This window comes from Mycobacteriales bacterium (assembly GCA_035690485.1).
Taxonomy (GTDB): Bacteria; Actinomycetota; Actinomycetes; order JAFAQI01; family DASSKL01; genus DASSKL01.
This window is the reverse complement of sequence record DASSKL010000052.1, coordinates 1-57,671: the sequence shown is the minus strand read 5'-3', so window position 1 is coordinate 57,671 and position 57,671 is coordinate 1. Positions and strand designations below refer to the sequence as shown.

Genomic DNA, 57,671 nt, shown 5'->3' with positions numbered 1-57,671 from the left:
GGCCCGTAAGGTCGCCGCCGAGACCCTGGCGCGGGTCTACGACGCGGTCGGCTTCGTGCCGGCCCGCCCCTGATCGCGCCGCCGGAGTCACCGGGTGGCCCGCCACAACATCGGCGTCGCGATCGCGCTTCCCGAACCCTTCCAGTCCCAGCTGCAGGGCTGGCGCGAGCTGCTCGGTGACCCGGCGGCGGCCAGCATCGTGCCGCACGTGACGCTGCTGCCGCCGACGGCCGTGTCCACCGACCAGCTGCCCGGCATCCGCGAGCACCTCACCGCGGTCGCCGCCTGCGGCCGGCCTTTCGAGGTGCATCTGCGCGGGGCGGCGACGTTCCGGCCGGTGTCACCGGTGGTCTTCGTGCCCCTCGTCGCCGGCATCAGCGACTGCGAGCTGCTGGAGCGGTCCGTGCGCTCTGGGCCGCTGGGACGCGAGCCTCGCTTCCCCTACCACCCGCACGTGACCGTGGCCCACGACCTGCCCGAGGACGCGCTCGACCGCGCCTACGCGGCGCTGGCGCCCTACGAAGCGCGTTTCCCGGTCGCGTCGTTCCAGCTCTTCGAGCAGGACGCCGCGGACCGCTGGGTCGTGCGGCAGGACTACCTGCTGGCCGGTTGAACGACGAGGGCCCGGCACGTGGACGTGCCGGGCCCTCGGACGAGACGGAAGGTCAGATCGCGCGGACCTGGTCGGCCTGCGGACCCTTCTGCCCCTGCGTCACCTCGAACTCCACGCGCTGACCCTCGTCGAGGGACTTGTAGCCGTCCGCCTGGATGGCGGTGTAGTGAACGAAGACGTCAGCGCCGCCGTCGACGGCGATGAAGCCGTAGCCCTTCTCGGCGTTGAACCACTTCACGGTGCCTTGTGCCACTGCCAACCCCTGGGTCTCGATATCCGGAACCCGCAGGCCGGGCACCGGCGTCGCTCCACGTCCGGAGCCGACTAGCCACGCACCATACCGCCCGGCTCGCGCCCGTGAAGGGCGTTGTTCACAAAGGGGGCAAGCTGTAGCGACGGCGCCGCCGGGTGGCCGATCGGCGCAGCCACGAGCCGATGAGAAGCACCACCGCGCTCACCCCGAGCCCGATGGGCAGCGCGCCGAGACCGCCGCCGCTCTGCGCCGCCGCGCTCGTGCGGACCGGTGCCGCGTGCAGGGCCGCGGTGGCGCGGGTGCGGTCGGGCTGGGGGTCGACGAGCTGGCCGACCGGCTGCACGTGCCCGATCGCCGCGAACCCCCAGTCGAGCAGCCGCTCGGCTTCCTTCCAGACCGAGGGGGCGGCGTGCATGAGCGTCACGACCAGCGTGTGACCGTTGCGGGTGGCGGCTCCGACGAACGTCGCCTGCGCGGCCACCGTGTAGCCGTTCTTGATGCCGATGGCGCCGGGGTAGTTCGTCAGCAGCCGGTCGTGGGTGTAGATGTCGATCGTCTTGCCGGCCGGCGCGCTGACCGCCGAGTGCACGATGGCCACGTAGGACCGGAAGTCGGGCAGCGCCATCGCCGCACGAGCGATCAGCGCCAGGTCGTAGGCCGAGCTGGTCTGGCCCGGCGCATCGAGCCCGCTCGGCGTGCCGGCGTGGGTGTCGTAGGCCCGCAGCTTCTGCGCCTCGGCGTTCATCAGCGCGAGCGTCTTCGGGATGCCGCCGGCCGCGGTGGCCAGCGTGTCGGCGGCATCGTTGGCCGAGACCACGAGCATCGCCGTGAACAGCTGGCGCACCGGGTAGCCCATGGTGTCGACGAGCCCGACCTTGCTGCCGTCGACGGCGATGTCGTCGTACGTCGGTCTGACGACGGTGTCGGGGTCGAGCAGCGGGATCAGGGTGAGCGCAGTCAAGGTCTTCAGCGTGCTCGCCGGCAGGTAGCGCCCGTGCGGATCGCGGGCGGCGAGCACGGCGCCGGAGTCGAGGTCGGCCACCAGCCACGAGCTCGCGGTGAGGTCCGCAGGCACCGGCGGCGCTCCCGGGTCGGAGTCGACCACCATGCCGTGGGAGGCGAGCGCGGGACCGCCGACCGCTGGCTGGTCGCTGCCTGGTGCGGCGTGCGCCGCGGGACCGACGAAGACGATCCCGGTCAGGCAGGCCAGCGCGAGGACGGCGACGGCGAGGGCAGCAGGGAGCTGTCGAGCCAGGCGCATGGTGACGGCAGGCTACCGGTGGTGTCGCGACGGTCGCGGGCGCACACGCCCGGGCGGGGGAAATGCCCCATATCGAGCGGGCGCGTGGCCGGTTCACCTTGCCCGACTAGCATCGCCGGCATGGCAACCGAGGGTGCGCGCGCCGCGGAGTCGGGGTTCCCCATCGAGCCGGTCTACGGCCCCGACGCGCTGTCCGGCTGGGACCCCGAGCAGCGGCTCGGTCGCCCCGGCGCCTACCCGTTCACGCGCGGCGTCTACGCCTCGATGTACACCGGCCGCCCCTGGACGATGCGGCAGTACGCCGGCTTCGGCACGGCCCGCGAGTCCAACCAGCGTTACCACCAACTGATCGAGGCGGGCACGACCGGCCTGTCGGTGGCGTTCGACCTGCCGACGCAGATGGGCTACGACTCCGACGACCCGGTCGCCCACGGCGAGGTCGGCAAGGTCGGCGTCGCGATCGACTCGATCGACGACATGCGGGTGCTCTTCGACGCGATCCCGCTCGGCGAGGTCTCGACGTCGATGACGATCAACGCCCCGGCCGCACTGCTGCTGCTGCTCTACCAGCTGGTGGCCGAGGAGCAGGGCGTGCCCGCCGACAAGCTCACCGGCACGATCCAGAACGACGTGCTCAAGGAGTACATCGCGCGGGGCACCTACATCTTCCCGCCCAAGCCGTCCCTGCGGATGATCAGCGACATCTTCGCCTACTGCGCGAAGGAAGTGCCGCGCTGGAACACGATCTCGATCTCCGGCTACCACATGGCCGAGGCGGGTGCGACGCCCGTGCAGGAGGTTGCGTTCACGCTGGCCGACGCCAGGTCCTACGTGCAGGCGGCCCTCGACGCCGGCCTGGCGGTCGACGACTTCGCACCCCGGCTGTCGTTCTTCTTCGTCGCGCGCACGACGCTGCTCGAGGAGGTCGCGAAGTTCCGCGCGGCCCGGCGCATCTGGGCGCGGATGATGCGCGAGGAGTTCGGCGCGCAGGACCCGAAGTCGCAGATGCTGCGCTTCCACACGCAGACGGCGGGCGTGCAGCTCACCGCGCAGCAGCCCGAGGTCAACCTCGTCCGGGTGGCCGTGCAGGGGCTCGCCGCCGTCCTCGGCGGCACCCAGTCGCTGCACACCAACTCCTACGACGAGGCGATCGCGCTGCCGACCGAGAAGGCCGCGCGCCTCGCGCTGCGCACCCAGCAGGTGCTCGCCTACGAGACCGACGTCACGGCCACCGTCGACCCCTTCGCCGGCTCTTATGCCGTCGAGGCGATGACCGACGAGGTGGAGGCCGGCGTCCTCGAGCTGATGGCGAAGGTCGACGAGCTAGGCGGCGCGGTGGCCGCGATCGAGAAGGGCTTCCAGAAGGCGGAGATCGAGCGGTCGGCCTACGCCGTCGCGCAGGAGATCGAGCGCCAGGAGCGCACGGTGGTCGGCGTCAACCGGTTCGCCGTGCAGGACGAGGAGGCCTACGAGCCGCTGCGCGTCGATCCCACGATCGAGGCCGAGCAGTGCCGCCGGCTCGAGCAGCTGCGGCGTGACCGCGACAACGACGAGGTACGCCGGCTGCTCGTCGACCTGCAGAAGGCCGCGACCGGCAGCGACAACGTCCTCTACCCGATGCGCGACGCGCTGCGCGCCCGGGCCACCGTCGGCGAGGTCTGCCACGCGCTGCGCGAGATCTGGGGGACCTACCGCCCGGCGGACGCCTTCTGACCGAGGCGATCCGCGTCGGCGCCGGCGGCTGCCGGTGCCGACGGGCCGCCGGCAAGGGGACGGTCTACGACGGGGCGTGCGTCGTCAGCTGGCGGGCGGCCTCGATCAGGCTGCCGGACAGCGACGGGTAGATCGAGAACGTGTGCGCCAGCTGGTCGACGGTCAGCGAGTGCTGCACGGCCATCGACACCGGGAGGATCAGCTCGCTGGCCCGGGCCGAGACCACCACGCCGCCCAGTACCGTGCCGGTGCCGGGCCGGGCGAACAGCTTGACGAACCCGTCGTCCAGTCCCTGCATCTTCGCCCTGGGGTTCGTCGCGAGCGGCAGTTTGACCGTGCGCGCCGGAATGCCGCCCACGTCGGGTTCCCCCTCGGCGAGGCCGACCGTGGCGATTTCCGGGTCGGTGAAGACGTTGGCGGCCACCGTCGACAGCCGCAGCGGGGTGACCGCCTCGCCCAACGCGTGCCAGACCGCGATGCGGCCCTGCATGGCGGCGACGGATGCCAGCGGGAGCACGCCCGTGACGTCGCCGGCGGCGTAGACGCCGGGCGCGGTGGTGCGGCTGACCCGGTCGACCTGGACGTGGCCGCCCGCGCCGAGTGCGACGCCCACGTCCGGGAGGCCGAGCCCGTCGGTGTTGGGGGTGGACCCCACCGCCATCAGCGCGTGGCTGCCCTCGATCGTGCGGCCGTCCTCGCACTTCACGACGACGCCGTCGGCGGTGCGCTCGACGCTCGCCGCCCGCGCCTGCTTCACGATCGTCATGCCGCGGCGCGTGAACACCCGCTCGAGCAGCAGCGCCGCGTCGGCGTCCTCGCTCGGCATCACCCGGTCGCGGCTCGACACCCACGTCACGTGCACGCCCATCGCCTGGTAGGCATTGGCGAACTCCGCGCCCGTGACGCCGGAGCCGACGACGACGAGGTGCTCGGGCAGCTCGGTGAGGTCGTAGACCTCTCGCCACGACAGGATCCGCTCGCCGTCCGGCTCGGCGCCGGGCAGCACGCGCGGCGAGGCGCCGGTAGCCACGATGACCGCATCGGCGCCGATGCCGCGCTCGCGCCGCTCCGCCGTACGCACCACGACTCGGCCGTTGCCGACCAGCCGGCCGCTGCCCTCGATGATCTCGACGCCCTCCCGTGCCAGCCGGGCGGTGATGTCGGCCGACTGCGCCGCCGCGAGCCCCTTGACCCGCTCGTTGACCTGCCGCAGGTCGAGCCTGGGCTGGGTGCCCTCGGGCAGCGTCACGCCGAGTCGCGGCGCGCCGGCGAACGCGGTCAGCGTGTCGGAGGTGGCGATCAGCGTCTTCGACGGCACGCAGTCGCGGAGCACGCAGGCGCCGCCGATGCCGTCGCTGTCGACGACCACGACCTCGGCGTCGAGCTGCGCGGCCATCAGGGCCGCTTCGTAGCCGGCGGGGCCGCCTCCGACGATCGCGATACGCACGTAGCGCATTGTTGCCCACGACACGGCGCGCGGCCGGGACCGGAAGTTCGGGTCTCGCAACTTAGGCTCGGGGGGTGAGCCTGTATGCCGCCTACGGGTCCAACCTGGACCCCGACCGGATGCGGTTCTACTGCCCCCACTCGCCGTGCCGGGGCAGCGGTTGGGTCGAGGGCTGGCGGCTCACGTTCGGCGGCGAGGACTACGGCTGGGAGGGCGCGCTGCCGACCGTCGTCGAAGACCCGATGTCGACCGTGTTCGTCATGGTCTACGAGGTCAGCCACGAGGACGAGGAACGGTTAGACCAGTGGGAGGGTGTCGACATCGGGCTCTACCGCAAGCTGCGGCTGCGGGTGCACATGCTCGACGGCGACGTGCTGACCTGGCTCTACGTGCTCGACGCCTACGAGGGCGGGCTGCCGTCGGCGCGCTACCTCGGGCTGCTCGCCGACGCGGCCGAGCGTGCGGGCGCTCCCGACGACTACGTCGCAGACCTCAGGTCACGCCCCTGCCGCACCGTCGGCCCCACGGCTACCGAGATCGAGTAGCAGCCGAGCCGGCGCCCGTCAGTCGGTGATCTCGCAGATCACGGCGCCGCTCGTCACCGACGCGCCGACCTCGGCGGCGAGCTTGCTCACCGTGCCGGCCTTGTGCGCGTTGAGCGGCTGCTCCATCTTCATCGCCTCGAGGACGACGACCAGCTGACCGGCCTCGACCGTGTCGCCGTCGGAGACCGCGACCTTGACGATCGTGCCCTGCATCGGTGAGGTCAGCGAGTCGCCGCCGGCCGCCGGGCCCCCCGAGGAGCGCTGGCGCTTCGGCGCCGACCGCTTGGCCGGCCCGGCGCCCGCGCCGATGCTGCCCAGGCCCGCGGGCAGCACGACCTCGAGCCGGCGCCCGCCCACCTCGACCGTGACCCGGTCGCGCTCGGCCGGCTCCGGGGTCTCGGCGGCGCCGGCGTAGGGCGGCACCGTGTTGTCCCACTCGGTCTCGATCCAGCGGTTGTGCACGGTGAACGGCTCGGAGGTGAACGCCGGGTCCCGCACCACCGCCCGGTGGAACGGGATGACCGTCGGCATGCCCCCGACCTCGAACTCGTCGAGCGCCCGCCGGGCCCGCTCGAGCGCCTCCTTGCGGTCGGCGCCGCGCACGATGAGCTTGGCGAGCATCGAGTCGAAGTTGCCGCCGATCACGTCGCCGGCCTCGACCCCGGAGTCGAGGCGTACGCCGGGACCCTCGGGCACCCGCCACGACGTGACCGTCCCCGGCGCCGGGAGGAAGTTGCGGCCGGCGTCCTCGCCGTTGATGCGGAACTCGATCGCGTGCCCGCGCGGCTCCGGGTCGGTGAACGCCAGCGCCTCGCCGTCGGCGATCCGGAACATCTCGCGGACCAGGTCGACCCCGGCCGTCTCCTCGGTGACCGGGTGCTCGACCTGCAGCCGGGTGTTGACCTCGAGGAAGGAGATCGAGCCGTCCTGCCCGACGAGGAACTCACAGGTGCCGGCGCCGACGTAGCCGGCCTCCTTGCAGATCCGGCGGCTCGCCTCGTAGAGGGTCTCGCGCTGCGCGGCGGTGAGGAACGGCGCGGGTGCCTCCTCGACGAGCTTCTGGTAGCGGCGCTGCAGCGAGCAGTCGCGGGTGCCGACGATGACGACGTTGCCGTGCGTGTCGGCGAGGATCTGGGTCTCGACGTGCCGTGGCCTGTCGAGGTAGCGCTCGACGAAGCACTCGCCCCGGCCGAACGCCCCCTCGGCCTCGCGCACCGCCGACTCGTAGAGGTCGCCGACGTTGTCGCCCTCGCGGGCGACCTTGAGCCCGCGGCCGCCGCCGCCGAACGCCGCCTTGATGGCGATCGGGAGGCCGTGCTGCTCGACGAACGCGAGCACCTCCTCGACCCCGGACACCGGGTCGGGGGTGCCGGGGGTGAGCGGGGCGCCGACCTTCTGCGCGAGGTGGCGGGCCTGCACCTTGTCGCCGAGCAGCCGGATCGCGTCGGGCGGTGGGCCGATCCAGGTGAGGCCGGCGTCGAGGACCGCCTGAGCGAAGTCAGCGTTCTCGGAGAGGAAGCCGTAGCCGGGGTGTACGGCGTCGGCGCCGCTCTGGTCGGCCGCGGCGAGGATCTTCGTGATGTCGAGATAGGACTCGCGCGGCGTGTTGCCGCCCAGGGCGAACGCTTCGTCGGCGAGGCGTGCGTGCAGCGCGTCGCGATCGGGATCGGCGTAGACCGCGACGCTGCCGAGACCGGCGTCACGGCACGCGCGGATCACGCGGACGGCGATCTCGCCCCGGTTGGCGATCAGGACCTTGCGCACGAGTGCCCTCTCGGTTCTCGTCGTGACGGGCGGCGGGCCGAGTCTACGGACCGTCGCCGCGCCGGCTGCTGCCAGCCGGTCACCCGTCGGTTACGCGGTCGGCTACCAGTTGGCCCGGGTACGCGCGCCGCGCTCGAGCCCGGAGGCCACCCAGCGCGAGAGCCGGAGTGAGGATTCCTCCGGCGGGGCGGCGGCCCTCGCCCGGGCGGCGACGACCGCCACCAGCGCGGCCAGCTCTTCCGGCGTGGGGGTGCCCTTGACGACTCGAAGCACGGGCTCGGACTCGCTCACAGCGGGATGTTGCCGTGCTTCTTGGGCGGCAAGGATTCGCGCTTGGTGCGCAGCTGGCGCAGCGCGCGAATCACCTCTCGCCGGGTGTCGGAAGGTCGGATCACCGCGTCGACGTAGCCACGCTCGGCGGCCAGGTAGGGCGTCGCGAAGTGGTCGGTGTACTCCGCGATCAGCGTCGCTCGCTCGGCCTCGGGATCGTCGGCTGCCGCGATGCGCCGGCGGTGGATGATGTTGACCGCGCCCTGCGCGCCGACGACCGCGATCTCCGCCGACGGCCAGGCCAGGTTGATGTCGGCCCGCAGGTGCTTGGAGCCCATGACGACGTAGGCCCCGCCGTAGGCCTTCCGCGTGATCACCGTGACCTTGGGCACGGTGGCCTCCGAGTAGGCGAAGATCAGCTTCGCTCCGCGGCGGATGATGCCCTCCCACTCCTGGTCGGTGCCGGGCAGGAAGCCGGGCACGTCGACGAACGTCACGACCGGCACGTTGAACGCGTCACAGGTGCGCACGAACCGCGCCGCCTTCTCGGAGGCGTCGATGTCGAGGGTGCCGGCGAACGCCATCGGCTGGTTGGCGACGATGCCGATCGAGCGGCCGTCTATGCGACCGAAGCCGCAGACCATGTTCTGCGCGAAGTGCGCGTGGACCTCGAGGAACTCGCCGTCGTCGAGCACGTGCTCGATGACCGTGTGCATGTCGTAGGGCTGGTTGGACGAGTCGGGGATGAACGTGTCGAGCGCGGTGTCGGGCTCCAGCGACTCGAGGTCCTCGCCGGCGTAGCCGGGCGGCTCCTCCATGTTGTTGCTCGGCAGGTAGGCGAGCAGCGCCCGGGTCAGCTCGAGGCAGTCGGCCTCGTCGTGGGCCATGAACTGCGCGACGCCGGACTTCGTGTTGTGGGCCCGCGCGCCGCCGAGGTCCTCGAACGTGACGTCCTCGCCGGTGACCGTCTTGATGATGTCGGGGCCGGTGATGAACATGTAGGACGTCTGGTCGACCATCAGCGTGAAGTCGGTGATCGCCGGCGAGTAGACGTGGCCGCCCGCGCAGGCGCCCATGATCAGCGAGATCTGCGGGACGACGCCGGACGCCATCGTGTTGCGGTAGAAGATCTCGCCGTAGAGGCCGAGGGAGACCACGCCTTCCTGGATCCGGGCGCCCGCTCCCTCGTTGATGCCGACGATCGGGCAGCCCGTCTTCAGCGCCAGGTCCATGATCTTGACGATCTTCTCGCCGTAGACCTCGCCGAGGCTGCCGCCGAAGACCGTCGCGTCCTGGCTGAACACGCAGACCGGCCGGCCCTCGACCGTGCCGTAGCCGGTCACGACACCGTCGCCGAACGGCCGCCTGTACGGCAGCCCGAACTCCTGCGCCCGGTGCCGCACCAGCGCATCGGTCTCGACGAACGACCCGGGGTCGAGCAGAGCCTCGATCCGCTCGCGGGCGGTCATCTTGCCCTGCTCGCGACGCTTGGCGACGGCTTTCTCGTCGAGGTGCACGGCCTCGGCGTTGCGGGCCTCGAGGTCGGCGAGCCTGCCGGCGGTGGTGTGGATGTCGGGGGACTGCTCCTGCGGCGCTGCGGACATGGCGGCAAGCCTAGAGGCGCCCGTGAATAGTCTCGCCGGGTGACGGTCGGGCCGGGTGCGGTCGCGCGAGACGCGGCCGCCGGGGAGATCCCCGCGGAGCTGCGCCGCGACGTGCGCCTGCTCGGCGACGCTCTCGGCCAGGTGCTGACGGAGAGCGGGGGCGCCGACCTGCTCGCCGACGTCGAGCGGCTGCGGCAGGCGGTCATCGCCGCGCGCGCGGGGGGCGATCCCGACGAGCCGGTCCGGGTCGCGTCGGCGTACGACGACGAGCGGGCCGAGGACGTGGCCCGCGCGTTCACGGCCTACTTCCAGCTCGTCAACCTCGCGGAGGAGCGGCAGCGGGTGCGCGCCTTGCGGGCGCGCCCGGCGGACGACCCGCGGCCTGACTCGTTCGCCGGCGTCGCCACGCGGCTCGATGCCGCGTCGCTGGACGAGGCGCTGGCCGGCTTGCGCGTGCACCCGGTGCTGACCGCCCATCCGACCGAGGCCCGCCGGCGGGCGGTGCAGGCGGCCGTACGCCGCATCGGTGCGCAGCTCGACCGCTTCGACGACCCGCGGCTGGGGCCGCTGGAGGTGGCCGACGCCCGCCGCCGGCTGCTGGAGGAGATCACCACGCTCTGGCGCACCGCGCAGCTGCGTCGGGTGCGACCCGGACCGCTGGACGAGGTCCGGGCGGCGATGGCGGTCTTCGACGACACGCTGTTCACGATGGTGCCGGCGGTCTACCGGGAGTTCGAGCTGGCGCTGTCCGGCGAGGCTGCGGGGGCGTCGCCCCCGCGGGTGCCCGCCTACCTGCGCTACGGGTCGTGGATCGGCGGCGACCGCGACGGCAACCCGCACGTCACCGCCACGATCACCCGGCAGGCGATGGAGATCCAGGCCGATCACGTGCTCCGGGCGCTAGCGACCGCGGCGACCCGGATCGGGCGCACCCTGACCCTCGACGCCGGCACCACCCCACCGGACGACAGGCTGCGGGCGGCGCTGCAGCGCGCCGCCGACGCACATCCGGACCTGCTTGCCGAGCTCGCGACGACCTCGCCCGGCGAGCCGCACCGGCAGTGGCTGCTGCACGCCGCCGCCCGCATCACCGCAACCCGCACCCGCGACGCCGACCTCGCCTACCGCAGCGCCGACGAGCTGCTCGCCGACCTGCGGCTGCTGCAGGACTCGCTGGCGCAGGCCGGCGCACTGCGATCGGCGTACGGCGAGGTGCAGCACCTGCTCTGGCAGGTCGAGACGTTCGGCTTCCACCTGGCCGGCCTCGAGGTGCGCCAGCACTCCGACGTGCACCGGTCGGCGCTCGCGGCCCTCGGCGTGGCCTACGAGGTCGGCGCTCTGGACGTGGCGGCCTGTGCCGCCGACGTCCGGGAGACCGACGACCCGACGGCGACCGAGGTGCTCGCCACGCTGCGGACGATGGCCGCCCTGCAGGACCGCTGGGGGGTCGAGGCCTGCCGCCGCCACGTCGTCAGCTTCACCCGCTCCGCCGCAGACCTCGTCGCGGTGCGGGCGCTGGCCCGACTCGCGGTCGGGGCGAGGCCGCTGGTCATCGACGTCGTGCCGCTGTTCGAGACGCAGGACGACCTGCGGCACGCGGTCGACGTCCTCGACGAGTGGCTGCCGCTGCCCTCGACGCAGACGTGGCTCGACTCGACCGGGGGCCGGGTCGAGGTCATGCTCGGCTACTCCGACTCCGCCAAGGACGTCGGCCCGGTCAGCGCGACGCTGTCGTTGTACGACGCGCAGGGTGCGCTCGCCGGCTGGGCGGACCGGCACGGCCTGGCGCTCACGCTCTTCCACGGTCGTGGCGGGGCGCTCGGCCGCGGCGGTGGGCCGGCGGGTCGCGCGGTGCTGTCGAGCGCGCCGCGGTCGGTCGCCGGCCGGTTCAAGGTCACCGAGCAGGGCGAGGTGATCTCCGCCCGCTACGGCCACGCGCCGATCGGAGTTCGCCACGTCGAGCAGGTGACGAGCGCCGTGCTGCTCGCCTCGACCGCCGACGTCGAGCGCCGCACCGCCGACGCGGCGGCCCGCTTCAGTGGACTGGCCCGGCGGATCGGGGACGCGGCGCGGTCGGCGTACCGCTCGCTGGTCGAGACCGAGGGCTTCGCCGACTACGTCGCGCGGGTGAGCCCGCTCGAGGAGCTCGGCGAGCTGCAGATCGGGTCACGGCCGTCGCGGCGGCGCACCGGTGGCGGACTCGAGACGTTGCGGGCGATCCCGTGGGTGTTCGCCTGGACGCAGACGCGAGCCAACCTGCCGGGGTGGTACGGCCTCGGCACCGGCTTCGAGGCCGCGGCGGCGGACGGGATTGCGGAGCTGCAGGCGGCTTACGCCGAGTGGCCGCTGTTCGAGTCGATGATCGACAACGTCGAGATGAGCCTGGCCAAGGCCGACCGGGCGATCGCGCAGCGCTACCTCGCCCTGGGCGCCCGGCCCGACCTCACCGCGCAGATCCTCGAGGAGTACGACCGCACGGTGCGGATGGTCTTCGCGGTGACCGGCCACGACCGGCTGCTCGCCCGGCGGCGGGTGCTCTCCCGCGCCGTCGACCTGCGCAACCCGTACGTCGACGCGCTCTCTCACCTGCAGCTGCGGGCACTGTCGGCATTGCGCGCCGATCCCGACGGTGCGGCCGCCGAGCCGGCGCGCCGCCTGCTGCTGCTCACGCTGGGCGGGGTGTCGGCCGGATTGCAGAACACCGGGTGAGCTCGCGCTGGAGCGATCTCGACCGCCCACCGCTGGACGGGCGCGGCCTGGCCCGTGACCTCGCAGGGACGATGTGGCGCGACCTGCGCGTCGTCGAGGAGTCGGAGTCGACGAACGCCGACGTCGCCGCGGCGGCCCGCGCCGGCGCGCCGGAAGGGCTCGTCGTGGTGGCCGAGCGGCAGACCGCGGGGCGGGGCCGGCTCGGGCGGACGTGGACGTCGCCGCCGCGCGCCGGCCTGACCTTCTCGGTACTGCTCCGCCCGCAGGTGCCCCCGCCGCGGCGGAGTCTCGTGCCGCTGCTCGCCGGGCTTGCCGTGGCGGAGGCCGTGACCGCGATCGGGCGCCTCGACGTGCGGCTCAAGTGGCCCAACGACCTGCTCGACGCCGCCGGGGGGCGCAAGCTGGCCGGGATCCTGGCCGAGGCTGTCGCGCTGCCGGATGGTGACGCGGTCGTCGTCGGCACCGGCCTGAACGTGACCACGCGCGCCGACGAGCTGCCCGACGAGCGGGCCGGTTCGCTGCTGCTCGCCGGCGCCGCAGTGACCGACCGCACCTCGCTGCTCAAAGAGCTGCTGCGCGCCTTCGACCGCCGCTACATCGCGTGGGTGCGGGCCGCGGGCTCCGCGGAGTCCGTGCTGCCGGCCTACCGCGAGGTCTGCGAGACGATCGGCCGGCGGGTGCGGCTGGAGCTGCCCGCCGGCGCGCACGTCGTCGGCACGGCCACCTCCGTCGACGACGACGGGCGGCTGCGGTTGCGCACCGACGACGGGGCCGAGCAGTCGTGGGCGGCCGGCGACGTCGTGCACCTACGCCCGGAGGGCTAGCGGGCGCGCCACGTGGTCCTTGTTCACCAGCAGGTTGCGCAGGCCCTGAGGCATGGCGGCCACGGCCGACTGGAGGCCTTTCGCGTCGTCGGCGAGAGCGCCCGCAGTCTTGAACGGGCAGGATGGTGCCGTGCGCTGGCTCGACACCGACGAGCAGGTCGTCATGGACCTGCACCCGCACGCCAAGCGGTTGTTCTGGCCGTTCGTGCGGGTGCCGGTCATCGCCGGGCTGTCGGCCTTCGGCGCCACGGCGATCCCGTCCGGCGACTGGCAGCGGCCGGCGCGCTGGGCGATCCTCGCGATCGCGGCCATCCTGCTGGTCGGCTGGTCGCTGCGGCCGTGGCTCGTCTGGCAGGCGACCCGCATCGTCCTGACGAACCGGCGGCTCGTCGTACGCACCGGTGTGTTGACCCGACGCGGTCGCGACGTGCTGCTGTCCCGCATCAACGACGTGTCGTTCACGCGCTCGCTCAGCGACCGGCTGTTCGGCTGCGGCACGCTGGTCGTCGAGTCGGCCGGCGAGCGCGGGCAGCTGGTGCTCGACGACGTGCCGCACGTCGAGCGGCTGCAGCTGGCGCTGCACGCGCGGATGGAGGCCGACGCCGTGGACCTCCGGCGGAGCGACGCGTGAACGACGACGACGGCGACGTCACCCGGCGCGAGCTCGAGGAGCTCGTGCTCGGTGGTCCGCGGCTCTACACCCGCGCCGAGGTGGCGGCCCGCTCCGACGTGCCGGTCGAGCTGGCGGACCGGATGTGGCGGGCGCTCGGGTTCGCCGACGTCGCCGACGACGACCGGTCGTTCACCGACAACGACGTGCAGGCGCTGCGCGAGGCCGTGGCCCTCGTCGAGGCCGGGGTCGTCGACCAGGTCACCCTGCTGGCGATGACGCGGGCCATGGGCCAGACGCTGTCGCGGCTCGCCGAGTGGCAGGTCGAGTCGGTGGCCGAGCTGATCCTGCGCCAGGGCATCGAGGTCTCCGAGCGGGACCTCTTCGAGACGGCGCGCTTCCTGCTGCCGGTTCTCGAGCGGCTGACCAGGCACGTCTGGCGGCGGCACCTGGTCGCGGTGACCGGGCGGGCCCTCGCCACCACGCCCGAGGAGCTGACCGCGCGCTCGCTCGGGGTCGGCTTCGCCGACCTCGTCGGCTTCACGTCGCTGTCGCGCCGGCTCACCGAGACCGAGCTCGCCGGGCTGGTGGAGTCGTTCGAGAGCCAGGCGGCCGACATCGTGGCGGCGCACCACGGGCGGGTCGTCAAGACCGTGGGCGACGAGATCCTGTTCGTCGCCGAGCGGCCGGTCGACGTCGCCGAGATCGGTCTGGCGCTTGCCGAGATCATCGGCGACGAAGCCGACCTGCCGCCGGTGCGCGTCGGCCTGGCGTGCGGCACCGTGCTGACCCGGCTCGGCGACGTCTATGGGACGCCGGTCAACCTGGCCAGCCGGCTGACCTCGCTGGCGCGACCCGGCACGGTGCTGGTCGACCGTGACCTCGCCTCCGAGCTCGACGGTGTCGACGGTTTCGAGCTGCGCCGGTTGCGCCGCCGCTCGGTGCGCGGCTTCGAGCACCTCGAGACCTCGCTGCTGCGCCGCGCCGGCAGCGATGGGTAGCGTCGAGTCGTGGCGGCCTACGAACACCTTCGGCTCCAGCGGCACGGGCACGTCGCCGAGCTCACCTTCGACCGGGCGGCGGCGATGAACGCGCTGTCGACCGCGATGGCCGAGGAGATGGCCGCGGCGACCGGCGACCTCGCGGCGGACGGCGACGTGCGTGCGGTGGTCCTCTCCGCCGCGGGTGACCGAGCCTTCTGCGTGGGTGCGGACCTCAAGGAGCGCAACGCCTTCAGCCAGGCCGACTTCCTGCACCAGCGCACGGTCTTCCGCCGGGCGTTCGGCGGCGTGCTGCACCTGCCCCAGCCGACGGTCGCGGCGGTCCACGGCTACGCGCTCGGCGGCGGCTGCGAGTTCGCGCTGTCCTGCGACCTCGTCGTCGCCGACGACACCGCGGTGTTCGGCCTGCCGGAGGTGACGATCGGCCTGGTGCCGGGCGGTGGCGGCACGCAGCTGGCCCTGCGCCGGCTCGGGCCCGGGCGGGCCGCCGATCTCGTGCTCACGGGGCGGCGTGTCGCCGTCGAGGAGGCCGAGAGCCTCGGCCTGGTCGACCGCCGGGTCGCCGCGGGCCGCGCGCGCGACGTCGCGCTGGAGGTGGCGCAGCAGATCGCGACGAATTCACCGGTCGCCGTCCGCGCCGCGAAACGGGCGCTGCGCAGCGGCCTCGGGCTCGACTACGCGGCCGCGATGGACGTCGAGGACGCCGCCTGGCGGACTGCGGCGTTCTCCGCCGACCGCCAGGAAGGCATCGCGGCCTTCAACGACAAGCGCCGGCCCGACTGGCCGGGGGTGTGAGCATGTCCGACCTGCCCGCGTCGATCAGCCTGCGCGAGGTCGGGCCGCGCGACGGCCTGCAGAACGAAGACCCGGTCCCCACCGAGGCGAAGGTCGCGCTGGTCGATGCGCTGTCGCGCACCGGCGTGCGCCGCATCGAGGCGGTCAGCTTCGTGCACCCCAAGGCGATCCCGCAGATGGCCGACGCCGACGCGGTGTGGGACCGGATCGAGCGCAACCCCGACGTGCGCTACTCCGCGCTCGTGCCGAACCTGCGCGGCGCGCAGCGGGCGCTGCAGGCCGGCTTCACCGAGCTCGAGGCCGTCGTCAGCGCGAGCGACACGCACAACCGCAAGAACGTCAACCGCTCCACCGAGGAGTCGCTCGACGACATCGCCCAGATCCTCGACCGCGTGCACGCGGCCGGCGGCACCTGCCAGGTCATCGTGTCGACGGCGTTCGGCTGCCCCTACGAGGGTGACGTGCCGGTGCAGCGGGTCGTCGACGTGGTCGGCCGCGCGATCCGCGACGGCGCCGACAGCGTGTCCTTCGGCGACACGACCGGCATGGGGACGCCGACCCGGGTCACCAGGCTGGTCGGCGAGCTGCGGATGGCGCACCCGGACGCGCCGCTCAACCTGCACTTCCACAACACCCGCGGCACCGGGCTCGCCAACGTGCTCGCCGCCCTCGAGCTGGGCGTCGCCGACTTCGACGCGTCGGTCGGTGGGCTCGGCGGCTGCCCCTACGCCCCCGGGGCGACCGGCAACATCGCCACCGAGGAGCTCGTGCACATGGTCGAGGACATGGGCGTCACCACCGGTGTCGACCTCGAGGCGATGATCGAGGCGGCCGCCGAGGCCGAGCGCATCGTCGGGCGCACCCTGCCCAGCCAGGTGCTGCGGGCCGGGCCGCGCACCCGCCTCGCCGGATAGCGCCGGGGCGCCAACTACCCTCCGCCCTGTGACCGACGACGTGCCGGCGCTGCGCGCCACGATCGAGAAGGGCGGCGCACCGCGCTACCACGATGCCAACGCGGACAAGGGCAAGCTCTTCGCCCGCGAGCGCATCGCGCTGCTCGTCGACGACGGGTCCTTCGTCGAGGACGGCGTCTTCGCCAACGCGCTCGCCGGCGACCTGCCGGCCGACGCCGTCGTCACCGGTACGGCGACCGTCGACGGCCGCCCGGTCGCGCTGATGGCCAACGACTCCACCGTGAAGGCCGGCTCGTGGGGTGCCCGCACGGTCGAGAAGATCATCCGCATCATCGAGACGGCCTACCGGCTGCAGGTCCCGATGGTCTACCTCGTCGACTCCGCCGGCGCGCGGATCACCGACCAGGTCGAGATGTTCCCGGGTCGCCGTGGCGCGGGGAAGATCTTCCACACCCAGGTGCGGGCCTCCGGCTCGATCCCGCAGGTGTGCGCGCTGTTCGGCCCGTCGGCCGCCGGCGGGGCCTACATCCCGGCGTTCTGCGACATCACGATCATGGTCGAGGGCAACGCGTCGATGTACCTCGGCAGCCCCCGCATGGTCGAGATGGTGGTCCGCGAGAAGACCACGCTCGAGGAGATGGGCGGGGCCCGGGTGCACTGCTCGCAGTCCGGCGTCGGGCACTACCTGGCCGCCGACGAGCGCGAGGCGATCGACGCCGTACGCCGCTACCTGTCGTACCTGCCGTCGAACTGGCAGGGCCCGCCGCCGGCGGCTGCCTCCAAGCCCGCGCCGCCGACCGACCTGCGGGCGCTGGTGCCGGAGAGCGAGCGGCAGGCGTTCGACATGCGCCGCTACCTCGGCGGGTTGCTCGACGAGGGGTCCTTCTTCGAGATCCACGCGCTGTGGGCCAAGGAGCTCACCGTCGGTTTCGGCCGCCTCGACGGCGAGGTCGTGGGGGTCGTCGCCAACAACCCGATGTTCAAGGGCGGCGTGCTGTTCGTCGACTCCGCCGACAAGGCGACGCGGTTCATCCAGCTGTGCGACGCGTTCAACGTGCCGCTGGTCTTCCTCGCCGACGTGCCGGGCTTCATGGTCGGCACCGCGGTCGAGAAGGCCGGCATCATCCGGCACGGGGCGAAGATGATCTCGGCCGTCTCCGAGGCGACGGTGCCGAAGATCTCCGTCGTGGTCCGCAAGGCCTACGGCGCCGGCCTCTACGCCATGGCCGGCCCCGGCTTCGAGCCCGACGCCTGCATCGCCCTACCGACCGCGAAGATCGCCGTCATGGGGGCGGAGGCCGCCGTCAACGCGGTCTACGCCAACAAGATCGCCGAGATCGACGACGAGGCGGAGCGCGAGCGTTACGTCGAGGGCCTGCGAGCCGAGTACGAGACCGACATCGACATCGTCCGGCTCGCCGCCGAGCTGGTCGTCGACGACATCGTCGAGCCGGAGGACCTGCGCTCGGAACTGATCCGCCGTCTCGCCTTCGCGCGCAGCAAGGACCGGTCGTTCTCCCGCCGCCGGCACGGCGTCACGCCGGTCTGAGCGCCGGCTACGACAGCCCGGCGCGCTGCCGGGCCGCGCGGCGCCGGGTGCTGAACGACGCGCCGCTGTCCGGATAGGCCGGTGCGGGCGCGCGGTCGTCACGACGCCGCATCCGCACCAGGAAGCACAGGTCGAAGACCGCGACCGCGGCGAGGGTGACGCTGCCCGGCCAGATCCAGTGCGGGTCCTGGTAGGAGACGAGCCCGATCGTGCGGCTGGCGACGTAGCCACCGAGGATCACCGTCATGACGACGGCGCCGAACGTCCAGCCGAAGCGTTCGATCGAGCTGTTGTGGTTGGCGACCATGACGAGGATCGCGCAGCCGAGCAGGGCGATCGAGGCGAAGACGAACAGCGCGCCGAGGTAGTGCTGGTCGTAGTAGATCGTCGGCACGTACGCCAGCAGGATCGCCGTCACCACGAACAGGCAGAGTCCGGCCAGCCCGCGCAGGCCCGTGCGCACCATCGCTGCACCCTCCTCGACGTCAGCGGCTGTCGAGGTCGGTATGCCCGGAGACCCCGTGCGCATGCCGGTTCGTGCGGCTGCACCGGCGGGCCGGTTGCCGCGGTGACGTCACACCGGGGCGTTGTGCGCCGCGTCGGCGGTCGCCTCGGCGACCGGCTCGACCGGCAGGAACACCCACTGGCGGAACGACCAGAACCGCCAGACCATCCCGACGACCAGGCCGACGCCGTTCGCCGCGATGTTGTCCGCCAGCACGCTGTGGAAGCCCAGCACGTAGTGCGAGATCGCGAGGCACGTCTCGGTCAGCCCGAGACCGACGGCGGACAGCACCATGAACAGCACGTACTCCCGGCGTACGCCGGTCCGCGCCCGGTCGCGCCACGTCCAGTGCCGGTTCATGAAGTACGACGAGGTGGCCGCGAGCGACATCGAGATCGCCTTGGCGGTCAGCGGCTTCTCGCTGACGACGGCAACCCGCAGCAGGTTGAACACCGAAATGTCGAGGGCGAGGTTGACGACTCCCACGGCGCCGAACTTGGACGCCTCGCTCAGGAGGTCACCGAAACGCCGCACCGGTGCAGCGTAATGCGAGACTTTGGCCGTGGACTTCCGGTTGTCGGACGAGCACGAGGCGCTGCGCGCGACCGTCGCGGAGTTCGCCCGTGACGTGGTGGCGCCGCGCGCCGAGGAGCTCGACCGCACCGGAGAGTTCCCCTACGAGATCGTCGCCCGGATGGGGGAGATGGGCTTGTTCGGGCTGCCCTTCCCCGAGGACTACGGCGGCATGGGGGGCGACTTCTTCGCACTCTGCCTCGCCATCGAGGAGCTCGCCCGCGCGGACTCCTCCGTCGCGATCACGCTGGAGGCCGCCGTCGGGCTCGGTGCGATGCCGATCTACCGGTTCGGCAGCGAGGAGCAGAAGCGCACCTGGCTGCCGATGCTCTGCCGCGGCGAGGCGCTCGGGGCCTTCGGGTTGACCGAGCCGGGCGGCGGTTCCGACGCCGGAGCGGCGCGCACCCGGGCCGAGCTACGCGACGGCGACTGGGTGATCAACGGCACCAAGGCGTTCATCACCAACTCGGGCACCGACATCACGCGGCTGGTCACCGTCTTGTGCGTCACCGGCGAGCAGCCGGGCGGGCGCAAGGAGCTGACCTCGATCATCGTGCCGGTGCCGACCGAGGGCTTCCGCGCCTCGCGGAAGTACGACAAGGTCGGTTGGCACGCCTCCGACACCCGCGAGCTGGTCTTCGAGGACTGCCGGGTGCCCGAGGCCAACGTGCTCGGTGAGAGGGGCCGTGGCTACGCGCAGTTCCTGCAGACGCTCGACGAGGGCCGGATCGCGATCTCGGCGCTCGCCGTGGGCCTGGCGCAGGCCTGTGTCGACGAGTCGGTGAAGTTCGCCCGGGAGCGCGAGGCGTTCGGCCAGCCGATCGGCACCTACCAGTCGATCGCCTTCATGATCGCGGACATGGAGATGCGCACCCACGTGGCCCGCGCCGCCTACTACCAGGCGGCGGCCAAGCTCGCCGCCGGCGAGCCGGTGAAGAAGGAGGCCGCGATCGCGAAGCTCTACAGCTCCACGATTGCGGTCGACAACGCCCGCGCGGCGACGCAGATCCACGGCGGCTACGGGTTCATGAACGAGTACCCGGTGGCCCGGCACTGGCGCGACTCGAAGATCCTCGAGATCGGCGAGGGCACCAGCGAGGTGCAGCGCATTCTCATCGCCAGGGAGCTCGGCCTTCACCCCACGACGTCGCTGCGCGACGCGGCGGCGGCCCCGGAGAGGCGATGAGCGACCCCGTGACCGGCCTGCCCGTCGTCGGCATCGTCGGCGCGGGCCAGCTGGCCCGCATGGCGCACCAGGCGGCGATCGCGCTGGGTCTGTCCTTGCGCATCCTCGCCGACCGGCCCGACGACGGGGCCGCCCTGGTGGCCGCCGACGTCGAGGTCGGTGACTACCGCGACCGCGACGAGCTGCTGCGCTTCGCCAAGGGCTGCGACGTCGTGACGTTCGACCACGAGCACGTCCCGCCGGACCACCTGAGGGCGCTGGTGGACTCCGGTGCCGTCGTCCGCCCCGGCCCCGAAGCATTGCTGTTCGCCCAGGACAAGCGGGCCATGCGCGAGCGGCTCGGCGAGCTCGGGCTGCCGGTGCCGCGCTGGTCCGCCGACCCCGACGGGCTGCCCCGGCCCTACGTGGCCAAGGCCGTGCGCGGGGGTTACGACGGGCGAGGCGTGTGGTTCGTCGAGCCGGGTGAGCCCCTGCCCGACGTCGAGATCCTCGTGGAGGAACGGGTCCCGCTCGCCCGTGAGCTGGCCGCCGTGGTCGCTCGCCGTCCCAGCGGCGAGGTCCGCGAATGGCCGGTGGTCGAGACCGTCCAGAGCGACGGCATCTGCGTCGAGGTGATCTCTCCCGCGCCCGGTCTGGCCGCGCAGCGCGCCGTCGAGGCGCGCACGATCGCCCGCACCATCGCCGAGAGCCTGGGAGTGGTCGGCGTCTTGGCCGTCGAGCTGTTCGAGACCGCCGAGGGCCTGGTGGTCAACGAGCTGGCGATGCGGCCGCACAACTCGGCCCACTGGACGATCGAGGGTGCGCGCACCAGCCAGTTCGAGCAACACGTGCGCGCCGTCCTCGACTGGCCGCTGGGGGACACCGCGGCGGTGGCGCCGTGGACGGTCATGGTCAACGTGCTCGGCGGCCCGGCCACCGACCTGGCCGCATCACTGCCCGCCACGCTCGCCGCCGACCCGGGGGTGCACGTGCACCTCTACGGCAAGGGGGCGCGCCCCGGCCGCAAGCTCGGCCACGTCACGGTCACGGGCGACGATCTCGACTCGCTACGCGCCCGCGCCCGCCGCGCGGCCGACGCACTTTCCGGAGGTGGGGGATGACGGCCGTCGTCGGCATCGTCATGGGCAGCGACTCCGACTGGCCGGTCATGGAGGCCGCCGCCGTCGCGCTGCGGGAGTTCGACGTCGCGCACGAGGTGCACGTGGTGTCGGCCCACCGCACCCCCCGGGAGATGCTCGACTACGGCGCGGGTGCGGCCGGGCGAGGGCTGCGGGTGATCATCGCGGGCGCCGGGGGAGCGGCACACCTGCCCGGCATGCTCGCCAGCGTCACGCCCTTGCCGGTCATCGGGGTGCCGGTGCCGCTGGCTCATCTCGACGGTCTCGACTCGCTGCTGTCGATCGTGCAGATGCCCGCCGGGGTGCCGGTCGCCACGGTCGGCGTGGCGGGTGCGCGCAACGCGGGGCTGCTCGCCGTACGCGTCGTCGCCGCCTCCGACGAGTCGCTGCGCGCGCGCATGGAGGACTTCCAGCGGCACCTGGCCGAGACGGCCAAGGCCAAGGACCGCAGCCTGCGGGACCGGCTATGACACCGGGCCGTGGGCAGCCCACTGGATCTTCGGGCAGGTGTCCATGACCATGTCCAGCCCGGCCGCACGCACCCGCTCGTAGGCCTGCTCGTCGACGACGCCGAGCTGGAACCACACAGCCTTCGCGCCCATGGCGATCGCCTCGTCAGCGTGCTCGCCGGCGAACTCCGAGCGGCGGAACACGTCGACGACGTCGACCGGCTCGGGGATCTCCTCCAGCGACCGGTAGGCCTTCTCCCCGAGCGCCTCACCGCCGTCGGGGTGCACCGGGATGATGCGTTTCCCGCGGGCCTGGAGGAACCGCGCGACGTCGTATGCCGCGCGGCCCGGGTCGTCGGACAGCCCGACGACTGCCCACGTGTGCATGGCCAGGACGCGCTCGATGGCATCGGGTTCGGCGTACATGGCTAGTTCCTACCCCCTGCGGGCGGGCGGAGCGCGCTCAGGGTCGGCCGAGCGCGCGGTAGGTCCACCCGGCGGCGCGCCAGCGTGACGGGTCGAGCGCGTTGCGGCCGTCGACGATGCGCCGGTGGCGCACCGCGCCGGACAGCACGGCGGGGTCCATGTCGCGGAACTCCCGCCACTCGGTGAGGTGCAGCACCACGTCGGCGTCGGTGGCCGCCTCGACCGCCGAGCCGACGTAGGTCAGGTCGGGGTAGCTGCGCCGCGCGTTGTCGATCGCGGCCGGGTCGTAGACCGTGACCTGCGCGCCCATGCGGTGCAGCCGCATCGACACGTCGAGCGCGGGGGAGTCGCGGATGTCGTCGGAGTTGGGTTTGAAGGCTGCACCGAGCACCCCGACGCGTACGCCGGTGAAGCCGTTGCCGACCACGTCGCGCGCGAGCTCGACCATGCGCTCTCGGCGGCGCATGTTGATGGCGTCGACGTCCTTGAGGAAGGTCACCGCCTGGTCGACGCCGAGCTCGCCGGCCCGCGCCATGAACGCCCGGATGTCCTTGGGCAGGCAGCCGCCGCCGAACCCGAGCCCGGCGTGCAGGAACCGGCCGCCGATGCGGCTGTCGTGCGACAGCGCCTCGGACAGCTTCTTCACGTCGCCGTGGACGGTCTCGCACACCTCGGCCATCGCGTTGATGAACGAGATCTTGGTGGCGAGGAACGCGTTGGCCGCGACCTTGACCAGCTGCGCGGTCGCCAGGTCGCAGACCACGACCGGGCTGCCCGCCTCGATGACCGAGGCGTAGACCTCGCGCAGCACCTGCTCGCCGCGTTCGGAGCGCACGCCGAAGACCAGCCGGTCGGGTCGCAGGGTGTCCTCGACGGCGTAGCCCTCGCGCAGGAACTCCGGGTTCCAGGCCAGCTCCACACCGGCCGGCCCGTGGCCGTCGAGATGGGTCGCGAGCCGCTCGGCGGTCCCGACCGGCACCGTCGACTTGCCGACGACGGTGGCGCCCTCCCGCAGGTGCGGGGTCAGCGAGGCGACCGCCGCGTCGACGTAGGTGAGGTCGGCGGCGTACTCCCCGCGCTTCTGCGGCGTTCCGACGCAGAGGAAGTGCACGTCGCCGAACTCGCCCGCCTCGGAGTAGGACGTGGTGAAGCGCAGCCGGCCGGTGTCGACGTGCTTGCGCAGCAGCTCCTCGAGACCGGGCTCGAAGAACGGCACCTCGCCGGCCGACAGCCGGTCGACTTTCGCCTGGTCTACGTCGACGCCGACGACGTCGAACCCGAGCTCGGCCATCGCCGCGGCGTGGGTGGCGCCAAGGTATCCGGTGCCGATCACGGTCAGGCGAAGACGGGCTGTCATGCGCGGATGTTACCGGCGCGTGGCCGGCCGGTTTGTCCGCCGATGAGGCCCGTAACCGGTTGACGGCACGCACACTGGGACACATGGGCCGGGAGCGGATCGTTGCCGCCGTCTGCGCGGGCGTCCTCGTGTCGGGCGTGGCCGTCGCGGTGGCGGGCAACGGCGACGGCCCGACGCGACCTACGGCCGAGAGCCGGGCGGCCGCCGACGTCGTGACGTCCTCACCCACCCCGTCGTCGTCGCGCCCGCCGGCGCCCCCGCGCCGGGTCGAGAAGACCGACCGCGCCCCTGCCGGGCCGAAGCCGGCCGCGTTGCCCTACCCGATCCCGATGGGGCCGGTGCAGCCGCAGCCGTGCCCGCCGCCCCCGCCGAAGGGCGGGCCCTACCAGCCGAAGCCCCTCGGCGCGCCGGCGGTGCCCGAGGGTGCGTTGTGGGCGCCGCACCCGGTGAAGCCGCGCCACGTCGACCTCGCCGCGGTCTCCGGCAAGGGCATGTGGCTCACCACCTGGGCCGACAGCCACGTCGACGTCGCCCGGGTCGTCGCGCAGGCCAAGGCGGCCGGTCTGCGCAGCCTCTGGGTGCGCACCGGCGGCAGCTACCAGGGCTACTACGGCAACCCGTTGCTCGCGGCGCTGCTGCCGGCCGCGCACGCGGCGGGCATCCGGGTGGTGGCGTGGGACTTCCCGACGTTGTCCGACCCGGTCGCCGACGCCCGGCGGGCCGGGCAGGCCCTCGCGTTCAGCGTCGGCGGCCAGCGGGTCGACGCCTTCGCGCCCGACGTCGAGACGCCCGCGGAGGGGGTCTTCCAGACGCCGCGGCGGATCGCTCTCTACCTGTCGCTGGTGCGGGAGTACGCCGCCAACCGCCCGGTCGTCGCGACGGTCCCGCGACCCACCGACCACAACATGGCCGCCTACCCCTACGCCACCGAGGCGCCGTACGTCGACGCCTTCGCGCCGATGGTCTACTGGTCCTGCAACGAGCCCGGCCTGCTGGCGCGCACCGCCGTCGAGCGGCTGTCCCGGTGGCGGCCGGTCAACGTGGTCGGCCAGTCCTACGACATGGGGCCCGAGGGTGGGCGTCCGGGCCTGCCGTCGGGCGCGGAGATCTGGCGCTACCTCGACGTGACCAAGCGCTACGGCGGCATCGGCGCGAGCCTCTACCTCTACAGCCAGACCGGGCACGCGCAGTGGGCGGCGCTCGCCGCGTTTCCCTGGCGCTAGCCTCCGAGCGTGGTCTTGGAAGGCGATCTGCTCTGGCAGCCGTCCCCCGAGCGGGTGGCCCGGTCGCGGATGACCGTGTTCCTCGACCGGCACGGCTTCGCGTCGTACGACGACTGCTGGCAGTGGTCGATCGCCCAGCCGGGACGGTTCTGGGCGGCGCTCGCGGCGGACTTCGACGTGCGCTGGCACGCCGCGCCCGGCGAGCCGCTGGCCGTGGATTCGATGCCCGGAGCGGTGTGGTTCCCGGGCGGCACCCTCAACTACGCAGAGCACGCGCTGCGCGCGCCGGGCGGGGTGGTGTTCGCGTGCGAGGACGGGCGCGCCGTCGAGCTGACCGCCGACGAGCTGCGTGCCCGGGTGGCGTCGGTCGCCGCCGGGCTGCGCGAGCTGGGGGTCGGTCGCGGCGACCGGGTGGCGGCACTGCTGCCCAACTGCCCCGAGGCGGTCGTCGGGTTCCTCGCGACCGCCAGCATCGGCGCGACCTGGTCGTCGTGCTCCCCGGACTTCGGCGCCACCGGCGTCGCGGACCGGTTCACCCAGATCACGCCCACCGTGCTGCTGACGGTCGACGGCTACCGCTACAACGGCCGTGCAGTCGACGTGCGGGCCACCGTCGAGACGCTGCGCGGGCGGCTCCCCGGCTTGCGGGCGACGGTGCTGCTGCCCTACCTCGACCCTGCGGCCGTGCTCGAGGGTGCGCTCGCCTGGTCGGACCTCGAAGCCGAGACCGCCGAGCTGGTCTTCGAGCCAGTGGCGTTCGACCACCCGCTGTGGATCCTCTACTCCTCCGGCACGACCGGGCTGCCCAAGCCGATCGTGCAGGGGCACGGCGGCATCCTGCTCGAGCACCTGAAGGCGCTCGCCCTGCACAGCGACTTGGGCCCGGACGACCGGTTCTTCTGGTTCACCACGACCGGCTGGATGATGTGGAACTACCTCGTCTCCGGCCTGCTCGTCGGCGCGACGATCGTGCTGTACGACGGCAGCCCCGGCCACCCGGACATGGGCGCGCTCTGGCGGCTGGCCGAGCGGCTCGGCGTCACCTACTTCGGCACCTCCGCCCCCTACATCCAGGCCTGCATGAACGCCGATGTCCGCCCGCGCGACCTCGCCGACCTGTCGGGGGTGCACACGGTCGGGTCGACGGGTGCGCCGCTGCCGCCGGAGGGGTTCGCGTGGGTCCTCGACGCGGTCGGCGACGACCTCCTGGTCGCCTCGGTCTCCGGCGGCACCGACCTCTGCACGGCGATCGTCGGCTCGTGCCCGGTGCTGCCGGTCCACGCCGGTGAGCTGCAGTGCCGGCTGCTCGGGGCGGCGGTCGCGGCCTACGACGCCGCCGGCCGGCCGGTGGTCGACGAGCTCGGCGAGCTGGTCATCACCCGGCCGATGCCGTCGATGCCCGTCCGCTTCTGGGGCGACGACGACGGGTCCCGGCTGCGGGAGGCCTACTTCGCGACCTACCCGGGCGTCTGGCGGCACGGCGACTGGATCCGCATCACCCCGCGGGGCACGTGCGTCATCTACGGCCGGTCCGACTCGACGCTCAACCGGGGCGGCGTACGGATGGGGACCGCGGAGTTCTACCGGGTCGTCGAGGCGCTGCCCGGGGTTGACGACTCGCTCGTGGTCGACGTGGGCGACCGGCTGCTGCTGTTCGTCGTCGGCACGGTGGACGACGACCTGCGCGCGGCCATCCGCGACGCCTGCCGGCGGGAGCTCTCGCCCCGGCACGTGCCCGATGCGATCGAGGCGGTCGCCGCCGTGCCGCGCACCGTCAATGGCAAGAAGTGCGAGGTGCCGGTCAAGCGGATCCTGTCCGGCGTGCCCGTCGATCAGGCCGTCAGCGAGGGGGCGATGGCCAACCCCGAGGCGCTGGCGACGTTCGTCGCGATGGCCGCGTCAGGCCAGGCGCGGTAGCCCGTCGACGTCGACGCCGGCGGTCGCGGTGACCCGCTCCTCGCGGGCTCGCCGCTCGAGCGCGGCCGCCTCGGCGTTGCGGCACATCACGACCCCGGCGCCCGCGGCGAGCGGCGCGAGCAGCCCGGCGGCCAGGCCCTCCCACGTCAGCAGTGGCAGGGTCGTCAGGAGCCGATCGGTCGGCCCGACGGCGTAGGCCGCGGTTGCCGCGACCAGCTCTCGCCCGGTCGCCGCCCGGCCGGCGAGGTCGAGGGCGGGCGCGTCGGGATCGACCGGCGTGTAGGAGGCGAAGCGGTCACCGTGCGCGAGCACCTCGGCGCCGTAGTCGACCACGCCGGCCGGTGTTGCGGTCAGCGGTGCGTTCATCGGGCGCAGCGACAGGCCGAGGACCTCGGGTGCGTCGAGCGCTTCCGGCAACCGCGACTCCTCGGCCGCCGCGACGTCGGCTCCGGCGATCGCGTCGGTGACGACGGCCTCGAGCGCCCACGTGGCCAGGGCCAGCACCGCGGTCTGCCAGTGCAGCGGCAGCAGCAGCGCGACCCGGCTGCCGGCCTCCACGGCCAGGTCGTCGCGCAGCAGGTTGGCGCTCTTCGCCACCCAGTTGTCGGTGGTCGCCGCCGACAGCTCGACCCGCTCACCGGTTGCGTCGTCGTAGAACGTGATCAACGGCCGGGCCGGGTCACGCGCCAGCGTCGCCGCGAGCAGGTGGGCGGGTGCCGCCGGTGCCGTCACGGGGCGCAGGCGGCCGTCGCGGCGGTCTTCGGTGCCGGCGTGACGCCCGTGGGAGCACTGGACGGAGCGGTGCTCGGTGCCGGCCCGCCGGCGAGCGCCTGCACCTGGGTGAAGTCGCCGCCGAGCACGAGCATGATCGCGTCACCGACCGTGTCGTCCTGCTGGAGCACGGCGCCCGTGGCGGCCGCCACCGTCTGCGCGGCCTCCTTGTGGCCGGCGCTGTAGCGGACCGTCGTACGCGCCAGGGCGTGGCTCGTCGCGTTGCCGAACCGGTCGACGTGGAACCCCTCGGCGGCCAGCGCGTCGCCGGTGGAACGGGCCAGGCCGTTGCGCGCGGTGCCGTTGAGGACGACCACGTGGACGTCGCCGGGGGCGACGGTCACCTTCGGCGGGGTGGTCTTGGCCGGCTGGGACGACGTCTCGTCGCGCAGCGAGGCGAAGAGGCCGTCGGCCGCGGTCTGGTCGATGAGCACGACGCTCTGCCCGTCGCGGTAGCCGTTGTCGGTCGTGATCGGGATCGTCACCATCGCGACGTGCGCCGGGTCGAGGTGGCGCAGCCGCAGGGCGAGCGTCTGCATCGCGGAAAAGCCGAAGTTGTCGTCCACCTGCACCGAGGCGGTCAACGCCTGCAGGAAGCCGTTGATCTTGAACGGGTTGGCGAGGGTGCCGGCGCTCAGCACCTTCTTCAGCATCTGCGCGAGGAAGTACTGCTGGTCGGCGATCCGGTCGATGTCGCCGCGCGGCAGGCCCTTGCGGTCACGGACGAAGGCCAGGGCCTGGTCGCCCGTGACCTGGTGGGTACCGGCGGTCAGGAAGTCGCCGCTGTCGTGGTCGTGCCGGGTGGTGCCGATGCAGAGCGTGACGCCGCCCAGCGCGTTGACCATGTTCTTGAAGCCGGCGAAGTCGATCTGCACGTAGTGGTCGACCCGCATGCCGGTCAGCTGCTCGATCATCTCGACCAGCAGCCGCGGCCCGCCGAGCGCGAACGCCGAGTTGAGCTTGCCCATGTGCGCCGGGTGCAGGTGCCCCTGGCCGTCGGTGTAGGCCGGGATCTCGACCCACGAGTCGCGGGGGAACGACACGATCGTCGCGCGCGCCTTGCCCGGTGGGATGTGCGCGAGCATCACGGTGTCGGAGCGCTGCCCCGTGACGTAGTCGGCGCCGGTGCCTTGGTACTGCTGGCCGCCGGCGAAGTTGCGGGTGTCGGAGCCGACGAGCAGGAAGTTCTGCGCGGAGCCGTCGGCGCCGGCGGCTGGCCGGTCCTTGCCGCCGAGCCCGAGGTGCACCGTGCCGAGCCGGCCCTCGTAGTAGTGGAAGAGCCCGTAGCCGACCACGCTGACCACCAGCGTGATGATCGACAGTGCGATCGCGGTCCACGACAGGAAGCGCGCCGCCTTGCGCCCGCGGGTGCGTCCCGGGGGGGTCGGCTGGCGGTGCCGCGGTCCCCGCGGGTCGAGCTCCGGCGGCAGCTGCCGCGGTGAGGGCGACGTCGGGGGCGGCGGGGGCGGAGGGGCGTGCGTCACCGCGCCGCCAGCACTGCTCGCTGCACGTTGCGAGGGTAACCGGGTCTCCGCGGATGCGGTGGCGCCGCGCGGCCGCCACCCGCTCGGTCTGCGAGGATGAGCGCATGCGCCTGCTCGTCACCGGTGGGGCCGGCTTCATCGGGAGCCACTACGTCCGCACGCTTCTGTCCGGCGGATACCCGGGCTACGAGGACGCCCACGTCACGGTCCTCGACAAGCTCACCTACGCCGGCAACCTCGCCAACCTCGCGCCGGTCGCCGAGTCGCCGCGCTACCGGTTCGTGCAGGGCGACATCACCGACGCGTCGCTGCTCGACGAGGTGCTGCCCGGCCACGACGCGGTCGTCAACTTCGCGGCCGAGACCCACGTCGACCGGTCGATCAGCGGCGCCGCCGACTTCGTCCTGACCAACGTGCTCGGCGTCCAGACGCTGTTCGACGCCCTCATGCGCACCGGCGTGCCGCGGATCGTGCACGTCTCCACCGACGAGGTCTACGGCTCGATCGAGGACGGGTCTTTCACCGAGGCCTCGCCCCTGCAGCCCAACTCGCCCTACTCCGCGGCGAAAGCCGGCGGAGACCTGCTCGCCCGTGCCTACTTCGTCACCCACAAGGTCGACGTCTCGATCACCCGGTGCACCAACAACTACGGCCCCTACCAGTACCCCGAGAAGGTCATCCCGCTGTTCGTCACGAACCTCCTCGACGGCAAGAAGGTGCCGCTCTACGGCGACGGCCTCAATATTCGCGACTGGCTCCACGTCGACGACCACTGCCGCGGCATCCAGCTCGTGCTGGCCGGTGGTCGCGCAGGTGAGACCTACAACATCGGCGGGGGCGTCGAGCTGACCAACCGCGAGCTGACCGAGCGGCTGCTCGCGGCGTGCGGTCGCGACTGGGACGAGTTCGTCGACTACGTCGAGGACCGCAAGGGCCACGACCGGCGCTACTCGCTGTCCGACGCCAAGATCCGCGAGGAGCTCGGCTACGCCCCGGGAATGTCGTTCGACCAGGGGCTGGCCGACACCGTCCGGTGGTACCGCGAGCGCGAGGACTGGTGGCGGCCCCTCAAGGAGGGCAACGCGGCGTGACCCGGTGGCTGATCACCGGGTCGAAGGGTCAGCTCGGCACCGACCTCCAGCAGCTGCTGGCCGACGACGACGTCACCGCCGTCGACCTGCCCGAGCTCGACATCACCGACGAGGCCGCGACGCGGTCGTTCGTCGACGGCTGGCTCGCGGGCGGCGGCGACTGCGTCCTGCTCAACGCGGCCGCCTACACCGCGGTCGACGCGGCCGAGGAGCACGAGGACGTCGCGCACGCCGTCAACGCCGTCGCGCCCGGCATCCTCGCCCGGGCCTGCGCCAGCCGCGCCCTGCTCGTGCACGTCTCCACCGACTACGTCTTCGACGGGACCGCGACGACGCCGTACGACGAGGAGACGCCGCCCGACCCGCGATCGGCCTACGGGCGGACGAAGGCGGCCGGCGAGCGCGCCGTGCTCGACGCCGACCCGGGCGCCTACGTGGTGCGCACGGCGTGGGTCTACGGCGCCGGCGGCAACAACTTCGTCAAGACCATGTGCCGGCTCGAGCGGGAGCGCGACTCGATCGACGTCGTCGACGACCAGCGCGGCTCGCCGACCTGGTCGCGGCACCTGGCCCAGGGCCTGCTCGACGTCGCCCGGGTGCGGCCGGCGCCGGGCGTCTACCACTGCACGGGCAGTGGCGACACGACATGGTGCGGCTTCACCAAGGCGATCTTCGAAGAGCTCGGCGCGGATCCCGGCCGGGTGCACCCGACGACGACCGACAAGTTCCCGCGACCGGCGCCGCGACCGGCGTTCAGCGTCCTGTCGGACCGCCGGTGGCGCGAGGCGGGACTGCCGCCGATGCCGCACTGGCGAGACGCCCTCGCCGAGGCGTTCCGCACGGTGGGCGACGCATTTCGCGGAGAAATTCGGCCGATCGGTGACACGGCGCCGTAAATCCATCCGATAGACACGATGAGCCGCCACAGTGAAGGCGGATCCCCTCGCTCACCGTCGGAGTCGCCTCCGTGCGCCGTTTGCTGCCTCGCCGGCCCGTGCTCGTCCTCGCCGCCGTCACCGCCCTGCCGACTGCCGTCGTCGCCCTGCCCGTCCTCACCCCGCCCGCCGCGCACCCGAAGCCGGTCGCGCCCGCGGTGCACAACCTGGACGCGGCGCAGGCTTCCGCCGGGGTGACCGGCCGGCACTTCGACCTGGTCGGTGCGCACTGGCGGCGTGATGCGCTCCCCGCCGGCGCGAAGTTGCAGGTGCAGGTGCACCAGGACGGCCGGTGGTCGGGTTGGAACGACCTGCCCGGCGCCGACGGCGGTCCCGACGGCGGCAGCGCCGACGCGGTCCGGGCGGCCCACCACAACGGCGACACCGTCAACGCCGAGCCGCTGTGGGTGGGCAACGCCGACGGCGTACGCACGCGCGTGGTCAACGCCGCAGGTGGCCCGGTCGCGACGCCCGCCGACACCCATGTCGTGCTCGTCGACGGCGGCTCCAGCGCCGCCGATGCCTCCGTGGTGCGTGGCGACCCTGCGGCGTCGGCCTACGCCCAGGAGGCCCAGCCGGTGATCCACACCCGCGCGCAGTGGGGTGCCGACGAGTCGTTGCGCACCAACGCCTGCCCGCAGGGTCCCGACTACGCCTCGACGGTGCGCGTCGGATTCGTGCACCACACGGACACGAGCAACAGCTACGCGCCGTCGGACGTGCCGGCGATCATCCGGTCGATCTACGCCTACCACGTGCAGTCCAACGGCTGGTGCGACATCGGCTACAACTTCCTCGTCGACCAGTTCGGCAACATCTGGGAGGGCCGCTACGGCGGCATCACCAAGGCCGTGATCGGGGCCCACACCGGCGGCTTCAACACCGAGAGCTTCGGTGTCGCCATGATCGGCACCTTCCAGTCGACGACGCCGCCGGCTGCGATGACCGACGCGGTCGCCCGGCTGATGGCCTGGCGGCTCGGTCTGGCCAACCGCGACCCCGCCGGTCGTGGCGTGCTCACCGCCGGCTCGTTCAGCGAGTCGCACTGCGTGGTCAACGGCAGCAACGTCTCGCCCTGCCCGGTCGGCACCCGGGTGACGTTCAACGCGATCTCCGGCCATCGCGACGCGGACCTGACGAGCTGCCCCGGGGACGCGGGCTACGCGACGTTGCCGGGTCTGCGCACCAAGGCGCGGCAGTACCTCGGCCTCGGCATGGTCGATCCAGGGCTCAGCGGCGGCTCCCCGGTCTACGGCGACGGCGGTTCGGTCAGCATCGTGGCCGGCCTGCTCGGCGGCCCCGCCGCCTGGACGCTACGGGTGACCGACCGGGCCACCGGGTTGCCCGTGCAGGTCGACACCGGCACCGCGAGCACGGTCGTGCGCGCCACCTGGGACCGACGCACGATCGGCGGGCTGCTGGCCCTGCCCGGCACCTACGACCTGCGGGTCGACGTGGCCAGCGCCACCGACACCGCTGTCCCCGTCCTCGCGTCGGTCACCGTCAAGCCGCCGGTGGGCACGACCTTCATCCGTGGCGGCAGCGCCGTGGCCAAGTGGGCCGAGGGAGCCAGCAGCACCGGCGGCGCGGCCGGCACCTCGCTGTCGTTCGGCTCGACGTTGGGCGTGCCGCTCGCCGGTGACTGGGACGGCGCCGGCGTCGACACGCCGGCGATGGTGCAGGCGTCCGGCACCAGCTGGGTGTGGCACATCGCGGACCGCAGCGGCACCGAGGTGACGAGCTTCACCGCGGGCTCGACGTCGTGCGTGCCGGTCGCCGGTGACTGGGACGGCGACGGCCGCACCACCGCCGGCGTCGCCTGCCCGGCCGCCGACGGATGGCACTGGCAGCTCTGGAACTCCGCCGACGGCAGCGGTACCCCCGTCACCGTCACCTACGGCGACCCGGCCGGCTACCCGGTCACCGGCGACTGGGACGGCGACCACCACACCGGGCTCGGCACCGTCGCCGCGCAGAGCGACGGGCTGCACTGGCACCTGACCGACTCGTCGACGCCGGGGTCCGGCGGCGCCGCGCCGACGACGGCGTACGACGTGGTCTACGGCGCGCCGACCGCGATCCCCGTCACCGGCGACTGGAACGGCGACGGCAAGACCGGCATCGGCGTGGCGACGCCCACGAACAACGGCCTGCAGTGGTCGCTCAGCGACCAGGTCGTGTCGGCGACCCCGAGCGGTGGCTTCGTGTTCGGCGGCCTCACCGACGTGCCGGTCCCCGGACGTTGGACCGGCGGAGCGACGAAGGTCGGCGCCGTGACGCTCGGTGCGACGACGGTCATCCCGCCGCCGCGGCCGATCACCGACGCGTGCCCGTCCGGGACGATCCGACCCGACTCCTTCCAGGACATCCCGTCCACCGACGTGCACGCCGCGGCGATCGCCTGCGTCGTGCAGTGGAAGGTCGCCAACGGCGTGACCTCGACCAGCTACCAGCCGGGCGCCCTCGTGACGCGGGAGCAGATGGCGGCGTTCATCGCCCGGCTGGTGCGGGCCTCCGGCGGCACCCTGCCGACCCCGACCAAGGACTACTTCGGCGACGACAACACGTCGCCGTTCAAGGACGACATCAACGCGCTGGCCGCGGCCGGGATCGTCAACGGGACCGGAACGGCGACGTTCAGCCCCACCACGAAGGTGCTCCGCTCGCAGATGGCGGCGTTCCTGGTGCGGGCCTACGACTACCGCGCGCAGCAGGCCGGCCTGCCGGCGCTCGCCGCCGGCCCCGACGTCTTCCAGGACGACAACGGCGACGCGCTCGAGTCCGCGATCAACACGGCGGCGGCAGCCGGGTTCACCGGCGGCTACCCCGACGGCACCTACCGGCCCAACGCCGGCGTGCAGCGCGACGAGATGGCGTCGTTCCTCGCCCGGGTGCTGGCGCTGGCGGTCGATCAGAAGCTCGCGACGGTCCCGAGCTAGGGACTGCTTCCCGCGTGCTGGGTGAGTTCGCTGCGCGACGGGGGGCAGCAGGGCCACCCAGTTCGCGAGAACTCCTTCAGGGCGCGAGTGCCTGCTCGTAGGCCGCGAGGGTCGCGTCGGCGCAGCGGGTCCACGTGAACGTCCGCGCGTGGGCCCGTCGGGCCTGCGCGGTGGTCGGGCCGCCGTCGGACAGCGTCGCCGTCAGCGCGTGCGCGAGCGCCTCGGCGTCGAGCGGGGCGTGGTAGCGCGCGTGCTCGCCGCACACCTCGCGCAACGCCGGCACGTCGCCGACGACCGCGGGGAGCCCCGCCGCGAAGGCCTCCAGCGGGGGCAGCCCGAAGCCCTCGTAGAGGGAGGGGAGGACCAGGCACGAGGCGCCGGCGACCACGCCCGGCAGGTCCGCCGCCTCGACGTAACCCGTGAAGTGCACCCGGCCCTCGGGCAGCGTCGCCGCGTCGATCTGGTCGCCCCAGCCCGGTGCCCCGACCACGACGAGCGGCGGCACGTCGGCGGTGGCGAGGGGGCCGGCGTAGGCCGCCAGCAAGGTCCGAAGGTTCTTGCGCGGTTCGAGCGTGCCGACGAACAGCACGTAGCTGCGCGGCAGGCCACGTGCGGCGAACCACGCGCCGTCGGGGGTCTCGGCGGCGAACCACGAGCCGTCGACGCCGAGCAGCGTGGGGTGCACGCGAGCGGGGTCGAGTGCCGGGTAGGCGTCGAGCAGTTCCGTGCGCACGGCGGCGGTGTCGGTGCAGACGGCAGCGGCGCGGCGCAGGGCGACCGGCACGAGCGCCCGGTAGCGCAGGGACTCGGCGTTGACCCACTCCGGGCGGTGCAGGTAGGTCAGGTCGTGAACCGTCACGACCCCGGCGGCTCGCCGGGCGGGCGGCAGCACGTAGTTGGTGCCGTGGAACAGGTCGACCGGACCCGACAGCCACTCCACCGGCGGGAACGGTCCGCGCGCCCACAGCTCGCGCAGCAGCCTCGCGGGCGCCCGCCGGCCGCCGGCCCGGACGTGCGGCGACGCGGGCACCAGCCCGTCGAGGTCGCCGCCGTGCCACGTGAACGGCGTCAGCTGCAGGTCCGGCGGCGTGGACCGGTCGAGCAGCCCGGCGACGAGACCCGACACGTAGCGGCCCACCCCGGTGGGCCGGCCGAGCAGCGGAGTGGCGTCGAGGCCGACCCGCACAGCGTGCACCTCCCAGCGCTGACTGATCCCTAGACTGACCGGCGTGAACGGGACGGCCACGTGACCGCGCTCGCCGAGATCGTCACCTCGCGCGAGCTACTGGCCAACCTCACCCTGCGGGAACTCCGCAGCAAGTACAAGCGGTCGGCACTCGGCTGGGCGTGGTCGCTGGTCAACCCCTTGGTCACGATGGCGGTCTTCACCGTCGTCTTCAGTGTCTTCCTGAAGGCCAAGCCCGACGCGGGCAACCCCAGCGGGCTCGACATCTTCGCGCTGTGGCTGCTCACCGGGCTGCTGCCGTGGAACTTCCTCGCCAACAGCCTCACCGGCGGCATGAGCTCGCTCGTCGGCAACGCCAACCTCATCAAGAAGGTCTACTTCCCACGCGAGCTGCTCGTCGGCTCGGCGGTCGGCGCGTGGCTCGTCACCTTCATGATCGAGATGGGCGTGCTGGCCTGCGTGCTGCTCGCCTTCGGCAACATGGTGCTGCCCTGGATCCCGCTGGTCCTCGTCGTCGCTTCGCTGCAGACGGTCTTCGTGCTCGGCCTCGCGCTCGGCTTCGCGGTGATGAACGTCTACTTCCGCGACGTCGAGCACTTCCTCGCGATCGGGCTCCAGGTGTGGTTCTACGCCACGCCCGTCGTCTACCCGATGAAGTACGTGCACAGCCTGGCGAAGTACCACGCGCTCGGCGTCAGCGCGCTCGACCTCTACCGGGCCAACCCGATGACGCAGTTCGCGATCGCCTACCGCAACATCTTCTACGACCTGCGGTTCCCGTCGGCCGAGACCTGGGGCTACCTGGTCGGCTGGACGGCGTTCGCGATCCTCGCCGGCTGGGCGCTGTTCAGCGCTCGCGAGGGCGGCCTGGCGGAGGAGCTGTGAGCCTTCCCCCGAGCACCGAGCCCGCGGTCGTGGTCGACGGGGTCTCCAAGCGGTTCCGCCTCTACCACGAGCGCAACCAGTCGCTGAAGGTCGCGATCATGCGCCGCGGCCGGGCGAAGTACGACGAGTTCTGGGCCCTGCGCGACGTGTCGTTCGAGATCCCGGTCGGGACGACGTTCGGCCTGATCGGCGAGAACGGCTCGGGTAAGTCGACGCTGCTCAAGTGCATCGCGCGGATCCTGCGGCCCGAGCACGGCAAGATCACCACCAACGGCAAGGTCGCCGCGCTGCTGGAGCTCGGGTCGGGCTTCCACCCGGAGCTGTCCGGCCGGGAGAACGTCTATCTCAACGGCTCGATCCTCGGCCTGTCCCGCAAGGAGATCGAGGCGAAGTTCGACGAGATCGTGGCCTTCGCGGGGCTCGAGAGGTTCATCGACTCGCCGGTGAAGAACTACTCCTCGGGCATGTACGTGCGGCTCGGGTTCTCGGTCGCCATCAACGTCGACCCCGACATCCTGCTCGTCGACGAGGTGCTCGCCGTCGGCGACGAGGCGTTCCAGCGCAAGTGCGCGGAGAAGTTCTCCGACTTCCGCCGCAGCGGCAAGACGATCGTGCTCGTGAGCCACGCGATGGGCCAGCTGCGCAACCTGTGCGACCAGGTGGTGTGGCTCGACGAGGGGCAGGTCCGCGAGGTCGGGGCGCCGGGCAACGTCGTCGACGACTACGTCGGCGAGTCGCACCACGCCCGCGACCAGGTCGCGGCCGGTGACGGACCGGCCGACCCGACGCAGCACACCGGCTCGCGGTGGGGCTCCGGTGAGGCGCGCATCGACCGGCTCGAGCTGCTCGGCCCCGACGGCGGGGTGACCACGTCGGTACGCACCGGCGACCCGGTCACCGTCCGGCTGCACTACACGACGAACGAGCCGATCGAGAAGCCCGTCTTCGGGATGGCCCTGCACTCGGTCGAGGGGGTCGAGCTCACCGGCCCCAACACTCGGGACGCGGGGCTGGTGCCCGAGAAGATCGACGGCACGGGCGTCGTAGAGCTGCGCATCGACCGGCTGCTGTTGCTCCCCGGCACCTACGACCTGTCGGGTTCGGTCTACGACTTCACCTGCCAGCACCCCTACGACCACCGGCACCGGGCGCTGCGCTTCGACGTCGAGCTGGGCGACCCGCGCGAGGAGCACGGGTTCCTGTCGCTCGGCGGCTCGTGGTCGGCCGACTGGTCGACCGGGCCCGCCGGGGCATGAGCCGCATCGTCGTCGCGACCGGCGACGTGATCGGCGCGCGCATGGCCGGCCCGGCGATCCGCGCCTGGGCGATCGCCGACGCGCTGGCCGCCGACCACGACGTGCAGCTCGTCTCGCACGTCGGTGCCGACGCGTCCTCGCCACGGTTCGCGGTTCGGTGCGTCGGGGAGCCGGAGCTGCGCGAGCTCGAGCAGTGGATGGACGTGCTCGTCATGCAGGGCTCGCTGCTGCACGAGTACCCCTTCCTCCGAGAGACCGGCAAGGTCGTCGTCGCCGACGTCTACGACCCGTTCCACCTCGAGCTGCTCGAGCAGGCCCGCGACGAGGGGGAGGAGCGGCGGCGCGACATCGTGCACAACGCGGTCGTCGTGCTCAACGACCAGCTGCGCAGGGGCGACTTCTTCCTCTGCGCCAGCGACAAGCAACGCGACTTCTGGCTCGGTGCGCTCGCCGCGCTCGGTCGGGTCAACTCCGCGTCGTACGACGCCGACGAGACCCTCCGGTCGTTGCTGGCCGTCGCACCGTTCGGCCTGCCCGACGAGCCGCCGGTACGGCGTCGCCACGGCATCCGCGGCGCCCTGCCCGGCATCGGCGACACCGAGAAGGTGCTCCTGTGGGGCGGCGGCATCTACAACTGGTTCGACCCGCTCACGCTGGTCCGCGCGGTCGACCGGCTGCGCGGCGACGTGCGGCTCGTCTTCCTCGGCGGCGCCCACCCGAACCCACGCGTCCCCGAGATGCGGATGGCCGTGGCCGCGCGCGAGCTCGCCGGCTCCCTCGGCGTGCTCGGCTCGCACGTCGTCTTCAACGACGGCTGGGTGCCGTACGACGAGCGCGCCGACTGGCTGCTCGACGCCGACGCGGGCGTGTCGACGCACCTCGACCATGTCGAGACGGCGTTCTCCTTTCGCACCCGGCTGCTCGACTACCTGTGGGCCGGGCTGCCGATCGTGTGCACGGCCGGCGACTCGCTGGCCGCGCTCGTCGAGCAGGAAGGGCTGGGCCTCACGGTGCCGGCGGGCGACATCGACGCCCTGGCCGCCGCGCTCGACCGCGTCCTGCACGACGCGGAGCTCGCCGCGTCGTGCCGGGCAGCGGTCGCCCGGGTCGCCCAGCGGTTCCACTGGGGTCAGGTGCTCGCGCCGCTGGTCGACTTCTGCCGCGATCCGCATCGCGCGCCGGACCTGCTCGACGCCGACCTCGTCGGGAGGCTCACCCCGCCGTTGTCGGTCATCGGCCACCCGCCGACGGGGCTGCGCGCCAACGTCGCGCTGGCCCGCGACTACCTGCGTCAGGGTGGCCCGCGGCTGGTCGCGAAGAAGGCCTGGGGTCGGCTGACCAAGTAGGACGAGTCATACGATCCGCCCGTGAGCAACCGGATCGGCGCCGCCCGGGGGTGGTTCGCCGACTTCTACGCCAGGGCGGCGCTCAAGCGACTCGGCCGGGAGACGCAGCAGCCGCGGGTCTACGCGCACAGCAAGCCCTACGCCGTCGCCGTCGGGCTGTTCGAGATGGTGAGTGGCCGGGCGAGAGCGGCGGACCCGAAGCTCAAGCAGCTCGCCGTGCTCAAGACGGCGACGCTCGCCGGCTGCCCGTTTTGAATGGACATCAACTCTGCCGTGAGCAGGGTGAAGGGCATCACCGAGCAGCAGATCCACGACCTGCCGCGCTACCGCGACAGTGATGCGTTCAGCGACGACGAGCGGCTCGTGCTCGACCTCGCGGTGGGCATGACCCGCACCCCCGCCGACGTGCCCGAGGAGACGATCGCCGCGCTCCGGCAGCGGATGACCGAGCCGCAGATCGTCGAGATCGTCAGCGCGGTCGCGTGGGAGAACTACCGGTCGCGGTGGAACATCGCGCTGGGCATGCCCGCTGCCGGCTTCTCCGAGGGCGCCTACTGCGCCGTGCCGGAACGCCCGTAGCGCGGCGCTCCCCGTAGGCTCCTCGCTCGTGGATGCCATGCGGCGAGCCAGCTTCGACCAGTACGCCCGCTACACCTATCTGCACCGGCTGCGCCACGAGTCCTACGGCTCCGAACCGCTGAGCATCCTCGACGTCGGCGACCCGTTCGGCACGATCGCCGCGCTGTTCCCGACCGATCGCACGGTCTCGATCGACGTCTACGCCGACGACCCGGCGCGCGACGGCCACGTCCCGCTGATCGGCTCCGGCTTCGCGCTGCCGTTCCGCGACGGGTCGTTCGACATCGTCGCCTGCCACGACGTCTACGAGCACCTGCCCGCCGCGCGCCGTACGGCCTTCGTGGCGGAGCTGCTGCGCGTGTCGCGCGGGCCGGTGGTCGTGGTCGCGCCGTACGCCGACCCGCGGGTCTCCCGATGCGAGGCGATCGTCAACGGCTACTGGGTCGCCCGGCTCGGCCACAGCCTTCCCGCCCTCGACGAGCACGCGGAGTTCGGCCTGCCCGACCTCGCGGAGCTGACCGGGTGGCTGGACGAGCACGACCACGAGCACCGGGTCCACGGCGACGGCTGGCTCTACCACTGGATCGCGTTCTGGCTGCTCAAGGGCCACCTCGCCAGCGAGCGGCGCGAGCACGAGCTGCACCAGGTCGACGCGGCGTTCAACACGTTGTTGCGCGAGGAGGACCGGCGCCCGCCGCACTACCGGCGTGCGGTTGTCATCCGGCCGCCGGCCGGCTACCCCGACTTCAACCCGTCCGCACCCGAAGGCGACGTGACAGGCGACCTGGTCCGGCTCGTCGACCTGGCGACCCAGCTGCAGCGCGCGCTGCCGCGCGGCGACGACCCGTGGTCGGAGCACTCCACGCTGGGCCGCTGGATCGAGGCCCAGGACAGCGAGCCGTTCTCGGTCGTTGCGCGGTCGCTGCGCACCGCGCTCGACGCCGTGCGCGACGAGCAGCCCGGGCCGGTCGAGGTGCCGGAGCCGGTCGCCGACGGCGAACCAGCGCTGCGGTCGGTCGGGATCGTGCTGGTCAACCTCAACGGCGCCGAGCACCTGCCCGACTGCCTCGACTCGATCGCCGCCCTCGACTACCCCAAGGACCTGCTCGACGTCGTTCTCGTCGACAACGCGTCGACCGACGGGTCGCGCGAGCTGCTCGCCAGCCGCTACCCGTGGGTGCGGGTCCTGCCGCAGGACGGCAACACCGGCTTCGCGCCGGCCGTCAACACCGGCGTGGCCGCGCTCGAGACCGAGTGTGTGGTGCTGCTCAACAACGACGCTCGGGTCGACCCCGACTTCGTCCGCGAGCTGGTGCGGGCCTACGACCCCGACCAGGGGATCGTCTGCGTCGGCGCCCAGATCGTCTCCTGGGACGGCTCGACCCTCGACTTCGGCGAGGGCGCGACGAACTTCTACGGCATGGGCCAGCAGCTGGGCTACGGGACCCCGATCGACACCGCCCACGTCGAGGACGGCAAGGAGCTGCTGTTCTCCTGCGGCGGCGCGATGCTCTGCGGCCGGCAGGTGTTCCTCGACGTCGGCGGGCTCGACCCGCGGTTCTTCGCCTACTTCGAGGACGTCGACTTCGGCTGGCGGCTGTGGGTGCTGGGATTCCGGGTGGTGCTCGCCAAGAAGGCCCGGGCCTACCACCGGATGCACGGCACGTCGTCGCGCTTCCCGATGCACCAACGGTTCCTGCTCTACGAGCGCAACGCGCTGCGGATGATCCTCAAGAACTACGACGACCACAACCTGGGCCGGGTGCTCGGCCCGGCGCTGATGCTCATGGTCAAGCGCGCCGTGCTGCGGGGCGGCCTCCCGCGCACGCCGTACGACATCGGCGGCGACCGCGACGAGACCGAGGTCGTGCCGCGCTACGCGCTCGCGCACCTGCACGCGATCGGCGACGTGGTCGACGACATCGAGCAGGTGATGGTCGACCGCGCCACGATCCAGCGCGCCCGCAGGCGCAGCGACCTCGAGGTGTTCGACCGGTTCAACCGGCCGCTGTGGCCGGTGCTGCCCGAGCGCCCCTACCTCGAGGCGTCGGAGCGGCTGACGACGGCGTTCGGGCTCGACAAGGTCTTTCCGCGCCGCCGGGCGACCCGGGTGCTCGTCATCAGCAACGACGCGCTCGCCGAAAAGATGAGCGGGCCGGCGATCCGCGCCTGGGAGATCGCGAAGGCCCTCGCCGGCACCGTCGAGGTGACGGTCGCCGTGCCCGAAGCGTCCGACAAGGCCGCGCCCGGCGTACAGCTCGCGGTCTACCACGACCCGGAGGCGCTCGCTCGCCTCGCCGAGGCCGCCGACGTCACCGTCGTGCAGGGCTACACCCTGCAACGTGCGCCCGCGCTCCGGCGGGTCCCGACGCTGCTCGTCGTCGACCTCTACGACCCGTGGATCTTCGAGAACGTCGAGCTGCACAACGGCGAGCCTTACGGCGACACGGCCCTGCAGAACGACGTGGCTGTCCTCAACGAGCTGCTCGACGTCGGCGACTTCTTCATCTGCGCCTCCGAGCGGCAGCGCGACTACTGGCTCGGCATGCTCGCCGCGCGCGACCGCCTCACGCTCGGCCAGTACGCCCTCGACCCCAACCTGCGCAAGCTCGTCGACGTCGTGCCGTTCGGCCTGCCCGACCGCGCGCCGCGGCACGAGCGGCAGGTGCTCAAGGGGGTCCACCCCAAGATCGGCCGCGACGACCTCGTCGTGCTGTGGGGCGGCGGCACTTGGGACTGGTTCGACCCGATCGGCACGATCGAGGCGTTCGGGCGCGTGGTGAAGGACGTCCCCAACGCCAAGCTCTACTTCCTCGGCTTCCAGCTCGAGAGCCCCAACGTCAAGACCATGCACGTCGCCAAGGTCGCGCAGGCGAAGGTCGCCGAGCTCGGCCTGCAGGACTCCGTCGTCTTCGGCGACTGGGCGCCCTACGACCTGCGCGAGGCCTACCTGCTCGAGGCCGACGTCGCGGTGACCGCCGCGCGCGACCTCGCCGAGGCGAGGCTGTCGTTTCGCACCCGGGTGCTCGACTACCTGTGGGCGGGGCTGCCGGTCGTCGCCACCGAGGGCGACGTGCTGGCCGACCTCGTCCGGGACGAGCGGGTCGGCCTGCTGGTGCCGCCCGAGGACCCGATCGCGCTGGCTGCCGCGCTCACGAAGATGTTGACCAGCCCGGTGCTGCGCGCCGAGTGCTCGGCCAACGCCCGTACGGTGTCCCACCGTTTCCGCTGGCAGGACTCCGTCGCGCCGTTGCGTGAGGTGGTGCTGCGGCCGTGGGAGTGGCAGGAGGCCCGCCGGCTTCGGCCACGCGACCGCGAGATCACCGAGGAAGTGCGTGCGCTGCTCGACGACCGCAACCGGCTCTACGGCGCCTACGCCGACGGCCGGCTGTCGGGGCGCATCATGTTCCGCGACCGGCAGTTCGCCACCCTCGACCAGTACGTCACCGAGCTCGAGGCCACCGTGCAGACCCTCAACCGGCGCATGGAGATCCTTCGTCGTACGCCGATCGCGCCGGCCTTCCGCGCGGCCCGCAAGGTGCGCAACGCGGTCCGCGCCCGCCGCGGCTAGACCCGGCCCACCAGCCGTTGCACGTCGGCGCGCGAGACCTTCGCCGTCGCGCCGATCCTGCGCCGCTTGCGCAGCGTGCGGGGCAGCAGCCGCAGGTACGACGCGTAGGCGCGCATCCTGACCCGCGCCCGGTGCCGGTCCTCGTGCACCGCGATCGAAGCCGTGGTGAGCGGGAAGCGCAGCACCTCGCGCAGCGCGAGGCCCGCAGTCGCGTCCTTCGTCAGCGTCAGCAGCCGGTTGCGGGTGTCGTGGAACGCGTGCAGGTCCGACACGGTGCCGGTCGTCGCGGAGTGCAGGTGGTCGACGACCGCTGCCGGCGCGGTGCGCACCCGCCAGCCGGCCAGCCGCAGCCGCCAGCAGAGGTCGACGTCCTCGTAGTAGAGGAAGTAGTCGTCGTCGAACCCGCCGACGTCGTGCAGCGCCGCCGTGCGCAGCGCGCAGGCCGTGCCGGGCGCGACGAGCACGTCGGCGGCTACGTCGTAGCTGCCGTCGTCCGTCGCGCGCAAGCCGATGTCGTGCCCGTAGCCGTCACGGTCGACCCGCCCGCCGATGCTGTTGATCGTGCCGTCGGGCAGCAGCACCTTCGACGCCACCGCGGCCACCTCGGGGGCGTCGAAGCCCGCCAGCAGGGCGGCGAGCCACCCCGGCCGTGGCACCGCGTCGTTGTTGAGGAGTACGGCGAACTCGGTCGCGACCTCGCGCAGGGCGAGGTTGTTGCCACCGGCGAAGCCGAGATTCGTCGGGCTGCGCAGCACCCGCACCGACGGGTAGGCGGTCGCGAGCCAGTCGGCCGTGCCGTCGACCGAACCGTTGTCGACGACCCAGACGGCGGCGGGCCGCTGGGGCAGCAGGGCATCGAGGCAGGCGGGCAGCAGATGGCGGCCGTTCCACGACACGACGACGACGGTCGCCTCGGACATGACCGGTATCTTTTCCCATGCCGCCGCAAACCCTGGGAGCGTTCCGCATGAGCACGCCCGACTCCGGTGCCGCACCCTGGTCCACCGGGGCCGATGCGCCGACGCAGGTGCTCACCCAGGAACAGCTGGTCGCCGCGGAGGCGCAGGCGGCCGGTGCCGCGGCCGAGCGGGCGGTCGAGGAGGTCGGGACCGGACGCCGCTTCGGACCCGCGCCGCACGTCTCGATCATCCTGCCGTGCTTCAACGAGCAGGACCACGTCCTGCTCGAGCTCGAGCGGATCACGGCGGCGATGGACGCGAGCGGCTACGGCTACGAGCTGATCGTCATCGACGACGCGTCGACCGACAACACGCTGGCGCTGCTGCAGGAGGCGCTTCCGCGGTTCCCGCGGATGCGGCTGATGCCCTTCCACCGCAACGGCGGCTCCGGCACCGCGCGGCGCATCGGCACCGAGCAGGCCCGCGGCGAGATCGTGGTCTGGACCGACGCCGACATGACCTACCCCAACGACCGGATCCCCGAGCTGGTCGGCATCCTCGACAAGGACGCCACCGTCGACCAGGTCGTCGGCGCCCGCACCGAGGAGCAGGGCACCTACAAGATCCTCCGGGTGCCGGCGAAGTGGGTCATCCGCAAGATCGCGGAGTACCTCAGCGGCACGCAGATCCCCGACCTCAACTCCGGGCTGCGGGCATTCCGGCGGCAGGTCTCGCTGCCCTACCTGCGGTTGCTGCCACCGGGGTTCTCCTGCGTCACCACGATCACCCTGGCGTTCCTGTCCAACCAGCACTACGTGCGCTACGTGCCGATCGACTACGCCAAGCGCTCGGGGACGTCGAAGTTCCACTTCACCAAGGACGCCTACCGCTACATCCTCCAGGTGCTGCGGATGGTCATGTACTTCAACCCGCTCAAGGTGCTGATGCCGGTCGCGCTGTGGGTCTTCGGCATCGGCGTGCTGAAGGCGGTCACCTACGACCAGATCGCGCACCCGCTCTACCTGCCGGCCAACTCGATCCTGCTGATCGTGGCCGGCCTGATCATCGGCTCTCTCGCGCTGCTCGCCGACCTCATCGTGCGCTCGCGTGACGACTGAGCCGCGCCGGCTCCGCATCGCGATCGTCGGCCCGACCCACCCCTACAAGGGCGGCATCGCACAGCACACGACGGAGCTCGCCCGCCGGCTGTCCGCCGCCGGCCACGACGTGCGGCTGGTGTCGTGGTCCGCGCAGTACCCGGCGCTGCTCTACCCGGGGCAGCAGACGGTCGCCGAGCCCGAGATCCCGCCGTACGCCGCCACCACCTACCCGCTGTCCTGGCGCCGGCCCGACTCCTGGTGGCGGGTCGGCCGCCGGCTCGCCGCGGAGGTCGACTGGGTCGTCGTCGTGATGGTCACCCCGGTGCAGGTGCCGGCCTACCTCACGATCCTGCGGGCGATGCGCGGCGGCCGCGCGCGGGTGCTCGCGCTGTGCCACAACGTGCTCCCGCACGAGCGGCGGGGCGTCGACGAGCGGCTGGTGCGTGCGGTGCTCAGCCGTGCCGACGCGGTGCTCGTGCACTCGCCCGCCGAAGCGGCCCTCGCCCGGTCGTTGACCGGCGTGCACGTCGCCGTCTGCCCGCTGCCGGCGTTCCTGCGTCCGGCGCCCCCTGATCTGTCGGAAACCCGGTCGGTACGACGCCGGCTCCTGTTCTTCGGGCTGGTGCGGCCCTACAAGGGACTCGAGGTGCTCCTGCGTGCGCTGCCCTCCGTGCCCGACGTCGACTTGGTCGTGGCCGGAGAGTTCTGGCAAGGGGTGGACGACACCCGCGCACTGGTCGACTCGCTCGGGCTGACCGGGCGGGTCGAGATCCGGCCGGGTTACGTGCCCTCCGACGACGTGCCGGCACTGTTCCGGTCGGCCGACGCCCTGGTCGTGCCCTACCTGTCGTCGACGGGGTCGCAGCACGCCTACCTCGCGTTCGAGTACGGCATCCCGGTGGTCGCGACGCGGGTCGGGGCGCTGCCCGAGCAGGTGCGCGACGGGGTCGACGGCCTGCTCTGCGAGCCCGGAGATGCCGACTCGCTCGCCGCTGCGCTGCGCCGGCTCTACGAACCAGGCATGCTCGATCGGTTGCGGTCCGGCATCCGGCCGGTCGACGCCGACGCGCAGTGGAAGGACTACCTCGACGTGCTGGTCTCGACGCTCACCGGCGCGGTGCGCTGATGGCCCGCCGCGGCTCGCCGCAGCTCGCCTACTCCGAGCTGATGGACACCATGCTCGACGAGGAGCACCGGCGCGGCAAGGCGCGCAAGATCCTCGCGGTGCTCCGGCACTTTCTCGGCCGCGACGAGCTGTCCGGTCTGGTGGTCGCCGACGTCGGCTGCTCCGCCGGCTACATCGCCGACGAGCTGTCGTCCGCGGGCGCGTCGCGGGTTCTGGGCTTCGACATCGACGTGCCGGGGCTCGGCAAGGCGCAGCAGCGGTTCGGCGGGCACGTGCAGTTCTGCTGCGCCAGCGGTGACCGGCTGCCGCTGCCCGACCAGAGCCTCGACGTCGTGGTCTTCAACCACATCTACGAGCACGTCGTCGACCCCGACGCCGTCGTCGCGGAGCTGGGCCGGGTGCTGCGGCCGGGCGGCGTCATGTACCTCGGGCTCGGCAACCGGCTCGGCGTCATCGAGCCCCACTACCGGCTGCCGTTCCTGTCCTGGCTGCCCGGTCCGGTGGCCGACCGCTACGTGCGCGCGTCGGGCCGCGCCGACCACTACTACGAGCGGTTCCGTACCCGGCCGGGGCTGCGCGCGCTGCTCTCCGGCTACCACGTCTGGGACTACACCCTGCCGGTGCTCACGGCGCCGCGGATGTTCGCGAGCGACGACATCGTGCCGGGCCCCGTCTCCCGCGCTCCGCACTGGGCACTGCGCGCCGCGATGCCGCTCGTGCCGACCTACATCTGGGTCGCGACGACCGGCCCCTCCCGCCCGGCCGGGCCACCGCTGCCGCTGATGCCCACGCCGGTGCCCACCCGGCCACGCGCAGCGGCGTGAGCGGGCCGCGCCGGAGGCGGTGGCGGCTGGCGCTACGCCTCGCCTTCGTCCTCGCGGTCGCGGCCGGCGTCGCGTTCGCGCTCGCCGACCAGTGGCACGACGTCGCCACCCGGTTGTCGCGGCTGTCGGCGCCCTACGCGGTCGGGGCGTTCGGCTGTTTCGCCGCAGGGCTGTGGTTCTCCATGCTCGCCTGGCGGGCCGTGCTCGCCGACCTCGGCTCGCCGCTGCCGGCCGGTGCGGCGGCACGGGTGTTCTTCGTCGGCCAGCTCGGCAAGTACCTGCCCGGCAGCGTCTGGCCGGCCGTCGCCCAGGCGGAGATGGGTGCGGACCTCGGCGTGCCCCGGTCGCGCAGCGTGGCGGCCTACCTCATCGCGACCGGCGTCTCGGTCGTCACCGGCGCGGTGGTCGGGGTGATGGCTCTGCCCGCACTGCTGTCCGGCGCCGGCGGGGTCTACGCCTGGGCCCTCCTTGCCGCGCCCGCCGGCGTGCTCATGCTGCATCCACGGGTACTGAACCCCTTGCTGCGCAAGGCTTTTTCGTTGCTTAGGCGGCCACCGCTGGAGGAGCCGCTCACCGGGCGCGGGATGCTGACGGCAGGTGCGCTGTACGTCGTGACCTGGCTGGCCTTCGGCGGCCAGGCGGCGTTGCTCGCGGGCGACATCGGCAGCCTGCACGTCCACGAGTCGCCGCTCGCGATCGGCGGCTACGCGCTGGCGGTCGTCGTGGGCCTGCTCGTCGTACCCCTGCCCGCCGGCGCCGGCGTGCGGGAGGCGGTGCTCGTCGTCGTCCTGCGGACGGTCATGCCGACTCCGGCGGCGACGGCGGTCGCGGTGGTCAGCCGCGTGGTCGTGACCCTCTGCGACCTCGCGCTCGCCGCGGGCGCGGCACTCGCCGTCCGCCGTAGCCGGCGGCCGGCCGGCGGATCCCAAGACGCCACACCGACGGCGCAACCGGGAGGAACCACCACCCGCCGGTTACCGTGATCCGACCCCCCTCGCTCGGAGAACGTTCATGCGTCTACGCCCGCCCGCCGTGCTCGCGCTCGGCAGCCTGCTCGTCGCCGGGGCCGTCGCCCTGCCCGCCTCACCCGCGCTGGCTGACGAGACCTACCCGATCCCGGCCTCCGGGGTGCTGCAGCTGCAGGGCCACGGCTGGGGGCACGGGCGGGGACTCTCGCAATGGGGAGCCGAGGGCGCGGCGAAGCAGGGGGTCAGCGCGACGAAGATCCTCGACTTCTACTACCCGGGCACGACCGCCACGCAGCAGGGCAACCCGACCATCCGGGTTGCGCTGACCGAGCTCGGCGCAGAGGGCTACCAGCCCGGCCAGACCAGCAACCCCGACCGGCGTTACCAGTGCGACGCGGCGTCGACCACGCCGAGTGTGAAGTGCGACCTCGAGGTGCTGCCGGCCGCCGGCCTGACCGTCACCGACCTGGCAACCGGCACGTCGGTCGCGCTCAGCGACCCGGCGGCCGACCGCTACGGCATCAACGCCGACCCCGGCGGCAAGGGCCTCACGGCGTACATGCACAAGAACGGCGCCTGGACGACCGTGCCCATCGGCGGCAAGACCGTGCTGACCGGCCCCCTGCGGTTCGCCGCCACCGGTGACCTGTCGATGTACTACCGCGACGGCACCGTGCGCAGCTACCACGGCACGCTCGAGGTCGACTCCACCGGCGCCACGACGTTCATGCGGGTCAACGCGCTGCCGATCGAGAACTACCTGCAGGACGTCGTGCCGCGCGAGTCGCCCGCGTGGTGGCCGGCGGCGGCGCTGCAGGCACAGGCCGTGGCGGCGCGCTCCTACTCGACCTACGAGCACGTCAACAACGGCGGCAGCCCCTGGGACATCTGCGACAGCACCTTCTGCCAGGTCTACGGCGGCGCCAGCGTCACCCCGGCCGGCGGCACCACCACGCAGCTCGAGTCGCAGAGCACCAACGACGCCATCGCCGCGACCGCGGGCATCGTGCGCACCTACAACGGCCAGGTCATCTTCGCGCAGTTCAGCTCGTCCAACGGGGGGTGGACCGTCGCCGGCAGCCAGCCCTACCTGATCGCCGAGCAGGACCCGTGGGACGCCATCGACTCGCCGTACCACGACTGGACCGCCACGCTGAGCGCCGCGCAGCTGCAGGCGAAGTTCCCGCAGGTCGGCACCGTGCAGCGCATGGTCATCGTGTCCCGCGACGGCAACGGCGACTGGGGCGGCCGGGTCACGTCGGTTCGGCTCGAGGGCGTTGACGCGCAGGGCCAGCCGACCTCGGTGACGACGACCGGCGACGGCATCCGCGCCGCGAACCCCGGCGGGAGCAACCCGATCCGCAGCTCGTGGTTCACCGTGGTCGCGCCGGCTCCCGCCGCCGCGCCCGACTACACGAGCAAGGCCTGCCCCCCGAGCAGCACGCCGAACGCCGGCTTCACCGACACCTCCGGTGACGCGTTCGCGGCCGCGATCAACTGCATCGCTGCCTACGGAGTCACCCAGGGCCGCACCGCGACGCAGTACGCCCCCGGCGAGACCGTCCTGCGTCGCGAGATGGCGATGTTCCTGTCGAACCTGCTGGCTGCCACCTCGAAGGGCCGGCCGCCGGGCCAGGCGCCCTGCCAGTTCGTAGACATCTCGACGTTGCCGCAGGACGAGCAGAACGCGATCTGCGCGATCGCGGCCGCCGGCATCAGCCAGGGCAAGCAGGACGCCCAGCACTTCGACCCGGGGGCGCCGGTGCTGCGCGGTGAGATGGCGTCGTTCCTGCGGCGGACCCTCGCGTTCGCCGGCTACCAGGTACCCGCGTCCTCGAACGACTACTTCCAGGACGACGGGCCGCCGTTCGACGCCGACATCAACGCGCTCGCCGCCGTCGGCGTGGTGCAGGGTCAGACGCAGCCGAGCGGGCCGCGTACCTACCAGCCGGACACCAGCCTGCCCCGTGACGAGATGGCGGTGTTCCTGGCCCGCACGCTGGAGCTGGCCATCGAGCAGGGCGTAGCGACCAGCCGCTTCGCCTCCTCCTAGTGCGCGTCGCGCTGGTCCTGGAGCAGTGCCTGGCCCCGGTGCCGGGAGGCACCGGGCGCTACTCGCGCGAGCTGGCGCGGGCCCTCGCGGTCGCCGATGCCGACTCGGTCAGCGCCTGGACCGCGTGGCACGCGGATGTCTCCGCCGCCCGCGTGCCGGGCGTCCGCGGGCCGCGCCGGTTGCCCCTGCCGCGGCGCCCGCTGATCGCCGCGTGGGAACGGGGCATCGGGCCGGCGCCCCGCGAGGCCGACGTCGTGCACGCGCCGACGCTGCTCCTGCCGCCGCGGCGCGGGCGGCCGCTCGTCGTCACCATCCACGACGCCGTGCCGTGGACCCACCCGGAGACGTTGACGCCGCGAGGGGTGCGCTTCCACCGCCGGATGGCCGCGCGCGCCGCGGCTGAGGCGGACCTGGTCGTCGTCCCGACCGATGCCGTACGCCGCGAGCTCGAGCCCATCCTCGACCTGGCCGGTCGCATCGAGGTCGTCGGCGAGGGCGTTGCGCCCGAGCTCGCCGTGCCGCCCGACGCCGACGCAAGGGCCCGCCGCCTCGGCCTGCCTCCGCGCTACGTCGCGAGCCTCGCGACCCTCGAACCACGCAAGGGACTGGATGTGCTCGTCGCGGCGATGGCCGCGCCGGAAGCGCCGCGCCTCCCGCTCGTGGTCGCCGGCCAGCCCGGGTGGGGCGGCGTCGACCTGCCCGCAGCCGCTGCGGCCGCCGGGTTGCCGGCGGACCGGCTGCTGCTGACCGGGCGCCTGGGTGACGCGGATCTCGCGGTCGTTCTGGGTCGCGCGAGCGCCCTCGTCGTACCGTCGCGCGCCGAGGGATTCGGGCTGCCCGTGCTGGAAGGAATGGCACTCGGCACGCCGGTCGTCGTCTCCGATGCGCCCGCCCTGGTGGAGGTCGCCGGGGGTGCGGCGGCCGTGGTGCCCGTGGGCGACGTCGCGGCGCTGACGAGCGCCCTGGCGGCCGTGACCGGCGACGAGGCGCAGCGCACCCGCCTCGTCGCCGCAGGACGGGTTCGGGCGCGGCAGTTTTCATGGGCCCGCGCCGCGGAAACGCTCTGGTCGCACTACCGCCGACTCGGCGCCTGATCGGCGTACGCTGCAGGCGGTCCTTTCGAAGTTCCGAGGAGGAGTGCGCCCGTGGCGCCCCGCGTGCTCGTCGACGCAACGGCAGTGCCCGCAGACCGCGGGGGAGTCGGCCGCTACGTCGACGGGCTCATCGCCGCACTCGGCGCCGCGCAGGCCGACATCGCCGTCGCCTGCCAGCGTGCCGATGCCGAGCGCTACACCCGGATGGCCCCGCACGCCACCGTCGTCCCGGGACCAGCGGCGATCAGCCACCGGCCGGCCCGGCTGGCCTGGGAGCAGACCGGCCTCCCGCTCGTCGCCGACCAGGTCGGCGCGCAGGTCGTGCACTCGCCGCACTACACGCTGCCGCTTCGCGCCGGGCGCCCGGTCGTGGTGACGATCCACGACGCGACGTTCTTCACCCAGCCCGAGGTGCACACGGCCGTCAAGGGGACGTTCTTCCGCTCGGCCACCCGCACGGCGCTGCGACGCGCCACCCGGGTGATCGTGCCGTCGAAGGCGACCCGCGACGAGCTCGTCCGGTTGCTCGACGCCGACCCGACCTGCATCGACGTCGCCTACCACGGTGTCGACACGGCGACCTTCCACGTGCCGAGCGAGGAGCAGAAGCACCGCATCGCCGCCCGCCTCGGGCTGCAGGGCGTGCCCTACGTCGCGTTCCTCGGCATGCTCGAGCCGCGCAAGAACGTCCCGAACCTCATCCGCGGCTGGGTGCAGGCGGTGCAGGACCGCGACAACCCGCCCGCGCTCGTGCTCGCCGGCGGCACCGGGTGGGACGACGAGGTTGACGCCGCCGTCACCGAGGTGCCGAGCCACCTGCGCGTCCTGCGCCCGGGCTACCTGCGCTTCGACGACCTGCCCGGCTTCCTCGGCGGAGCGCTGGTCGTCGCCTACCCGAGCCACGGCGAGGGCTTCGGCCTGCCCGTACTCGAGGCGATGGCGTCCGGCGCTGCCGTGCTGACCACCCACCGGCTGTCCCTGCCGGAGGTCGGCGGCGACGCGGTGGCCTACACCGAGCCCGACCCCGAGTCGATCGGCCGCTCGCTGGCCGCGCTGATCGACGACCCGGCCCGCCGGGAGTCCCTCGCCCGGGCCGGGCTCACCCGCGCCGGGGAGTTCACCTGGGAGGCGAGCGCCGAGGCGCACCTGGCCAGCTACGCGCGGGCCGCGGGGGAGTGACCGCAGCCTCCGCCGCGCGGCAGGGCGCGCGGGTGCCCGTGCGCGTGGTCGTGGTGACCTACTCGCCGGGCGAGAGCCTGACGACGTTCCTCGACTCGTTGTCGACAGCGACGTCCTGGCCGGTCGAGGTGGTGCTGGCCGACAACGGCTCCACCGACGAGGCGCCCGAACGGGCCGCGGCCGCCCGTGCCGACGTGCGCCTGCTGCGGCTCGCCTCCAACGCCGGTTACGGCGCGGCCGCCAACGCCGGTGCGTCCGGCGCCTCGGGCGACTGGCTTGTCGTCGTCAACCCCGACGTCGAATGGGCCCCCGGGTCGCTCGACCTGCTGCTCGAGGCCGGGGCCCGGTGGCCCCGCGCCGGTGCGGTCGGCCCGGCGATCCTGACGCCGGAAGGTGACCTCTACCCGTCGGCCCGGGCGTTCCCGTCCCTCGGACGCGGCATCGGCCATGCGCTGCTCGGCTGGTGGTGGCCCACGAACCCCTGGACCCGCGACTACCGCCGCGAGCGAGGCGTCCCGACCGAGGGGCCGACCGGTTGGCTGTCGGGCTCCTGCATGCTGCTGCGGCGGGAGGCCTTCGAGGCGGTCGGGGGTTTCGACCCGGCCTACTTCATGTACTTCGAGGATCTCGACCTGTGCCGCCGGCTCGACGCGGCCGGCTGGGAACGCGTGCACGTGCCTGCCGCCGTCGTCCGTCACACCGGCGGTCACGCCACCAGCCGCGAACCGCTGCGCATGCAGGTCGCCCACCACCGCAGCGCCTACCGCTACCTCGCGCAGGAGTACCCCGGACCGCGCTGGGCGCCGCTGCGGGCGCTGCTCGCCGCGGGCCTGCTCGGCCGTCTGCTGCTCGCCGTCGCCGTACGCCGCGTCCGTCACGGCGCCACCCCCACCCGGTCGGGCACGATCCTGGCCGAGCCGAAGCGAGGGTCCTGAGTGGAGTCGCCGCCGCCTTCCCTGCCGCCGCCTTCCCTGCCGCTCGCCGGGCCTTTCCACGGGCGGATCTGAGTGGACGCCATCGTTCTCGTCGGGGGTCAGGGCACCCGGCTGCGACCGCTGACCCTCACGAGCCCCAAGCCCATGCTGCCCGTCGCCGGGGTGCCGTTCCTCACCCACTTGCTCGTGAAGGCGCGTGACGCCGGCGCGGATCACATCGTGCTGTCGACGTCGTACCGCGCCGAGGTCTTTCGCGAGGAGTACGGCGACGGGTCGGCGCTGGGCCTGGACCTGGACTACGTGACCGAGGAGGAACCGCTCGGCACCGGCGGTGGAATCCGCAACGTGGCGGACCGGTTGCGCGGCGGCCCCGACGCCCCGGTGCTCATCTTCAACGGCGACGTGCTGTCGGGTCATGACATCCGCGCCCAGCTGCGGCGGCACGCCGAGATCGAAGCGGCCGTGACACTGCACCTCGTCGAGGTGGCGGATGCGCGGGCGTTCGGCTGCGTCCCGCTCGACGCCGACGGTCGAGTGGTTGCCTTCTACGAGAAGTCGCCCCAGCCGGTGACCAACCTCGTCAACGCCGGCTGCTACGTCTTCCGCCGTTCGGTCATCGACACGATCCCCGCCGGCCGAGTCGTCTCGGTCGAGCGCGAGACGTTCCCTGCGCTGCTCGACGGCGGTGCGGTGGTGGTGGGCCATGTCGACACTGCCTACTGGCTCGACCTGGGTACCCCCGCAGCCTTCGTCGCCGGCTGCCGCGACCTGGTCCTCGGTCGGGTGGCGTCGTCCGCCCTCACCGGAGTGCACGGCGAATCCCTGGTGCTCGACGGCGCCGAGATCGCCGACGACGCGGCGCTGGTCGGAGGGACCACGGTGGGCCGCGGCTGCCGCGTCGGAAGTGGTGCTGTGCTCGACGGCGCGGTGCTGTTCGACGGCGCGTCGGTCGGCCGCGACGCGCGACTGGCCGGCACCATCGTCGGCCGCGGTGCAGTGATCGGTGACGGCTGCATCCTCGAAGACGTCGTGGTCGGCGACGACGCCCATGTCGGTGCGGGCAACCAGCTGCGTGACGGCGCTCGAGTCTGGACCGGCGTGACGCTCCCCGACGGCGCCGTGCGCCTCGGCTGACGTCCGTAGCATCCCCGTCGTGTCGAAGCAGCGCGTGGCCCCGCCGAGTGCCGAGGCGGTAGCCGATGCGGCTGCGTTGCTGAGCCCTGTGGTCCGGCGTACGCCGCTCGACGAGAGCGAGCGGCTGTCAGTCGCCGCCGGGGCACCCGTGCTGCTCAAACGGGAGGACACCCAGCTCACCCGCTCCTACAAGGTGCGCGGCGCCTACACGTTGATCTCGTCCCTTTCGCCGGAGGAGCGGGAGCGGGGCATCGTCTGCGCCAGCGCGGGCAACCACGCGCAGGGTGTCGCGTTCAGCTGCCGGGAGCTCGGTATCCGGGGGCGGGTCTTCCTGCCGGCGAACACCCCGCGGCAGAAGCGGGAGCGAATCGCCGCGATCGGCGGCGAGTGGGTCGAGCAGGTCGTGGTCGGCAGCTCCTATGACGAAGCAAGTGCCGCCGCCTTCGAGGACAGCGCTCGCACCGGTGCGGTGCGGGTGCATCCGTTCGACGATCCGCGCACCATCGTCGGTCAGGGCACGGTGGCGGTCGAGCTCGCCGACCAGGCCGACCGCCTCGACACGGTCGTCGTGCCGGTGGGTGGGGGCGGCCTGATCGCCGGCATGGCGCTGTGGTTGAGACGCCGCTGCCCCGACACGCGGATCGTCGGCGTGGAGCCAGCGGGCGCGGCGAGCATGGCGGCCGCACTGGCCTACGGTGCGCCGACGACACTGGCCGCCGTGGACACGTTCGTCGACGGGGCTGCGGTCGGCCGCGTCGGTGATCACACGTTCCCCCTGGTTCGCCAACTCGTCGACGCGGTCGTCGCAGTGCCGGAGGGCGCGGTCTGCACGGAGATGCTCGAGCTCTACCAGTCCGAGGGCATCATCGCCGAGCCCGCCGGTGCGCTGGCCAGCGCGGCGGTGCGGCTCGGTCTCCTTGACGTGCTGCGTGGCCCGGTTGCCTGCGTGGTCTCCGGCGGCAACAACGACGTGAGCCGCTATGCCGAGGTGGTCGAGCGCTCGCTGCTACACGAAGGCCTGCGCCACTACTTCCTCGTCACCTTCCCGCAGGAGCCCGGCGCTCTGCGGCACTTCCTCGACGAGGTACTCGCCCAGGGCGAGGACATCGTGGTCTTCGAGTACGTGAAGAAGAACAACCGGGAGACCGGCCCCGCTCTCGTCGGCATCGAGCTGCAACGGGCCGGCGACCTGACCGCGCTGCTCGCGCGCATGGCCGCAAGCCCGCTGCAGATCGAGCAGGTGCCGGCCGGCTCACCGCTGTTCTCGTTCCTGCTCTGACGCGCCGGTGGGGGGGCTGGCCCGCAGGGGCGGCGCGGTGTCAACCGGCGCGGGCGAGTGCCGGGTCGTGGACCGTGGTGCCGTCGGGTCTGGTGAAGAGCAGGGTGCCGTCGCGGGTGCGCCTGGCGGTCCAGTGTTTGTCGTGGATGAGCCAGTGGTGGAAGGCGCACAGGTGGGCGGCATTGGTGAGCGATGTCGTCCCGCCGTCGGCCCAGAAGACGAGGTGGTGCAGGTCGCACTGGTCGAGGCCGGCGGCGCAGCCGGGGAAGGTGCAGCCGCGGTCGCGTAGCCGGGCGGCGCGGCGGATGGCGGTGGGCCAGGTGCGGGTGGCTCGGCCGATGTCGAGGACTTCGCCGGCGGCGCCGAGGACGGCGGGGATGACTGCTGCGTCACAGGCGAGCCGGCGCAGGACGCTGGCGGGCAGGCCGCTCGCGTTGCGTCGGTCGGTGAGGTCGGTGTCGCCGGGCGTGGCGGCGTGGCCGCTGCCGGTCAGGGCGTCGCTCAGGTCGGCGTAGTTCAGAGTGAGGACGAGTTGGGGGCGTTCGCCGCCGTTGTCGGGCAGCCCGTCGCAGGCGAGCAGGTGCCGGGCGACCTGGCCGAGGGCATCAGCGCGGCGCTGCCCGGCGCTGCGCTCGTCGTTTCCGCCGGCGGGTTGGGCGAGCGCGCCGACCGCCGCGGCAAGGGCTTCGCCGGTGTCGGGGGGCAGCATGCCGGTCACGGCGTACATGCCGTCGTAGGTGGCGTCGATGGTCAGGTAGCGGCCGGCGAGGCGACGCTGCTCGGCGGTCTCCCGGGTCTCGGCGGCGGCAGTGGCGTGCAGCAGGTGGCGGGCGGCCACACCGACCTGCTCCGGTGGCGCCTGAGCGGCCAGCTCGACCAGGATGCCCGCACCGGCCTCTCGGTCGTCCGGGTCGAGCTGACGCAGCGTGGAGGCGATGATCCGGGCGCTGGCCTGGGTGACCTGGCCGGCGTCGACCGTCTCGGCCAGCACCGCGCTGTGGGCCAACGATCGGGCGACGAACATCCGTTGCCGGGCCTCGTGCGCCGACAGCCGGGCGTGCGAACGCAGCCACATCGTCGTGGTCAGCCCGCACTCGGCCACGGTCGCCTGCCGGACGTCGGCGACCTCCAGCCGGCGGGCGATCAGCCCGTCCAGGACGTCACGGGCGGCCAGCAACCCGTCCAGCTCGGCCAGGAGCGCCACGTCGGGCAGCGCGGTCACGTCGACCGCTCGGCACTGCCCGAGCGCGTCGTCGAGCGTCGCCTGCCAGCCCATGAGGCAATCTCCATCCGGATGAATCGAACTGGTGTTCGAGCATCATTGTGGTCCGGCGTACCGACAGAAACGACACGCGATACGCAGCTGTGGACAACTCCTCAGGCCGAGGGGGCGGCCGGGTCTCTCCGCGCCTCGTAGGGTCGAGCCGTGCCCTATCACCGCATGAGCCGCGAAGAGCTGCGCGAGTTCTTGAAGGCTCCGCGCCCCGGCGTCCTTGCGACGGTCCGCCCCGACGGGCGGCCGCACGCAGCCCCGGTCTGGTGGGACGCCGACGGCGACGACCTGGTCTTCACGACCGGTGCGGAGACCGTCAAGGGCCGTAACCTGCGCGCGGACCCGCGGGCCACGCTCGTCGTGCAGGACGACCGCCCGCCATACTCCTTCGTCACCATCGAAGGTTCGGTCGCCATGAGCGAAGACAGCGACGAGCTCCGTCGATGGGCGGCGCGGCTCGGCGGCCGCTACATGGGCGAGGACCGTGCGGGGGAGTACGGCGCACGCAATGCCGTGCCGGGTGAGCTTCTGGTGCGGCTGAGGCCCGACAAGATCGTCAGCGCCCGCGACGTCGCCGACTGACCCTAGGCGGCATGGTGCGCCAGGTGTTCCGCGATGCGGTGCTCGAGCGCGTCGATGCGGCGCCCGAGGTCGGCATGTCCCGCGTCCATGCGCGTAGTGAGCTCGTCGCGCAGCTCCACTCGGGTGGTGTCGATGCGGCCGAGCAGCTCGTCGCGCACTCGGTCCAGCTTGTCACCCAACCCGTCGACGCGAGAGATCTGCGAGAACAGAGCCGCAGCGAGGACGCCGATGGCTGCGAAGGTGCTGGTGCCCAGCAAACCGATCAGGGTCCACGTCGCGGCGTTCACGCCGGTCAGCATGCCGCCCGCGCCGACGGCGGTCCAGGACGAGTTCGCCATCTGTGGACTCAAGAAGGCTGACGGCCCAACTGGGCGTGGAGCAGTCCTGCGTCCTTCGTGATGCGGAAGCTGCCATATCCAGCCGGGCCGTCGTGGCGCCGTACTGGTGCGCGACCACGTCTCGGACATCGCGATCAACCATGCAACAACGCCTGCCCCGCCAGGAAAATTCAGTCGTCGCGTTCGGCGATGCGCCGTTCTGTCTTGATGTCGTGGTC

52 protein-coding genes (1 of these 52 running past the window's edge) are annotated in these 57,671 nt (G+C 72.8%); 36 read left to right on the top strand and 16 right to left on the bottom strand.

The window, feature by feature from the left end:
* Window positions 1–73, top strand: the 3' portion of a protein-coding gene (gene trpS / locus VFJ21_06870) for a tryptophan--tRNA ligase (protein HET7406846.1). The gene continues 962 nt to the left of window position 1, outside the view; the window shows 73 of its 1,035 coding nt (coding positions 963–1,035); its start codon lies off the left edge, out of view; its stop codon occupies window positions 71–73.
* A 21-nt stretch (window positions 74–94) separates the two neighbouring features.
* Window positions 95–613, top strand: coding sequence for a 2'-5' RNA ligase family protein (locus VFJ21_06865; protein ID HET7406845.1), 519 nt, complete (start codon window positions 95–97; stop codon window positions 611–613).
* A 52-nt stretch (window positions 614–665) separates the two neighbouring features.
* On the opposite strand, the gene VFJ21_06860 is transcribed toward VFJ21_06865, so the two are convergent.
* Together VFJ21_06860 and VFJ21_06855 are read right to left on the bottom strand one after the other, a co-directional pair.
* Window positions 666–866: a cold-shock protein gene (locus VFJ21_06860; GenBank protein HET7406844.1), complete on the bottom strand. Its 201-nt coding sequence runs from the start codon at window positions 864–866 to the stop codon at window positions 666–668.
* 118 nt (window positions 867–984) lie between these two features.
* Window positions 985–2,127 carry a hypothetical protein gene (locus VFJ21_06855; protein ID HET7406843.1) on the bottom strand — a complete coding sequence of 381 codons (1,143 nt, stop codon included), beginning with the start codon at window positions 2,125–2,127 and terminating at the stop codon, window positions 985–987.
* A 120-nt stretch (window positions 2,128–2,247) separates the two neighbouring features.
* On the opposite strand from VFJ21_06855, the gene VFJ21_06850 reads away from it, so the two are divergent.
* A complete protein-coding gene (locus VFJ21_06850; protein ID HET7406842.1) occupies window positions 2,248–3,840 on the top strand; it encodes a methylmalonyl-CoA mutase family protein in 1,593 nt (530 codons plus the stop codon).
* A 64-nt stretch (window positions 3,841–3,904) separates the two neighbouring features.
* Here the strand turns inward: VFJ21_06850 and VFJ21_06845 are convergent, their stop codons facing one another.
* Window positions 3,905–5,287, bottom strand: coding sequence for an NAD(P)H-quinone dehydrogenase (locus VFJ21_06845; GenBank protein ID HET7406841.1), 1,383 nt, complete (start codon window positions 5,285–5,287; stop codon window positions 3,905–3,907).
* A 74-nt stretch (window positions 5,288–5,361) separates the two neighbouring features.
* On the opposite strand from VFJ21_06845, the gene VFJ21_06840 reads away from it, so the two are divergent.
* Window positions 5,362–5,832, top strand: coding sequence for a gamma-glutamylcyclotransferase (locus VFJ21_06840; protein ID HET7406840.1), 471 nt, complete (start codon window positions 5,362–5,364; stop codon window positions 5,830–5,832).
* Between the two features lie 18 nt (window positions 5,833–5,850).
* Here the strand turns inward: VFJ21_06840 and VFJ21_06835 are convergent, their stop codons facing one another.
* From VFJ21_06835 to VFJ21_06825, 3 genes are all read right to left on the bottom strand, one after another.
* Window positions 5,851–7,596, bottom strand: coding sequence for a biotin carboxylase N-terminal domain-containing protein (locus VFJ21_06835; protein HET7406839.1), 1,746 nt, complete (start codon window positions 7,594–7,596; stop codon window positions 5,851–5,853).
* 102 nt (window positions 7,597–7,698) lie between these two features.
* The gene (locus tag VFJ21_06830; GenBank protein HET7406838.1) at window positions 7,699–7,887 is read right to left on the bottom strand and encodes an acyl-CoA carboxylase epsilon subunit; all 189 of its coding nucleotides are present in this window, start codon (window positions 7,885–7,887) and stop codon (window positions 7,699–7,701) included.
* Window positions 7,884–9,470, bottom strand: coding sequence for an acyl-CoA carboxylase subunit beta (locus tag VFJ21_06825; protein ID HET7406837.1), 1,587 nt, complete (start codon window positions 9,468–9,470; stop codon window positions 7,884–7,886). Before VFJ21_06825 ends, VFJ21_06830 begins: the two co-directional genes overlap by 4 nt.
* Before the next feature lie 39 nt (window positions 9,471–9,509).
* Between VFJ21_06825 and VFJ21_06820 the strand changes: the two genes are divergently transcribed.
* The 7 genes from VFJ21_06820 to VFJ21_06790 all read left to right on the top strand — a co-directional run bounded on the left by VFJ21_06820 (window position 9,510) and on the right by VFJ21_06790 (window position 17,872).
* The gene (locus VFJ21_06820) at window positions 9,510–12,179 is read left to right on the top strand and encodes a phosphoenolpyruvate carboxylase (protein ID HET7406836.1); all 2,670 of its coding nucleotides are present in this window, start codon (window positions 9,510–9,512) and stop codon (window positions 12,177–12,179) included.
* The gene (locus VFJ21_06815) at window positions 12,176–13,003 is read left to right on the top strand and encodes a biotin--[acetyl-CoA-carboxylase] ligase (GenBank protein HET7406835.1); all 828 of its coding nucleotides are present in this window, start codon (window positions 12,176–12,178) and stop codon (window positions 13,001–13,003) included. The genes VFJ21_06820 and VFJ21_06815 overlap by 4 nt, the downstream gene beginning before the upstream one ends.
* 130 nt (window positions 13,004–13,133) lie before the next feature.
* Window positions 13,134–13,634, top strand: a complete 501-nt coding sequence (locus VFJ21_06810) for a PH domain-containing protein (protein HET7406834.1) — start codon at window positions 13,134–13,136, stop codon at window positions 13,632–13,634.
* The gene (locus VFJ21_06805; GenBank protein ID HET7406833.1) at window positions 13,631–14,614 is read left to right on the top strand and encodes an adenylate/guanylate cyclase domain-containing protein; all 984 of its coding nucleotides are present in this window, start codon (window positions 13,631–13,633) and stop codon (window positions 14,612–14,614) included. The genes VFJ21_06810 and VFJ21_06805 overlap by 4 nt, the downstream gene beginning before the upstream one ends.
* Window positions 14,615–14,623: 9 nt before the next feature.
* The gene (locus tag VFJ21_06800) at window positions 14,624–15,409 is read left to right on the top strand and encodes an enoyl-CoA hydratase-related protein (protein HET7406832.1); all 786 of its coding nucleotides are present in this window, start codon (window positions 14,624–14,626) and stop codon (window positions 15,407–15,409) included.
* 2 nt (window positions 15,410–15,411) lie between these two features.
* On the top strand, window positions 15,412–16,323 hold the full coding sequence (locus VFJ21_06795) for a hydroxymethylglutaryl-CoA lyase (GenBank protein HET7406831.1): 912 nt from the start codon (window positions 15,412–15,414) through the stop codon (window positions 16,321–16,323).
* Window positions 16,324–16,351: 28 nt separating this feature from the next.
* Window positions 16,352–17,872 carry an acyl-CoA carboxylase subunit beta gene (locus tag VFJ21_06790; GenBank protein ID HET7406830.1) on the top strand — a complete coding sequence of 507 codons (1,521 nt, stop codon included), beginning with the start codon at window positions 16,352–16,354 and terminating at the stop codon, window positions 17,870–17,872.
* A gap of 7 nt (window positions 17,873–17,879) precedes the next feature.
* On the opposite strand, the gene VFJ21_06785 is transcribed toward VFJ21_06790, so the two are convergent.
* Entirely contained in the window at window positions 17,880–18,338 is a 459-nt protein-coding gene (locus VFJ21_06785) for a hypothetical protein (GenBank protein ID HET7406829.1), read from the bottom strand.
* 108 nt (window positions 18,339–18,446) lie between these two features.
* Window positions 18,447–18,911 carry a GtrA family protein gene (locus VFJ21_06780; GenBank protein ID HET7406828.1) on the bottom strand — a complete coding sequence of 155 codons (465 nt, stop codon included), beginning with the start codon at window positions 18,909–18,911 and terminating at the stop codon, window positions 18,447–18,449.
* Window positions 18,912–18,939: 28 nt separating this feature from the next.
* Between VFJ21_06780 and VFJ21_06775 the strand changes: the two genes are divergently transcribed.
* The 3 genes from VFJ21_06775 to purE are packed head-to-tail and all read left to right on the top strand — an operon-like array spanning window position 18,940 to window position 21,724.
* The gene (locus tag VFJ21_06775; GenBank protein ID HET7406827.1) at window positions 18,940–20,136 is read left to right on the top strand and encodes an acyl-CoA dehydrogenase family protein; all 1,197 of its coding nucleotides are present in this window, start codon (window positions 18,940–18,942) and stop codon (window positions 20,134–20,136) included.
* Window positions 20,133–21,236 (top strand): 5-(carboxyamino)imidazole ribonucleotide synthase, encoded by a 1,104-nt coding sequence (locus VFJ21_06770; GenBank protein ID HET7406826.1) that lies wholly within the window; start codon window positions 20,133–20,135, stop codon window positions 21,234–21,236. The genes VFJ21_06775 and VFJ21_06770 overlap by 4 nt, the downstream gene beginning before the upstream one ends.
* Window positions 21,233–21,724: a 5-(carboxyamino)imidazole ribonucleotide mutase gene (gene purE / locus VFJ21_06765; GenBank protein ID HET7406825.1), complete on the top strand. Its 492-nt coding sequence runs from the start codon at window positions 21,233–21,235 to the stop codon at window positions 21,722–21,724. Before VFJ21_06770 ends, purE begins: the two co-directional genes overlap by 4 nt.
* Here the strand turns inward: purE and VFJ21_06760 are convergent.
* Together VFJ21_06760 and VFJ21_06755 are read right to left on the bottom strand one after the other, a co-directional pair.
* Complete coding sequence (locus VFJ21_06760; protein HET7406824.1) at window positions 21,719–22,129, bottom strand: CoA-binding protein; 411 nt, start codon at window positions 22,127–22,129, stop codon at window positions 21,719–21,721. The two genes, purE and VFJ21_06760, sit on opposite strands and share 6 nt — an antisense overlap.
* 37 nt (window positions 22,130–22,166) lie before the next feature.
* On the bottom strand, window positions 22,167–23,486 hold the full coding sequence (locus VFJ21_06755) for a UDP-glucose/GDP-mannose dehydrogenase family protein (GenBank protein ID HET7406823.1): 1,320 nt from the start codon (window positions 23,484–23,486) through the stop codon (window positions 22,167–22,169).
* A gap of 83 nt (window positions 23,487–23,569) precedes the next feature.
* Here VFJ21_06755 and VFJ21_06750 point away from each other — a divergent pair, with 83 nt between their 5' ends.
* Together VFJ21_06750 and VFJ21_06745 are read left to right on the top strand one after the other, a co-directional pair.
* On the top strand, window positions 23,570–24,709 hold the full coding sequence (locus VFJ21_06750) for a hypothetical protein (GenBank protein ID HET7406822.1): 1,140 nt from the start codon (window positions 23,570–23,572) through the stop codon (window positions 24,707–24,709).
* Window positions 24,710–24,718: 9 nt separating this feature from the next.
* Window positions 24,719–26,626, top strand: coding sequence for an acetoacetate--CoA ligase (locus VFJ21_06745; GenBank protein HET7406821.1), 1,908 nt, complete (start codon window positions 24,719–24,721; stop codon window positions 26,624–26,626).
* On the opposite strand, the gene VFJ21_06740 is transcribed toward VFJ21_06745, so the two are convergent.
* Window positions 26,609–27,358, bottom strand: coding sequence for a TIGR03089 family protein (locus VFJ21_06740; protein ID HET7406820.1), 750 nt, complete (start codon window positions 27,356–27,358; stop codon window positions 26,609–26,611). The genes VFJ21_06745 and VFJ21_06740 overlap by 18 nt on opposite strands.
* Window positions 27,355–28,881, bottom strand: coding sequence for an LCP family protein (locus tag VFJ21_06735; protein ID HET7406819.1), 1,527 nt, complete (start codon window positions 28,879–28,881; stop codon window positions 27,355–27,357). The genes VFJ21_06740 and VFJ21_06735 overlap by 4 nt, the downstream gene beginning before the upstream one ends.
* 104 nt (window positions 28,882–28,985) lie before the next feature.
* Here VFJ21_06735 and rfbB point away from each other — a divergent pair, with 104 nt between their 5' ends.
* From rfbB to VFJ21_06720, 3 genes are all read left to right on the top strand, one after another.
* On the top strand, window positions 28,986–29,972 hold the full coding sequence (gene rfbB, locus VFJ21_06730) for a dTDP-glucose 4,6-dehydratase (protein HET7406818.1): 987 nt from the start codon (window positions 28,986–28,988) through the stop codon (window positions 29,970–29,972).
* Window positions 29,969–30,868 (top strand): dTDP-4-dehydrorhamnose reductase, encoded by a 900-nt coding sequence (rfbD, locus tag VFJ21_06725; protein HET7406817.1) that lies wholly within the window; start codon window positions 29,969–29,971, stop codon window positions 30,866–30,868. The genes rfbB and rfbD overlap by 4 nt, the downstream gene beginning before the upstream one ends.
* A gap of 71 nt (window positions 30,869–30,939) precedes the next feature.
* Complete coding sequence (locus tag VFJ21_06720) at window positions 30,940–33,846, top strand: S-layer homology domain-containing protein (protein HET7406816.1); 2,907 nt, start codon at window positions 30,940–30,942, stop codon at window positions 33,844–33,846.
* Between the two features lie 76 nt (window positions 33,847–33,922).
* On the opposite strand, the gene VFJ21_06715 is transcribed toward VFJ21_06720, so the two are convergent.
* On the bottom strand, window positions 33,923–35,032 hold the full coding sequence (locus VFJ21_06715) for a glycosyltransferase family 1 protein (GenBank protein HET7406815.1): 1,110 nt from the start codon (window positions 35,030–35,032) through the stop codon (window positions 33,923–33,925).
* Between the two features lie 60 nt (window positions 35,033–35,092).
* On the opposite strand from VFJ21_06715, the gene VFJ21_06710 reads away from it, so the two are divergent.
* The 6 genes from VFJ21_06710 to VFJ21_06685 are packed head-to-tail and all read left to right on the top strand — an operon-like array spanning window position 35,093 to window position 42,669.
* The gene (locus VFJ21_06710) at window positions 35,093–35,917 is read left to right on the top strand and encodes an ABC transporter permease (GenBank protein ID HET7406814.1); all 825 of its coding nucleotides are present in this window, start codon (window positions 35,093–35,095) and stop codon (window positions 35,915–35,917) included.
* Window positions 35,914–37,173, top strand: a complete 1,260-nt coding sequence (locus tag VFJ21_06705; GenBank protein ID HET7406813.1) for an ABC transporter ATP-binding protein — start codon at window positions 35,914–35,916, stop codon at window positions 37,171–37,173. The genes VFJ21_06710 and VFJ21_06705 overlap by 4 nt, the downstream gene beginning before the upstream one ends.
* Window positions 37,170–38,519 (top strand): glycosyltransferase, encoded by a 1,350-nt coding sequence (locus tag VFJ21_06700; GenBank protein HET7406812.1) that lies wholly within the window; start codon window positions 37,170–37,172, stop codon window positions 38,517–38,519. Before VFJ21_06705 ends, VFJ21_06700 begins: the two co-directional genes overlap by 4 nt.
* Before the next feature lie 21 nt (window positions 38,520–38,540).
* Entirely contained in the window at window positions 38,541–38,774 is a 234-nt protein-coding gene (locus tag VFJ21_06695) for a hypothetical protein (protein ID HET7406811.1), read from the top strand.
* An 18-nt stretch (window positions 38,775–38,792) separates the two neighbouring features.
* On the top strand, window positions 38,793–39,098 hold the full coding sequence (locus tag VFJ21_06690) for a hypothetical protein (GenBank protein HET7406810.1): 306 nt from the start codon (window positions 38,793–38,795) through the stop codon (window positions 39,096–39,098).
* A gap of 37 nt (window positions 39,099–39,135) precedes the next feature.
* Window positions 39,136–42,669 (top strand): glycosyltransferase, encoded by a 3,534-nt coding sequence (locus VFJ21_06685; protein ID HET7406809.1) that lies wholly within the window; start codon window positions 39,136–39,138, stop codon window positions 42,667–42,669.
* Here the strand turns inward: VFJ21_06685 and VFJ21_06680 are convergent.
* Window positions 42,666–43,589: a glycosyltransferase family 2 protein gene (locus VFJ21_06680; GenBank protein HET7406808.1), complete on the bottom strand. Its 924-nt coding sequence runs from the start codon at window positions 43,587–43,589 to the stop codon at window positions 42,666–42,668. The two genes, VFJ21_06685 and VFJ21_06680, sit on opposite strands and share 4 nt — an antisense overlap.
* 47 nt (window positions 43,590–43,636) lie before the next feature.
* Here VFJ21_06680 and VFJ21_06675 point away from each other — a divergent pair, with 47 nt between their 5' ends.
* The 10 genes from VFJ21_06675 to ilvA all read left to right on the top strand — a co-directional run bounded on the left by VFJ21_06675 (window position 43,637) and on the right by ilvA (window position 55,260).
* Window positions 43,637–44,686 carry a glycosyltransferase family 2 protein gene (locus VFJ21_06675; protein HET7406807.1) on the top strand — a complete coding sequence of 350 codons (1,050 nt, stop codon included), beginning with the start codon at window positions 43,637–43,639 and terminating at the stop codon, window positions 44,684–44,686.
* Window positions 44,676–45,794 carry a glycosyltransferase family 4 protein gene (locus VFJ21_06670; protein ID HET7406806.1) on the top strand — a complete coding sequence of 373 codons (1,119 nt, stop codon included), beginning with the start codon at window positions 44,676–44,678 and terminating at the stop codon, window positions 45,792–45,794. Before VFJ21_06675 ends, VFJ21_06670 begins: the two co-directional genes overlap by 11 nt.
* Window positions 45,794–46,618, top strand: a complete 825-nt coding sequence (locus tag VFJ21_06665) for a class I SAM-dependent methyltransferase (GenBank protein ID HET7406805.1) — start codon at window positions 45,794–45,796, stop codon at window positions 46,616–46,618. Before VFJ21_06670 ends, VFJ21_06665 begins: the two co-directional genes overlap by 1 nt.
* Window positions 46,615–47,601 (top strand): lysylphosphatidylglycerol synthase domain-containing protein, encoded by a 987-nt coding sequence (locus VFJ21_06660; GenBank protein ID HET7406804.1) that lies wholly within the window; start codon window positions 46,615–46,617, stop codon window positions 47,599–47,601. Before VFJ21_06665 ends, VFJ21_06660 begins: the two co-directional genes overlap by 4 nt.
* 544 nt (window positions 47,602–48,145) lie before the next feature.
* Window positions 48,146–49,639, top strand: a complete 1,494-nt coding sequence (locus tag VFJ21_06655) for a SpoIID/LytB domain-containing protein (GenBank protein HET7406803.1) — start codon at window positions 48,146–48,148, stop codon at window positions 49,637–49,639.
* The gene (locus tag VFJ21_06650) at window positions 49,639–50,733 is read left to right on the top strand and encodes a glycosyltransferase family 1 protein (protein ID HET7406802.1); all 1,095 of its coding nucleotides are present in this window, start codon (window positions 49,639–49,641) and stop codon (window positions 50,731–50,733) included. The genes VFJ21_06655 and VFJ21_06650 overlap by 1 nt, the downstream gene beginning before the upstream one ends.
* Before the next feature lie 51 nt (window positions 50,734–50,784).
* Entirely contained in the window at window positions 50,785–51,912 is a 1,128-nt protein-coding gene (locus VFJ21_06645) for a glycosyltransferase family 1 protein (protein ID HET7406801.1), read from the top strand.
* On the top strand, window positions 51,909–52,847 hold the full coding sequence (locus VFJ21_06640) for a glycosyltransferase family 2 protein (protein HET7406800.1): 939 nt from the start codon (window positions 51,909–51,911) through the stop codon (window positions 52,845–52,847). The genes VFJ21_06645 and VFJ21_06640 overlap by 4 nt, the downstream gene beginning before the upstream one ends.
* A 72-nt stretch (window positions 52,848–52,919) precedes the next feature.
* A complete protein-coding gene (locus tag VFJ21_06635; protein ID HET7406799.1) occupies window positions 52,920–53,981 on the top strand; it encodes an NDP-sugar synthase in 1,062 nt (353 codons plus the stop codon).
* Window positions 53,982–54,000: 19 nt separating this feature from the next.
* A complete protein-coding gene (gene ilvA, locus VFJ21_06630) occupies window positions 54,001–55,260 on the top strand; it encodes a threonine ammonia-lyase IlvA (protein HET7406798.1) in 1,260 nt (419 codons plus the stop codon).
* 40 nt (window positions 55,261–55,300) lie between these two features.
* Here the strand turns inward: ilvA and VFJ21_06625 are convergent, their stop codons facing one another.
* Complete coding sequence (locus tag VFJ21_06625; GenBank protein HET7406797.1) at window positions 55,301–56,536, bottom strand: DUF222 domain-containing protein; 1,236 nt, start codon at window positions 56,534–56,536, stop codon at window positions 55,301–55,303.
* 165 nt (window positions 56,537–56,701) lie between these two features.
* On the opposite strand from VFJ21_06625, the gene VFJ21_06620 reads away from it, so the two are divergent.
* Window positions 56,702–57,115: a PPOX class F420-dependent oxidoreductase gene (locus VFJ21_06620; GenBank protein HET7406796.1), complete on the top strand. Its 414-nt coding sequence runs from the start codon at window positions 56,702–56,704 to the stop codon at window positions 57,113–57,115.
* Window positions 57,116–57,117: 2 nt separating this feature from the next.
* Here VFJ21_06620 and VFJ21_06615 read toward each other — a convergent pair whose 3' ends face one another.
* Window positions 57,118–57,453, bottom strand: a complete 336-nt coding sequence (locus VFJ21_06615; protein ID HET7406795.1) for a hypothetical protein — start codon at window positions 57,451–57,453, stop codon at window positions 57,118–57,120.
* Window positions 57,454–57,671 lie beyond the last annotated feature (218 nt).

Coding starts and splice junctions, on each gene's coding strand:
- VFJ21_06855 (HET7406843.1), bottom strand. CDS start 2,127: ATGCGCCTGGCTCGACAGCTCCCTGCTGCCCTCGCCGTCGCCGTCCTC.
- VFJ21_06850 (HET7406842.1), top strand. CDS start 2,248: ATGGCAACCGAGGGTGCGCGCGCCGCGGAGTCGGGGTTCCCCATCGAG.
- VFJ21_06825 (HET7406837.1), bottom strand. CDS start 9,470: ATGTCCGCAGCGCCGCAGGAGCAGTCCCCCGACATCCACACCACCGCC.
- VFJ21_06795 (HET7406831.1), top strand. CDS start 15,412: ATGTCCGACCTGCCCGCGTCGATCAGCCTGCGCGAGGTCGGGCCGCGC.
- VFJ21_06785 (HET7406829.1), bottom strand. CDS start 18,338: ATGGTGCGCACGGGCCTGCGCGGGCTGGCCGGACTCTGCCTGTTCGTG.
- VFJ21_06770 (HET7406826.1), top strand. CDS start 20,133: ATGAGCGACCCCGTGACCGGCCTGCCCGTCGTCGGCATCGTCGGCGCG.
- purE (HET7406825.1), top strand. CDS start 21,233: ATGACGGCCGTCGTCGGCATCGTCATGGGCAGCGACTCCGACTGGCCG.
- VFJ21_06760 (HET7406824.1), bottom strand. CDS start 22,129: ATGTACGCCGAACCCGATGCCATCGAGCGCGTCCTGGCCATGCACACG.
- VFJ21_06755 (HET7406823.1), bottom strand. CDS start 23,486: ATGACAGCCCGTCTTCGCCTGACCGTGATCGGCACCGGATACCTTGGC.
- VFJ21_06750 (HET7406822.1), top strand. CDS start 23,570: ATGGGCCGGGAGCGGATCGTTGCCGCCGTCTGCGCGGGCGTCCTCGTG.
- rfbB (HET7406818.1), top strand. CDS start 28,986: ATGCGCCTGCTCGTCACCGGTGGGGCCGGCTTCATCGGGAGCCACTAC.
- VFJ21_06700 (HET7406812.1), top strand. CDS start 37,170: ATGAGCCGCATCGTCGTCGCGACCGGCGACGTGATCGGCGCGCGCATG.
- VFJ21_06685 (HET7406809.1), top strand. CDS start 39,136: ATGCGGCGAGCCAGCTTCGACCAGTACGCCCGCTACACCTATCTGCAC.
- VFJ21_06680 (HET7406808.1), bottom strand. CDS start 43,589: ATGTCCGAGGCGACCGTCGTCGTCGTGTCGTGGAACGGCCGCCATCTG.
- VFJ21_06675 (HET7406807.1), top strand. CDS start 43,637: ATGAGCACGCCCGACTCCGGTGCCGCACCCTGGTCCACCGGGGCCGAT.
- VFJ21_06665 (HET7406805.1), top strand. CDS start 45,794: ATGGCCCGCCGCGGCTCGCCGCAGCTCGCCTACTCCGAGCTGATGGAC.
- VFJ21_06655 (HET7406803.1), top strand. CDS start 48,146: ATGCACAAGAACGGCGCCTGGACGACCGTGCCCATCGGCGGCAAGACC.
- VFJ21_06625 (HET7406797.1), bottom strand. CDS start 56,536: ATGGGCTGGCAGGCGACGCTCGACGACGCGCTCGGGCAGTGCCGAGCG.
- VFJ21_06620 (HET7406796.1), top strand. CDS start 56,702: ATGAGCCGCGAAGAGCTGCGCGAGTTCTTGAAGGCTCCGCGCCCCGGC.
- VFJ21_06615 (HET7406795.1), bottom strand. CDS start 57,453: ATGGCGAACTCGTCCTGGACCGCCGTCGGCGCGGGCGGCATGCTGACC.